Origin of the sequence: Sphingobium sp. IP1, assembly GCF_002708645.1 — a bacterium.
GTDB classification, from domain to species: domain Bacteria; phylum Pseudomonadota; class Alphaproteobacteria; order Sphingomonadales; family Sphingomonadaceae; genus Sphingobium; species Sphingobium yanoikuyae.
This window is the reverse complement of the sequence record NZ_NOIW01000015.1, coordinates 1-56790: the sequence shown is the minus strand read 5'-3', so window position 1 is coordinate 56790 and position 56790 is coordinate 1. Positions and strand designations below refer to the sequence as shown.

Below are 56790 nucleotides of genomic sequence, written 5' to 3'. Positions count from 1 at the left end.
GGACTGGTGGCGGCTGCCCGATTATAAGGGGCCACGCTATACCGACTATGGCCGCGCCAACGCCTCGCTGGGCATCAACGGCACGGTGCTCAACAATGTGAATGCCAAGTCGGACAGCCTGACCGCGGCCTATATCGCCAAGGCGGCGGCGCTGGCCGACCTGTTCCGCCCCTATGGCATCAAGGTCTATCTGTCGGTCAAATGGACCGCACCGATGGAACTGGATGGCCTCAAAAGCGCCGATCCGCTCGACCCGGCGGTTGCCGCCTGGTGGAAGGCCAAGGCCGACGAAATCTACAAGGCGATCCCCGATTTCGGCGGATTCCTGGTGAAGGCGAACAGCGAGGGCCAGCCCGGTCCGCAGGATTACAAGCGCACCCATGCCGACGGCGCCAACATGCTGGCGGCTGCGGTCAAGCCGCATGGCGGCATCGTGATGTGGCGCGCCTTCGTCTACGCCCATGACAATCCCGACGATCGCGCCAAGCAGGCCTATAGCGACTTCAAGCCGCTCGACGGCCAGTTTGCCGACAATGTCATCGTCCAGGTGAAGAATGGCGCGATCGACTTCCAGCCGCGCGAACCCTTCCACCCGCTGTTCGGCGCGATGCCCAAGACGCCGCTGATGATGGAATTCCAGATCACCAAGGAATATCTGGGTCAGTCGACCCACCTTACCTATCTGGGCACGCTGTTCGAGGAGACGCTGAAGAGCGATACGCTGGCCAAAGGCAAGGGATCGACCGTCGCCAAGGTAATCGACGGATCGCTGGAAAGGCACAAGCTGACCGGCATTGCCGGGGTCGCCAATATCGGCGTCGACCGCGACTGGAGCGGGTCGATCTTCAACCAGGCGGACTGGTATGCGTTCGGCCGCATGGCGTGGGACACCGACCTGACCGCCGAAACTGTCGCGCGCGAATGGGCGGCGCAGACCTTCTCCCCCGATCCGAGGGTGGTTGCGCCGATCGTCGCGATGATGATGGGATCGCGCGAGGCGGCGGTCGACTATATGACGCCGCTGGGCCTCGCGCATATCATGGGCACTGGCCATCATTATGGCCCCGCCCCCTGGGTGTCCGAACTGGCGCGGCCCGAATGGAACCCGGTCTATTATCACAAGGCCGACAGGCAGGGCATCGGCTTTGACCGGACCAGGACGGGCAGCAATGCCACCGGCCAATATGCGCCGGCGCTGGCGAAGCGACTGGACAATCCGAAGACCACGCCGGAGCGCGACCTGCTGTGGTTCCATCACCTGCCCTGGGACTATCGCTTGGCTTCGGGCGAGACGCTGTGGGACGGCCTCATCCATCATTATGACCGGGGCGTCGAAACGGTCGCAGCGATGCAGCGGGACTGGGCCAAGATGAAGCCCCAGGTCGATGCCGAGCGTTTCGCCCAGGTCGAGACCTTCCTGGCGATCCAGCATCGCGAAGCGCAATGGTGGCGCGACGCCTGCATCGCCTATTTCCAGTCGGTGTCCGGCCGCCCCCTGCCCGCCGGCAGCGCGGCACCCGCCCATCCGCTCGACTGGTACAAGGCGCTGAGCTTCCCCTATGCGCCGGGGCATCCGAAATGAGATTTTACTTAAGCTTGCGCAATGATCCCGCTAGCAGAGAGGTTTAGTCCCATGTCGAAGGCCCCGAAAAACTGATGGAAGCCAGAAGTTCCCGCCGCCAGCGCAACGCGCCCACCATCAACGATGTGGCGAAACATGCCGGCGTGTCGCCGATGACGGTGTCGCGGGTGATCAACGGTGAACAGGTGGTGCGGGCGGCGACCAAGGAGAAGGTGGAGGCGGCGATCGCCGCGCTCAACTACTCCCCCAGCGCCGCCGCGCGCAGCCTGGCGGGCGGCGACGAGACGCGGATCGGCCTGCTCTATTCCAACCCGTCGGCATCCTATCTGTCGGAATTCCTGGTCGGCAGCCTGGACCAGTCGAGCCGCGCCGGCATCGACCTGGTCGTCGAGAAATGGGACGAGCAGACCGCGATCAAGGCGGTGGTCGACCATCTGGTGCGCGGCCGGATCGACGGCGGCGTGCTGCCGCCGCCGCGGCGCGGCCTATGAAATGACCCGGCACCTGATCGGCCTTGGCCATAACCGCATCGGCTTCATCAAGGGGCATCCGAACCTGAGCGCGAGCGAGGAACGCTATCAGGGCTATATCCGCGCGCTGGGCGAAGCCGGCATCGCGCTGGACGATGCGCTGGTGGAACAGGGTTTCTTCACCTACCGATCCGGCCTGGACGCAGCCGAGCATATATTGGCGCGGGACAATCCGCCGACCGCAATCTTCGCCAGCAATGACGACATGGCCGCCGCGACGGTGGCGATCGCCCATCGCAACGGGCTGGACGTGCCGGGCGACCTTACCGTCTGCGGCTTCGACGACACCTCGCTCGCCACCACCATCTGGCCGGAGCTGACCACCATCCGCCAGCCGATCAGCGCCATGTCGCGGGCGGCGGTCGACCTGCTGGTCCGCCACATCAAGGGCCGCCGCGCCCAGAGCGAGGATGGCCCGCCGCACATGCTGCTGGACTATGAACTGGTCCGTCGCCAGTCCGACGCGGCGCCGCGATTGCGTCCCAAGCACAAGGGCCGAAAATAGGATCGGCCGCGCTTAACTTCGCATATTTCCTGCACATTGTGACATTTTCGTACGCGTGTTGGAAATCTTCGTGCGAGGATGGAGGGTGCGCGGACGATGGGAAAGAGCCTTGGGCCGGTGTAGCAGGATGTGCGGGGTGTAGGACAGGCTTTGCGCCGATGCCCCCTGCTCTCTCAATCGTCAGGCCGCATCCATGGCGCGTGATATTGACGCCGGACCGCGACCTTGGAGACCGCGACGATCCCATCCCATAGGCGGTCAAATGCTTTCCTCGCTCCCGTCGGCGCATTGAGGATCACGGTGCGCCTCATGGCAATGTCCTCGCGATGAGCGATGCCGCCAAGGTCAGCATGACGATGCCGACGACCGCATCCAGCACGCGCCACGCCGCCGGGCGCGCGAACAAGGGCGTCAGCAGACGGGCGCCGTAGCCAAGCGCGGCGAACCAGCCGATGCTGGCACTGGCGGCGCCCAGCACGAATATCGGGCGCAGCGCGGCCGGCTGGGCCGACCCCGCCGCCCCCATCAGCAGCACCGTATCGAGATAGACATGCGGATTGAGGAAGGTGAAGGCGGCGGTGGCACCGATCGCCCGGCCCAGCGTGATCCCGCCCTGCGTCGTCACCATCATTGCCTCGGGCGCCATCATGCGCTGGAACGCCTTGAGGCCGTACCAGCCCAAGAACAGCGCGCCGCCGATGGACAGGAACAGGGTCAGTTGCGGCATCGCGCCCAGAAGTGCGCCGACACCGCCGACGCCGGCCGCGATGAGGATGGCGTCCGCGCCGCCGCAGAACAACACGATCGGCCCGACATGCTCGCGCTTCAACCCCTGGCGCAGGACGAAGAGATTTTGCGCGCCAATCGCCATGATGAGCGCGGCCGACATGGCGAAGCCGGTGAGGAAGGTGGGAAGAGCATCTGTCATCCGGTAGCCTATGGCGTGACACCGAACATTAGGAAAACTTGTTATCCTAAACCTGATGAAGTAAATCTTCATCATGCTCGATTATCCCGCCCTTACCGCCGTGGCCGCCGTCGTGCGGGAAGGCAGCTTCGAACGCGCGGCCGAACGGTTGGGCGTCACCCCTTCGGCCATATCACAGCGGGTGAAAGCGCTGGAGGAGCGGTTGGGCACGATCCTGATCGTTCGAGGACAGCCCTGCACGGCCACCAGCCTGGGCCGACAGCTATGCGCCCATGTCGATCAGGTCCAGCTTCTGGAGGCCGATCTCGCGCCGTCGCTCCATGGCTCCGACACCCCCGTCACGCTCAAGGTCGCGGTCAATTCCGACAGCATGGCCAGCTGGTTTCCCGAAGCGGCAGCCGATTTCGCCCGTAACAGCGGCTGCATGCTGGAGTTCATCCTGGAGGATGAGGCGCATACCGCCGACCGCCTGCGATCGGGCGAAGTGGTGGCAGCGGTGTCGGCCGACCCGAGCGCTGTGCAAGGGTGTCGGACCATCGAACTGGGCGCGATCGACTATCTGGCCTGCGCCAGCCCGGCCTTCATCGCCCGCCATTTTCCGGACGGCGTGACCGAACAGGCGCTGAACCAGGCGCCCTGCCTGCGCTTCGACCGCAGGGACGGATTGCAGGCCCGCTGGGCACGCGAGAGGCATGGAATCGATCTCGATCCGCCAACCCATTGGGTGCCATCAACGCTGGGGTTTCTTCACTTCGCGCTGGAGGGCATGGCCTGGGGCATGCAGCCGATGGTGATGGCGCGCGGTCCGATCGAACGGGGGCAACTCGCCGAAATCTGCCGCGGCACCCCGATCCGGGTCGCGCTCTACTGGACCGTGGCACGGCTTCAGGCCTCCGCGCTGAAGACGCTGACGGATGCCGTGCGGCGGGTTGCGCGATCGCGGCTGATCCAGCCCGATTGAAACCGTTGATGGGCAACTTGCCATGAAAAAGGGCGCCGGACCGGGTGGTCGGGCACCCTTTTCTTTACTGTCGCGCGGCAATGGCCGCGCGCGGGGTCAGGCTTCGCCGAAGACGCGGGCGAAGATCGTGTCGACCTGGCGGAAATGATAGTCGAGGTTGAACTTGTCCTCGATTTCCTGCGCGCTCAATGCCTTGGCGACATCTTCGTCGGCCTTGAGCAGTTCGAGCAGCGAGAGCTGGCCGTCGGATTCCCAGACCTTCATCGCGTTGCGCTGGACGTAGCGATAGCTGTCTTCGCGGCTGACGCCGGCTTGCGTCAGGGCCAGCAGCACGCGCTGCGAGTGGACGAGGCCGCCCATCTTGTCGAGATTCTTCATCATCCGCTCGGGGTAGACGAGCAGCTTGTCGATCACGCCGGTCAGGCGGCCGAGCGCGAAGTCGAGGGTGATGGTGGCGTCGGGGCCGATATAGCGCTCGACCGAGGAGTGCGAGATGTCGCGCTCATGCCAGAGCGCCACATTTTCCATCGCCGGCAGCGCATAGCTGCGCACCATGCGGGCGAGACCGGTGAGGTTTTCGGTGAGGACCGGGTTGCGCTTGTGCGGCATGGCCGACGAGCCCTTCTGGCCGGGCGAGAAATATTCCTCTGCCTCCAGCACTTCGGTGCGCTGCAGGTGGCGGACCTCGACGGCGAGGCGCTCGATCGAGCTGGCGATGACGCCCAGGGTCGCGAAGAACATGGCGTGGCGATCGCGCGGGATCACCTGGGTCGAGACCGGCTCGATCGCGAGGCCGAGCTTTTGCGCCACATGCTCCTCGACGCGCGGGTCGATATTGGCGAAGGTGCCCACCGCGCCGGAAATGGCGCAGGTGGCGACTTCCTCGCGCGCCGCGATCAGGCGGGTCTTGCAGCGCGAAAATTCGGCATAGGCTTCCGCCATCTTGAGGCCGAAGGTGACCGGTTCGGCGTGGATGCCGTGGCTGCGGCCGATGGTCGGGGTCAGCTTATGCTCGAAGGCGCGGCGCTTGATGACGTCGAGCAGCTTGTCGAGATCCTCGATCAGCAGGTCGGCGGCGCGGGTGAGCTGCACGGCCAGGCAGGTGTCGAGCACGTCGGAGCTGGTCATGCCCTGATGCATGAAGCGGGCTTCGTCGCCCACCTGTTCGGCAACCCAGGTCAGGAAGGCGATGACGTCATGCTTGGTGACGGCCTCGATCGCGTCGATCGCGGGTACGTCGATCGCGGGGTTGGTGGCCCACCAGTCCCACAGCGCCTTGGCGGCCGACGGCGGGACAACGCCCAGTTCGCCCAGCTTCTCGGTCGCGTGCGCCTCGATCTCGAACCAGATCTTGAAGCGGGCTTCCGGCTCCCAGAGGGCGGTCATTGCGGGACGGGAATAGCGGGGGACCATGGGCGAATCCTGCGGCTGGAGGGTGGATATTGCCGCGCCGCCTAGCAGCCCGCGCCCTTTGGGGCAATTGAGGAGGCTCCCCTGCCCCGCGCGCGCCTCATCCGGCCGCAATTATCCAAGCAAAGACAGTCGAACCGAAGCATTTCATAAGTCCAAATGCGTAGATGAACCGATGTTCAGGAACTTTTCCTAGTCTTCATGTATTATGTGATGGCAATTAAGGCATGAAGCCAAAGCAGGCGCCCAATGCAGAGCCTGCGCGTTTCAATGATATAAAGGATGTCGCCATGATCCGCACCTTGCTTCTGACGAGCGCCATGCTGGTCGCAGCGCCCGCTTTGGCACAGCAGGCTGCACCGGCCGATCCGACAGCGCAGGCCGCACAACCGGCCACGCCCGCGAGCCCGGCCGAACCGCAGGCCGCTCAGCCGGCAAACCCGGCCAATTCGGTCGCCGCGATCGTCGAGTCGGAATTCCCGGCCTATGACACGAACAAGGACGGACAGCTGGACCAGGGCGAGTTTTCGCGCTGGATGGTGGCCCTCAAGGATCAGGAGATGAAGGCCACCGGCAAGACGCTGCCGCCGGCCGAAGTCACTGCCTGGGCCAGCGGCGCCTTCACCACTGCCGATGCCGACAAGAGCATATCGGTCAGCAAGCCCGAACTGATCAGCTATCTGAGCGGCAGCGCGGGCGCATAAATATTTCCCTTCCCGTCACGAAGGCAGGGAAAATACAGAACCCCAAGCGGGTCGCACCGGGGCGGCATGTCACAGAACATGCCGCCTCCTTTTTTTGATGGCGGATGGCCGCGGGGCCGGGAACAGGCCCCGACCGGCTCAGCGACGCTTCTTGGTATAGAGCAGGGCGGCGACGATCGCGGCCGAGCCGATGCCCACGGCAGTGCCCATCCACACGGCCTTTCCGGCGGACTTGCGCGCCGCATCGGCAAGATCGGGGGCATTATCCTCTGGCTGGAGGGCTTCTGCGCCGGCGTCCGGCACGCTCTCTTGGTTCTTCTTCATAGTCCCCCTTCTATGCCGCAGCCCGGCGGGACTGAAAAGGGCTGACGTAGCGGCAAGGCCGGAAATTCGCCGTGCCACGCGCACGCCATGACGCCTGACCCGCAGCCAGCAAAGCCTCGACGCCCCGTCGCTGCGAGCGATTTTCATCAGGGGGTCTTGACTTGCACCGCCCTTCCATGTTGGTAGCGCTATCAATCAACAACCAGGTGCATAGGAGAAGATGATGCCGGGGGATACCGCCTTGCTTGACTGTCTGCCGCATGACTGGCGGACCGGGCTTTTCCTGGGCCGCATCCAGACGAACGCGGGCCCGAGCCCGATCCTGGTGTCGCAGGGCGTCGTTTACGACATGAGCGCGATCGCGCCGACCAGCGCCCAGCTGGTCGAGAAGCTGCCCTTCGTCGCCGCCACTGATGGCGAGAAGATTGGCGATCTGGACGCGATCGAGGCGGCGCTGCTGTGTCCGGTCGACCTGCAATGCGTCAAGGCATGCGGCGTGACCTTTGCCCTGTCGGCGCTGGAGCGCGTAATCGAGGAACGGGCGCGCGGCGATGCCGGCGCTGCCGCCGAAATCCGCGGTCGTCTGGAAGAGCGGGTCGGCGGATCGATCCGCGCCGTGGTGCCGGGCACCGAGGAAGCCGCAGCGCTCAAGGCCGCGCTGATCGAGGACGGCCTGTGGTCGCAATATCTGGAGGTCGCGATCGGCCCGGACGCGGAAGTCTTCACCAAGGCACCGGTGCTGGCGACGGTCGGCCCGATGGCGGAAATCGGCATCCGGTCCGATTCCACCTGGAACAATCCCGAACCCGAGGTCGTGCTGCTGGTCAATGCCGATGGCCAGGCCGTGGGCGCGACGCTGGGCAACGACGTCAACCTGCGCGATTTCGAAGGGCGCTCCGCCCTGCTGCTGGGCAAGGCGAAGGACAATAATGCGTCCTGCTCGCTCGGCCCGCTCGTCCGCCTGTTCGACGGCGATTTCACCATCGACGATGTGCGCAATGCCGAAGTCGGCCTGACCATCGAGGGGCCGGAAGGCTATATGCTCGAAGGCACGAGCCGGATGGACCAGATCAGCCGCGATCCGCTGGAACTGGTGCGCCAGACCCTGTCGGAACATCAATACCCCGATGGCTTCGCGCTGTTCCTGGGCACGCTGTTCGCGCCCGTGCAGGACCGTGACGAGGAAGGCCGCGGCTTTACGCACAAGGTCGGTGACATCGTTGCCATCTCCACCCCCCGCCTGGGCAAGCTGATCAACCCGGTGGTGACGTCGAAGGATGCCGCCCCCTGGACCTTTGGCCTGACCGCGCTGATGACCAATCTTGCCGGGCGCGGTCTGCTCTCGGCCGTCGACCAGAAAGAAACTGCATGAGCCGCGCCATCTACCCGAGCCTGAAGGGCAAGCGGGTCTTCATCAGCGGCGGCGGCAGCGGCATCGGCGAAGGGCTGGTCGAAGCCTATGCGATGCAGGGCGCGCATGTCGCCTTCTGCGACATCGCCATCCCCGAGAGCGAAGCGCTGGCCGCACGGCTGAGCGGCTGCGCCTTCACCCCGATCTTCCACGCCTGCGACCTGCGCGACATCGACGCGCTGCAGGCGATGATGGCGCGGGTCGAGGCCGAACTGGGCGGGATCGACATCCTGATCAACAACGCCGCCAATGACGATCGCCATGCGATCGAGGACGTGACCCAGGCCTATTGGGACGAGCGGATGGCGGTCAATCTGCGCCACCAGTTCTTCGCGGCACAGGCGGCGATCCCGGCGATGAAGCGCGCGGGCGGCGGCGTGATCCTGAACTTCGGTTCGATCAGTTGGCACCTCGCCCTGCCCGACCTCATCCTCTACCAGACCGCCAAGGCGGCGATCGAGGGGCTGACGCGCAGCCTGGCCCGCGACCTTGGCCGCGACAATATCCGCGTCAACACCATCATTCCGGGCAATGTGAAGACGCTGCGCCAGGAAAAATGGTACACGCCCGAAGGCGAGGCCGAAATCGTCGCGGCCCAGTGCCTGGACGGCCGCATCCTGCCGGTCGATGTCGCCGCGCTGGCCATGTTCCTGTCGTCGGACGATGCGCGCTATTGCACCGGCCATGACTATTTCATCGACGCCGGCTGGCGCTGAGATGAGCGACGCCGCACCGCGCAGCGTCCTGTCGGTCGGGGCGATACTGGGCGAAGGGCCGATCTGGGTCGAACGCGAGGCGGCCTTGTGGTTCGTCGACATCAAGGGCCATGCGATCCACCGCTTCGACCCGGCGCTGGACGTGTCCAAGAGCTGGACCACGCCGGGCCAGGTCGGCTGGATCGTGCCGACCGACGACGGGTTGTTCGCGGTCGGCCTGCAATCGGGCGTGCATCGCTTCGATCCCAGGAGCGGCGCCTTCACCCTGCTCAACGCGCCCGAGGCGCATCGGCCGGGCAACCGGCTGAACGACGCCACGGTGGCGCCCGGCGGTGCCCTGTGGTTCGGGTCGATGGACGATGCCGAGGAAGAGGAAAGCGGCCGTTTCTATCGGCTGCATCGCGGCGACCTGGTCGAGAGCGGGCTTGCCGCCGTGTCGATCACCAACGGCCCTGCCCTCTCGCCCGACGGACGCATCCTCTATCATACCGACACGCTGGGCCGCGCCATCTGGCAATGCCCGGTCGATGCTGATGGCGTCGCCGGCGCCGCCACCCTGTTCACCCGGATCGAGGATGGCGCGGGCTATCCCGACGGCCCCACGGTCGATGCCGAAGGCTGTCTGTGGACCGGGCTGTTCGGCGGATGGGCGGTGCGCCGCTATGACCCGGCCGGGCGGTTGATGCGGGAAATCCGCTTCCCCGTCGCCAACATCACCAAGATCGCCTTTGGCGGCCCGGACCTGATGACGGCCTATGCCACGACGGCGCGCAAGGGACTGGATGTGACAGCGTTGACAGAACAGCCCCTTGCAGGCGATCTGTTCGCCTTCGACGCCGGCGTCGCGGGGCTGCCGGGCCATGTCGCCACGATATAGAAGAAATAGAGAGCTGGAAGGACAAGCAGATGAGTGAGGGGAGCGCCGGGAAGGTCAATATGGCCTTCATCGCAGCGATCGTGGCCGTCGCCACGATCGGCGGTTTCATGTTCGGTTATGATTCGGGCGTCATCAACGGCACCCAGAAGGGGCTGGAAGCCGCCTTCGACCTGGGCAAGCTGGGCATCGGCGTCAATGTCGGCGCGATCCTGGTCGGGTCGTCGATCGGCGCGTTCGGCGCGGGCCGCATGGCCGACATCATCGGCCGTCGCGGCGTGATGATGCTGGCGGCGATCCTGTTCCTGGTGAGCGCGCTGCTGGCCGGTGCCGCCGGTTCCTCCGCCATCTTCATCATTGCCCGCATCATCGGCGGCCTGGGCGTGGGCGCGGCGAGCGTGATCTCGCCGGTCTATATCTCCGAAGTCACCCCCGCCTCGATCCGCGGCCGGCTGTCGAGCGTGCAGCAGGTGATGATCATTTCCGGCCTCACCGGCGCGTTCGTCGCCAATTTCGTGCTGGCCCGCTATGCCGGCGGTTCGACCGCGCCCTTGTGGCTCGACTTCCCGGCCTGGCGCTGGATGTTCTGGCTGCAGGCGATCCCGGCCGCCATCTATTTCCTGGCGCTGCTGGTGATCCCGGAAAGCCCCCGCTATCTGGTCGCACGCGGCCAGGACGAGCGCGCCCGCGCGGTCCTGACCAAGCTGTTCGGGGCCGAGGAAGCCAATCGCAAGGTTACCGAGATCCGCGCTAGCCTGGCCGCCGATCATCACCGCCCCAAGCTGAGTGACCTGATCGACAAGGCCAGCGGCAAGGTGCGTCCGATCGTGTGGGCCGGCATTGGCCTCGCCGTGTTCCAGCAGCTGGTCGGCATCAATGTCGTTTTCTATTATGGCGCCACCCTGTGGGAAGCCGTCGGCTTTTCCGAGGATAATGCGCTGCAGATCAACATCCTGTCGGGCGTGCTGTCGATCGGCGCGTGCCTGGGCACGATCATGCTGGTCGACAAGATCGGCCGCAAGCCGCTGCTGCTGATCGGCTCTGCCGGCATGGCGGTGACGCTGGCGATCGTCGCCTATGCCTTCTCCACCGCCGTCACCGGCGCGGACGGCGGCGTGGTGCTGCCAGGCCATAATGGCCTGATGGCGCTGATCGCGGCGAACCTCTACGTGATCTTCTTCAACCTGAGCTGGGGTCCGATCATGTGGGTGATGCTGGGCGAGATGTTCCCCAACCAGATCCGTGGTTCGGGCCTGGCCGTCGCCGGCTTTGCCCAATGGATCGCCAATGCGGCGATCTCGGTCAGCTTCCCCTCGCTGGCCGTGTCGCCGGGCCTGGTCGTGACCTATACCGGCTACGCCCTGTTTGCCGCCATTTCCTTCTTCTTCGTGCGCGCCATGGTCCATGAGACCAAGGGCCGCGAGCTTGAGGACATGGTCGGCTGAGCAAGATCGTCACCCTGAAGGCGGGCGCGCTCAGTTGCGCGCTCGCCCCGGACATTGGCGGGTCGATCCTGTCCTTCGATCGCGACGGCGTGGCCCTGCTGCGCCGCGCGCCGCAGGACAGCCATGATCCGCTGGACATGGCCAGCTTCCCGCTGGTGCCCTATGCCAACCGCATCGCCCATGGGCGCTATAGCGTGGACGGGCAAAGCTATCAGTTGCCGCTCAATTTCGGCGACCATCCCCACAGCATCCATGGCTTTGGCTGGCAGCGGCCCTGGCATGTGCTGGAGCAGTCGGGCCATGACGTCAGGCTGGAACAGACGCATGACAGCGATGCGGGCTGGCCCTGGGCCTGGCGCGCGCAGCAGCATGTGCGGCTGAGCGCGGATGCGCTGGAGGTCACGCTGCTGGTGCAGAATCTGGGCGACAGCCCGATGCCCTGTGGCCTTGGCTTCCATCCCTATTTCGCGCTGGACGCGGACACGATGCTGCGCTTCCAAGCCGACACGCTCTGGCTCTCCTCCCCCGACATGCTGCCCGAACGGGAAGTGCCGGCCGATGCGCTGGGCGACTGGTCGCAGGGTGCGCGCGTGACCGGCGACAGCCTGATCGACAATGTCCATGGCGGCTGGGACCATGTGGCGGTGGTCGATCGCGGCGACGGCATCCGCCTGACCTTGATGGCGCAGGGCGCGGACTGGCTGCATGTCTTCCGCCCGCCCGCCGGCGACTTCTTCTGCCTGGAGCCGGTCAGCCATATGCCGGACGCGATCAACCGGCCCGAGGGCATGGCGATGCTGGCGCCAGGCGCCACGCAAAGCCTGTCGATGATGGTCGCTGTCCGCGAAATCTGAACAGGCGCTTTCGCCTTTCGCCAAAATCGCCTAGGCTGACCGCCCTATCAGCAGCGAGAGGATCGCCGATGCAATTTCTGCGGACTGCCTTCTGGGTCGTCATCGCCGTCGCCCTCGCCTTCTTCTGCATGGCGAACTATGTCCCCGTGACCGTGCGCCTGTGGGGCGACATGGTGATGGAAACCAAATTGCCGGTGCTTCTGATCGGCGCATTCCTGCTGGGCGCCATGCCCTTCTGGATCATGGCCCGCGCGACGCGCTGGCGCATGAAGCGCCGGCTGGAGAGCACCGAGCGTGCGCTGGTCGCCGCAACCGCTTCCGCCGCGCCGGCCACGCCTGCGACGGTGACAACCCCGATCTTGCCCGACGCCACGCCGTCGCCCCTTACCCCTACAGGACAAGCATGAGCAGCCCGATCTATGTCGCCATCGACACGCCCGACCTTGCCAAGGCCCAGCATCTGGCCGGGCAGGTCCGCAACCATGTCGGCGGGCTGAAGCTGGGGCTGGAGTTCTTCTGCGCCAATGGCCATCATGGCGTGCATGAGATGATGAAGTTCGGCCTGCCGATCTTCCTCGACCTCAAGCTGCACGACATTCCCAATACGGTGGCCAAGGCGGTGCAGGCGCTGCACGGGCTGGAGCCGGCGGTGCTGACGGTCCATGCGGCCGGCGGCCGGGCGATGCTGGAGGACGCCAAGGCGGCGGCCGGCACCAAGACCAAGGTGGTGGCGGTGACGGTGCTCACCAGCCTCGACAATGGCGACCTTAATGACATCGGCGTCAATGGCGCGGCCGAGGAGCAGGTGACGCGGCTCGCCGAACTGGCGCGCGACGCGGGCCTCGATGGCATCGTCTGTTCCGGCGAGGAGGTCGCGCTGGTCAAGAAAATCTGGCCCGACGGCTATTTCGTCGTGCCCGGCGTGCGCCCGGCGGGCGGCGCCATGGGCGACCAGAAGCGCGCCGTGACCCCGCGCGAGGCGCTGGACCGGGGCGCGTCGATGCTGGTGATCGGCCGCCCGATCAGCCAGGCCGAAGATCCCGACCAGGCGGCGCGCGCGATCGAAGCGACGCTGTAGGGATGGTGGATCGCACCGGCGGCGCTGCGCCGGTCCGGTGCGATCCTCCCCTGCCCCTTATTTCCGGAAGAACGTCTTCAGCCGCTCCGCTTCCGCCGGGGTGATCGGGATGACGGCGCCGTGCTTGGGCTGGGTGAAGTTGGTTGCCTTCATCGGCGATCCCGGCGCGTTGAAATGACCGATGTCGCGGAAATGGACGAAATCCTCCGTCTCCGAAAAGCCCATATTGTTGACCGGCTTGGCGCCGAACACATCATACATCAGCACATAGGTGTCGGTGCCGTGGCGCCGCCACAGATTGGGCGCTTCGGTGCCGACCGTTTCCGGGTCGATCTTGGCGGGATCGAAGACATAGCCGCCATCCATGCGCGATGAGGTGGCCTGGCGCAGATGGCCGGGCTTGTCATGGGCGACATAGAAGAGGCGGTAGCGGTCGCCGACCCTGGTGATGTCGCCGTCGATCGTGCCGATGCCGGGCTTGGGATAGGTGAACAGGTCGCGCGGTTCGCTGGTCAGCGTGGTGAAGGCGTCGTCCGCATAGGCATAGACCATATGGTCGGTCTCCTTGCCGTTGCGGGTGCTGAAATAGACCATGATCTTGCGCTTGTCGGGATCGTAGATCATTTCCGGCGCCCAGGCGGTGCCGGCATCGGCGGTCGACTTGAACAGCTGATCGATGGTCACGGACGCGAGCGTCCAGTGGGTGAGATCATAGGATTTCATGAAGATCATCGAGCGGTTATTGCCCCAGCCATAGCTGTCGGTCGGCCGCTGCCAGTCGGTATCGCGCAGCCCTTCGCGCCTGGCGAAAATATGCAGGTCAGTCATGGCGAGGTAGAAGGCATTGTCCGGACCGCGCATGATATAGGGATCGCGGATGCCCTTCTGTTCGGCGACGTCGCGGCCATTGAGGACCGGCGCACCGTCATTGACATCGGTGAAGCTGTAGCCGTCCGCCGAGGTCGCGAAATGCAGCGAGTGGGTCTCATCCTTGAAATAGACGAGGAGATAGGACGTCCGGGCGCTGGCCTCGTCCTTCGTTTCCGGCTTGGCCTTGGCGATGCGCTTGACGATGTCGAGTTGGCGCGGCGGCGTGGCGGGGGCCGCGATCGCCATGGTGGCGCTGCCCAGCAGCAGGCCAAACCCCAGATATCTCATTCCCGACTGCCACCGCATCAACACCCTCTCCCTCATACATCGGGCGAGCGCATGATGATCGACAGACGCGCTTCGCCGACAGGGCCGCAGCGGAGGGCGCGCTTCGCCGCCCCGTCACCGGCCCTTTATTTGTCGGACTAATGCAAACATCCGGGCAAGGGTCAAGCGCGTTCCCACGCTGCAACCATGCCATTCACATAATGGGATCAGTCGGCGCTGGTGCCGCTGTCGTCGGGCGCGAAGAAATGCTGCATCACCTCGCGGGCGATGCGGGCCGGGCGCAGGGTGGAGGCATCGACGCAGCACCAGCTCGACTTGACCTCGGCCAGCACTTCCTCGCCACGGCGGATCACCGTTTCGTAGAAGGCTCGGGCGCCCTGCACCTTTTCGAGGAGGACGGTGGCGATCACCTCATCATCCAGGAAGGTGGGCTTGCGATAGGTGATCTCATGCTTGAGCGCGACCCACAGATGCTGGGCCACCGCCTCGGCCGGGGCGAGCGCGCGCCAATGGTCGAGCACGGCATCCTGCACCCACTTCAGATAGCTGGCATTGTTGACATGACCCATGAAATCGATGTCGTCGGGCTGGATGCCAACCGGATACAGGTGGGGAATCGCGTTACTCACAACCATGTAAGTAACATCCCCGCAGGGCGGCTGATAGAGGCTATGGGCGGATGCTGCAAAAAAGGGGCCGATCGGTGACCGGCCCCCTTTCCGTATCGTCTTAGAAGCGCGCTGCGTTCAATCCGACGCGGATCGCGCGCTCTAAGTTTTTGTTGTCGCATCGTTTTAAGCGCAAAACCGGTTCCCACTTTTGCGCACGATGCTTTAGAAGCGCCAGCCGACCGAGGCGACGACCTGATGGCGGTCGGTGTCGACGTCGAATTCGCTGCTGGTCGAGCCATCCATGAAGTCGATATGGGCGCTGTCATATTTGGAGTAGCGATATTCGATCTTGGCGAAGGTGTTGGCGTTGAGCGCGCGCTCCACGCCGCCGCCGACGCGCCAGCCGTCCAGCTTGAACGAGGTGTCGGTGACCTGGTTGGTGTCGCCGGCCAGCACGCCCAGCTTGGTGTTGGTGTAGCCGCCCTTCACATAGATGAGGGTCGAGGGATCGGCGAGGATACCGGCGCGGGCACCGATATAGAGATCGCGGCCCTGCTTGACGCGGCCATAGCCGAACTGGTCGGTGAAGTCGTTGCGGCTGCTCTTGGCGGTGGAGTCGGTGAACTCGCCCTCGACGCCGACGACGGCACCGCCGACATTCACGTCATAACCCGCGCCGACACCATAGAGCAGGCCGTCGATCTTCTGATCGTCGCTGCCATTGTCATTGTCGATCGAGCTGCCGGCCCCGGTATGATCATAGCCCAGGATCGCTTCGACACGCGGGCCGGTGAAGGTCGGGGTGGCATCCTGTGCGAGCGCCGGCGCGGCAACTGCACCACCGGCCAGCAAAGTGGCGACCATCAACTTACGCATAAACATCACTCCGTTGTCTTTCTCTTCCCCTTGGGGGTGAGACGCTCAAGCCGAAGCGGTCATATTTGTTTCATGAACCTCAGATAAACAGCTGATAATGTGGCATTAATGCCACGAAAGCCATTCAGTTCGGCGCGTTTCCGTGGGCCGGGAGCGACGAAATGAGGCGGCCTTCCTTCAGCATTCCACGACATTGACGGCCAGGCCGCCAAGCGATGTCTCCTTGTAGCGGCTGGCCATGTCCTCGCCGGTCTGGCGCATCGTCTCGATCACCGCGTCGAGGCTGACGATATGGCGGCCGTCACCCTGGAGCGCGAGATAGGCGGCGTTGATCGCCTTCACCGCGCCCATGGTGTTGCGTTCGATGCAGGGGATCTGGACGAGGCCGCCGATCGGATCGCAGGTAAGGCCCAGATTATGCTCCATGCCGATCTCGGCGGCATTTTCGACCTGGCTGTTGGTGCCGCCCAGCACGGCCGCCAAGCCCGCCGCTGCCATCGAGCAGGCGACGCCGACTTCGCCCTGACAGCCCATTTCGGCGGCCGAGATGGAGGCGCGCTTCTTGTAGAGGAAGCCCATGGCGGCGGTGGTAAGGAGGAAACGGCGCTCCCCTTCCCGATCGGCGCCGGGGACGAAGCGGCGATAATAATGCAGCACCGCCGGGATCACGCCGGCCGCGCCGTTGGTGGGTGCGGTGACGACCCGGCCGCCGGCGGCATTTTCCTCATTCACGGCGAGCGCGAACAGGCTGACCCATTCGAAGATCTGGGCGGGGCCGACACTGGCGCCCTGCAACCGCAGCTTGTTGTGGATCGCCTTGGCCCGGCGACGCACCTTGAGCCCGCCGGGCAGCAAGCCTTCTTCCTTGAGGCCGCGATCGATCGAGGCGGACATGGCGTCGATCACGCTGTCGAGAAAAGCCTCGGTCTCGCCCTGGGCGCGCCAGGCGCCTTCGTTGCGGAGAACCAGCGTCGCGATGCTGAGACCCGTCGCCTCCCCCTGCGCCAGCAGTTCGGCGCCCGACGAGAAGGGAAAGGGCTGGACCACATTATGGCCGAGCGGGATATCCGGGTCGGCGGGAATGGCGCCGGGCAGCACTGCGCCGCCGCCGATCGAATAATAATCACGCACCAGCGGATCGTCCCGGCCCGGCAGCCAGGCGGAAAAGCGCATGCCGTTGCTGTGCGCCTCCAGAAACTCGCCCATACGGAAGACAAGGTCGCGCGCTTCCTCGAACGGCACCCAGTCGAGATGGGCGCTGCCGGCGCGAATGCGGCCATCGTCGCGGATCGCCTGAAGAATGGCGGGGATGGCATCGGGATCGACATTTTCGGGGCTGTGGCCCGACAGGCCGAGCAGGATCGCGCTGTCGGTGGCATGGCCCCGGCCGGTCAGCGCCAGCGACCCGTAAAGTTCGCACTGCACCCGCACCGGACAGGTGGGCAGCGTGTCCATGAACATCAGCGCGGCGCGCATCGGCCCGACCGTGTGCGAGCTGGACGGGCCGATGCCGATGGTGAACAGGTCCATCACGCTGATCGCGGCGGCGCTGTCGATGCGCGATTTGGTCACGTCAATAATCCTTGGAAATACGCAGGTTGGCGCTCTGGCGGCCGAGGGTGGAAATGGCGCCTAGCAGGGACAGCCAGCGTGTCACCTGATATTCCATCCGGGTGGCGCTGTAGCCCTGCCCGTCACTGATCAGTTCGACATAGGTCTTGCGGGTCAGATATTTGCCGGCGGCAAGCGAAGTGCCCTGCCCCTGGGTCGGATCGGCCGCGATGATGCGCAGCCGGTCTAGCCCGGCCGCCTTGCGCACCGCATTGATCGGATCAAGCCCGCCCTCGCCCTGAAGCGAGCCGACCGCCGAGGCGAGCTGGAGCGCTTCGGGCGCGGACAGGTTGGTGATCGAGGTGCCGAACAGGATGCGCGAGAGCAGTTCGTCCTGCGGCAGCGAGGGCACGGAGTTGAAGCTGATGTCGGGCTTGAGGCCGGTGCCGCCGACATGGATCGTGGCGGTGAGATCACTGACGTCCGCCTCCGCATCGATGTCGAGCGTCGGGTTGACCGGGGTCTTGCCGTCGAACTGGATGCGCCCTTCGCGCAGTTCGAAGCGGCGGCCGGCAAATTCATAATTGCCGCGCACCAGTTCGGCCCGGCCTGCGATCGCCGGATTGGTGACGGTGCCGCCGATATTGAGATCGGCGCGCCATTCGCTGTCGAGGCCAAGGCCGGTCACGGTCAGGCGATTGCGCGCCCGCGCCTTGACCGCCATGGTCCAGGGGACGGTCGCGCGTGGCCGTTCAATCTCCTCGCCGCGCCGGTTGATCTCGACCACCTTGAGTTCGGGGATCTGGGCGACGGCGGCGGCGCGGCCCATGGTGAAGCGGCTCTTGTTGAGGGTGACGTCGCCGCCAATCTCACCGCCCTTGCCGTCGGAACGGATGGTGAGCGGACCGGTGACAGTGGCGGCGATATCGTCACGCTCCAGCAGCGCGGCATTGTCCGCCTGGAAGGCGAGGTCCATGCCGACGCCGCCAATGCCGTTGAAGGTGAAATTGCCGGTGCCGGTCACGCTGCCGCCATTCTGGGCATTGGCGGTGAAGCTGGAGAAGACCAGCTGCGCCCCGGCGAAACGGGCGCGCGCCTTGACGTTGCGCAGGCGCATGCCGGTGACCGGGCTGTTGAGCGCGGCATTGTCGGTCGCGAGCGAGCCGGTGATGACCGGATCGGCAAGCGTGCCATGCGCGTCGGCGGTGACGCTGACCGGGCCGGCAATGTCGACAATCTCCACACCGGTCAGGCGCCAGAGCGTGTCGGCGGTGCCATTGAAGCGAAGCTGCGCGATCAGCGGCGCGCCGTTAAGCCGTTCGACCAGACTGCCGGTCGAGATGAGCGGAGTGAGCAGCGCCTGGCCACGGCCGATGGTCTGGCCGTCGGCGACGAAGACCATGCGAGTGGCGAGCCGGTCGAGGGTCAGCACGGCGTTGACGCCGACATCGACCGGGCGGGAACTGAGGGACAGGCCCGAGCGGGACAGGCCACGGATGCGCAGTTCCGCCTTGCCCGTCGGCAGGCCGCCGCGCGGGCGGCTGTAGCTCAAGGTGCCGGTGGCCATGCCGCCCAGCCCCAGATTGTCATAGGCGATGTCGAGCAGGGCGAGCGGCATTTTTTGCGCGCGCGCCTCAATCCGGGTGGTTGCGCCGCCCAGCTCGCCCGCCAGTTGCAGCGTGCCGCCGGCATAGCTGATGGTCGCGGGCGACAGGCGCCAGCCATCCTCGGCGCGGGTGAAGAGCGCCGCACGGGTCAGGCGGATCGGCCGCTTGTCGATCGTGCCGCTGGCCGACAGGCGGACCCGGTCGAGATCGACCTGCGCCTCGCCCTTGAGGTCGAACAGGCGGCCGCGCTGGCCCGAGAGATTGCCCGAGACCTTGCCGCGCCCGTCGACCAGCGCGGCGGTGGCGTCGAGCCGGCCAAGCAGCATGCCGCCGACGCGCAGGCCGCGTGCCTGGGCGGTGGCGTTGATCGAGGTGCCGTCGGGATCGAGCAGGATGGTGGCATCGAGCGAGCCGCGCCGCACGGCGATGGTCGAGGGACCATCGAAGCTGGCATCATTGGCGTCGAGATCGAGCTTCAACTGCTGGATACCGCCGACCGGCTGGAAGCCGATCGTGCCGCTGACCGGGCCGGCGACCAGCAACTGGCCGTCGAGGCCGCCGGTGACGGGGCGGATGTCGCCGCTGGCAGTAACGCCCGAGACCGCGATGCGCGCGACGCGGACCACCGCCTGGCCGCCGGGCGGCAGCAAGATGCTGCCTTCGCCGGTGAACGGGCCGAGCGTCGATCCGCCATTGGCGGTGAAGCTGTAATTGCCGTCGGCGCCGGGCAGAAATTCGCCGCGCACGTCGCGCAGGCCGAGCGCATCCATCGGCCGCGCAAGCTGGACATGGACGATCGGCCGGTCGATCTTGCCATCGAGCACGACATTGACCGGGCCATATTGCTTGTGGCTGCCATTGCCTTCGAGATGGACGGTGCCGTCGCGGTGGCGCACGCCCTTGGCATTGAGGCTGATGAGCGGCGCGTCGAGCCTCATGTTGGAGAAGCCGATCTCGCCGCCCGGTAATAGCGTCAGCGCGCTGCGGACCGTGGGCAGGCCGCCGCCCAGCCCCTTGAGGAAGGCATTGTCGAGCCGGCGGACCTTGGCCACCGCATTGCCCGACAGGCCGAAGGCGCCATTGGCGCCGGGGGCCGCACGCAGTTTCGAGTCCAGATCGACGATGCCGAGGCCGCGAATGAAGAGACCGCTGATCCGCCCGTCGATGCCGACATCATAGCGGCCGCTCTTAAGGTCGGCCATGACCAGCAGCTTGCCATTCAGGCGGTCCGACCGGAAAGGCATGGGGTTGCTGACGATCTGCTGCCCCTTGAACTGCAGCACGCCGTCGAGCGCGAAATTGCGGACGATGCCGGCGACCAGATCACCCTGCCCGTCGAGGCTGCGGGCGCGCAGCCGGACCGGCAGCAGCACCGGCCCGCTTTTCGCCTGGCGGCCCTTGCCGTCGATGCGGACATCGTTGATCTGGGTCTTGCCGAAGGCGAGTTGGCGCGCGGTGAGCAGATATTCATAGCCGAAGCCCGTGAATGGACCGTCGAGCCGGACCTTCGCCACGACGTCGCGGCCGCGCATATCCTTGAGCAGCGCTTCGGGCCGGGCGAGGTTCATGTCGACGCGCAGATTGTCGAAGGCGTTGTTGCGCAGGTCGATCGCGCCGTCGGCGACCATGTCGATCGCGGCCGAGCGCAGCGTAAGCCTGCCATCGACCACCCGGTCGGCCAGCGTCCCCTGGGCGCCGATGGTGAGGCGCGGTGAGGCGAGGCGCGGCAGCAGGCCCTTGCCGGGAATGGCGCTGCCCTCGATCGTGCCCTGGATGGTGTAGGCGCCGCTGCGCGCACCGAGTTTCAGGTCGGCGACGGGATTGCCGGCCAGGGTGGCGGCCAGGCGCCCATCCCATCGGGTCCAGCGCCCCTTGCCGCTGATGCGCAGATTGCCGTCCTGATTGAGGCCGGCCATCGCCGCCAGCACGCCGCCCCTGGGCGCATTGACGGTGACCGCAAGGTTGAACCGGTCATCGTCGGGCCGGCTGTCGAGCGTGAGGTTGAGGGCATCCTCCGCCCCGATCACGCGGGCCGACAGGTCGATGATCGCGCGGCCGCCACGAATGTCCGCATCGCCCGACAGGGTGGCCAGTTCGACCTTGCCAGTGACGGCGGGCGCAACCGTCAGCCGATCGACCGAGAACTGCATCAGGCGGATGTCGAAGCCCGGCAGGATCGGCCCCTGCCGCTCGCTGGGATTGAGTTTGGGCAGTTTGTGCAGGGTCGCCTGCGGGATCACCAGCCGGTCGATGTCGAGCCGGTTGGAGAGCCAGGCGAAGGGCCACCAGTCCAGCTCCACCCGCGGCGCGTCGAAGAAGCGGCCCTTGGGATCGGACAGGACGAGGCCGCGCAGCACCGCCTTGCGATAGATGCTGCCCTCGATCCGGTCGACATGGATGCGCAGGCCCGAGGGCGGGCTGACGGCGGCGATGCGCGAGACGAGGAAGCGATGGCCGGGCGCGCTGTCGAGCCAGGCCAGCGTCGCCACCACGACCAGCAGCGCGAGCGCCAGTGCGCCGGCCAGCCAGCGCTGCCAGCGCCCGTCCCAGGCGCGGCGGCGCGGCGCGGCGGGCGGCGGCGGCACGGGCGGCTGGCTGTCGGGCGGTAGCGTTGCCATCAGAAGGCCTGCCCCAGCGAGACATAGACGGCAACCTTGGCATCGCCCGGCTGCGGATTGATCGGCGTGCCGACATCGACGCGGATCGGGCCGAAGCTGCTATAATAGCGCACGCCAAGTCCCGTGCCGACGCGCAGGTCCCGGAATCGCGGCAGGAAAGTGGTGGAGATATTGCCCGCGTCGAGGAAGGGCACGACGCCGAAATTGCCGAAGCGGATGCGCGCCTCGGCGGAAAATTCGATCAGGCTCTTGCCGCCGACCGGATCATCGTCCGGGCCGTAGCGCGGGCCGATCGCCTGATAGCCATAGCCGCGCACCGACGCACCGCCACCGGCATAGAAGCGCCGCGACGGCGCGATACGATCGACCGTGGAGCCGAGGATGGTGCCGAGCCGGGTGCGCCCGGCGAGGACGACACGATCATTGATCGGCTGATAGGCGCTGGCGTCGACCTGCGCCTTGGCATAGCCGAAGGTCGAACCCTGAAAGGAGAGTTCTGGGCTGAGGCGGCCGCCGAGGCGGAAGCCCTTGCTGGGGTTGAGCAGGTCGTCGCTGCCATCATAGGTGAGGCTGAGCGGCACTGCGCCGATGAAGAAGGTACGGCGGCTGCCGCCGGAAAAGGCATCCGCTTCGTCCGAGGCGATGAGTTCGGCACCGACGCGCCAGACCCAATGCTTCTGGAACAGGATGTTGGTCTGCCGCTCCAGCCCACCCGACAGGGTGATGGTGCGCGCGTCATAGGCGTCGCGGCGGATATTGCTGTAGGAGACGAGGCCGGTCAGCACATGGTCGCGCTCGCGGAAATTGTTGCGACGATAGGTGGCCTGCGCCGTCTGTTCCTGGGTGCCGAGAACGCCGCGCAGGGTGAGCGATCCTTCGGGCGGGAAGAGATTGCGATGCTGCCAGCTGATTTCCGCGCGATAGCCTTCGCCCGTGCCATAGCCCAGTTCGCCGGCAATGGTGCGCATCGGCGCCGGGCGCAGATCGACATCCAGGTCGACATGTTCGCCATCGCCCGCGTCCTTCGGCGTCAGGGTGACGGAGGAGACGAGGCCGGTGGTGACGATGGCACGGCGCAGATCCTCCACATCGGTGGCGCGGTAGGTTTCACCCGGCTCGAAGCGGGCCATGCGCTGGAGATGGCGGGCGCTGAACACATCGTCATTGTCGAGCAATATCTGGCCGAAGCTGCGATAGCCGCCGGGGGTGACGATGATGTCGAGATCGCCATTGCGCGCTTCATGGTCGATCCGCACTTCGGGTTCGTCCACCCTGGCGAAGGGATAGCCATTTTCGCCCAGCGCCGTTGCCAGCGCGGTCTGGCCCGCAAGGATGCGGTCGGCGTTGATCGGATCGCCCGACTTCATCGTGAAGGCGCCGCGCAGCGTCTCCTCCCGCGGGCCGGTCTCGGCGAGGCCGGCAATCTCCACCGTGTCGAGGAGATAGAGGGGGCCCGGCGTGACATCGAAGATGACGGACAGCTTGTCGCTGCCGGCGGGCGGCGGCGCGACGCTGCCGCGCACCCGCGCGGCATAATAGCCGTCGGCGCGCAATAACCGGTCGAGCAGGTCGCTGTCTTCCTTCACCCGGCGGTTGATCTGGGCAAGGTTGGCGGCCTTCCCCTCCGACTGGTGCAGCACCGACAGGCTGTCGAAACGGGTCGCGATCTGATTGTCGCCGATCGCGTCGATACCGCGCAGGGTGACGCCATATTTGCGCTCCTCCCCGGCGTCGGTGAAGGTGACGACCTCCTCGGCCGGGCCGGTATCGGCGGCGTCGGCGGCCTGCTGCGCCGGCTGATCGGCCATGTCGGGCTCGCTGGCTGCAACCGGATCCTCCGGCAGCGGGGCGACCGTATCGGGCTGGCCCATGTCGGGCCAGTCGATGCCGATGTCGGGCATGGCATCGAGCGACGCGGACGGATCGACCGGCGGGCTGGCGGGATCGGCAGCGGGATTGGGCACAGGCTGGGCCGCCTGCGCGAACGCAGTGCCGGCGGTGCAGAACGCCAGGGACAAGAGACATAGCCCTGCGGCGCGCGGATCAACGGGAAAGCGGCGCCCTGTCCGCAAGCCATGGGTCATGCGACCGGTCTAGACCAAGTCGGGGCGATTATGCCAGCCAAGAGATGGCGATGGCGCAATGGTCAGAAGGCGGTGTTGAGCCGATCCATGAGTGCGCGGGCCGGACTGTCGGCCAGCGGCGCGTCCGGCGACAGCATCCGCTCCTCCAGCCGCGCGACCCGGCCATAAAGCTCCTGGCTCGCCTCGATCAGCGAACGGGCGGCGAAGGGGAAGTCACCGGCAATGCCCGGATCGGTGGCGGTGGCGCGGCCGAGCCGATATTTCTCATCGGCCACATCCGCATCGCCAATCTCGCCGCGCTGCCAGGCGCGCTGGCTGAGCAGCCAGGCGATGATGTGCATCAGCCGGGTCGTGACCTTGAGCGATTCACAGGCGAAGGACACGCGGCGCAGCGGATCGTCGGCGGCAAACTGCCCGGCCTCGTCCGCGTCGAAATAGGAACGCGCCTCATCCGCCATCACCATCGCCTCCATATAGAGGCCATCGACAAGGCGGCGATGAAGGCCGGGATCAAGGGCGGCTGCGTTGCGCATAGGCCTAGCTGACATATCGCGATGCGATTGTCAGGGCCGTGGATGGCGCCGGAAGCCCGCCTGTCCCATTTGGGATCGCTTTACGCCGCAGTCCCGCAATTTTGCGACGCGGCGGACACATTAGGCGATGATGTCCGGGACAAGCGCATCTTCGAGCGCGACGATCTCGTCCCGCAGCCGCAGCTTGCGCTTCTTGAGGCGCGCGACCTGCATCTGGTCGCCCACCCCGCCATCGACCAGCGCCGCGATCGCGGCGTCGAGATCGCGATGCTCGACGCGCAGCAGCTCCAACCGGCGCATAATGTCTTCGCGGCTTACCAAGCCCCCGCCTTCCGAACCCAACATAGCCTCTCCTGATAGCCCGGCGCGGACGCGCGGGCCATCGCAATTTTACCGACGGCCCATCGCAAAGCACGAATCATCGCGAGACAGGTCCGCCGAATCATGATCTACTTCGTCATCCATCACCCTCGTAAGGAGAATGTCATGGAAAATTCCCACGTTTCAGCTCTTTCCGCAAAGCATGCCGGGCTCGAAGCCCGGATCAAGGCCGAGTCGAGTCGGCCGATGCCCGACGATATTCTCGTCGCCTCGCTGAAGAAGCAGAAATTGCGGGTCAAGGAAGAGATGCAGGGCCGACATTAAGCCCGTTCCGCACGGAAAAGGCCGGGGCCGGATCACCGGACCGGCCATTTTCCTGCCAGCGGGACGCACAGCATCGATCCGGCCGGAACCCCGGCCAGATTTTCGACATAGTGCAACGGATGACGCCTAGCCGGGGAAGATGACCTGGCGATGACAGGCGTTCAGCGTGGCGGTCTTCCGCTGGCGTCCAGCCCGAAATGCCGACCAAAATGGAGGCGTCGCGGCGGCATGGAACAGGCCGCATATGAAAAGCCCCGCGCGGCGAACCAGCGGGGCCTTTTGCCAACCCAACTAAATCATCGATATCAGCGGCGCGTGATCGTCGCGGAACGCAGATAGTCCGGCAGGGCCTGCCGCGACACGCCATTGGCAACCGGCTTGCGCGCCAGTTGCGGATCGATCGGCGCGTCGAATGCAAAACCGATCTTGTCATCGCGCGACCAGGCGACCGCCCCCTCGACCAGGCCGACACCACGCAGTTCGAGACGAAGCCGCGTGCCGGCCGGGATGGCACGTTCGCAATCCGCCATCAGGCCGGTGGCCGACAGATTGCGCACGCGCGCCTTGCCCAGATCGACGCCATCCAGCGTGCTGAGGCTGGTGAGCAGGAACAGGCTGTCGCGCGGCGCGGAACGAGCCGGTCCCCGATCAGAATTTCCCGTTTCCTTGTCCATGACTATTCCCGCAAAATGACACTTGGCCAACAGGATAGTCATGCGACGTGGAGAAAGGGTTAACCGCCACAGGGGGTTAATCGTCGCGGGAGACTTTTTCCTGACGCTCGTGCCGCTCCTGCGCCTCAACCGTCATGGTCGCGATCGGACGGGCTTCCAGCCGGCCCAGCGAGATCGGCTCGCCGGTGACTTCGCAATAGCCATATTCGCCTTCATCGATACGGCGGAGCGCCGCGTCGATCTTGGAGATCAGCTTGCGCTGGCGGTCGCGGGTGCGCAGTTCGATCGACCAGTCGGTCTCGCTCGATGCGCGGTCGTTAAGGTCGGGTTCGCGCAGCGGTTCATTCTGCAGCACGGCGAGCGTCCCTTCCGCTTCCGACAATATCTGTTTCTTCCAGTCCCAGAGACGCTGCCGGAAATATTCCTGCTGCAGGGGGTTCATGAATTCTTCGTCAGCCGACGGACGATAATCGTCCGGGAGTGTTACGGTCGATTTTGGCGGCTTCACACCGTCTTTATCGGAATTCAGTACCGATGCCATCTGGCTCTCCGACTCGAGAGGCCCCGGCGCTGTAAGTTCCGGGCGCCCATGACTTTTGTTTGAGCGGGCCTCATAGCCACCGCGACGAGGCGATACAAGCGGACAATGCGCACTCCGGCGCATCCCCTAGGTCGGCTGACCCGCCCGGAACGGACGGCGCGACTCCATCCGGGTTTTCCCCGATCCGGCCATCGGGATGTCCACGCAGCCCATCCTTAACGTTCCACAATGACACGTTAACCATTGCAGTTGACTCAAACGCCCGATTTTTCGGACCTTTTACGGCGCAAAGATGGTTAACGCCCTTGCAGTTAACGCTTTATTTTGCGTTGGTATGCAGTAGGGAATGGCAGGGTTCACGCTACGGAAGGGTCCGATGGCGCGAATGGGTAAACAGGACTAGAGAAGATCCTATGTCGGTTCGGATGGCTTTGGCAAAATTGTGCGCCTGCACTTGTGGCGGCGCCATCATTGGCGGGGGCGCCGTCCATGTGGCGGAAAATGCGCGTCCGGCAACGGTCTACAGCACCAAGAGTGTGAAGGCCAAGCCGCGCCAGCGCGTCCTGGCCACGGCCAAGCGCCCGCCGGCCAAGAAGCCCGACCCGATCCGTGTGACCGTGACCACGCCGTCGCCGCCGATTCCGCTGCCCCCGCCGCCGGTGCAGGCCGCCCTGCCCCTGATGGCGGGTGGACCGACTCCGACCGCAGCGCCGATCGGCGGCAGCAGCGGCTTTGGCGGCAGCAGCGGTTTCATCGGCGGCTTCTTTGGTGGCGGCAGCAGCGGTGGCGGCACGGTGGTGATCTCTACCACCGGTTCGACGGGATCGACCGGTTCGAGCGGGTCCAACTCGCCCACGCCGCCAACCTCCACCACCAGCACGACGACCACGTCGAGCGGTTCGGATTCGCCGACTCCGCCGGGTGGAACGACCACGACGACCTCGACGTCGACCTCCACATCGACATCGACCTCTACGTCCACATCGACGTCGACCTCTTCCTCGTCGGGCGCGACATCGACTTCCACGTCCAGTTCGACCTCGACCGGATCGTCGAGCTTCGGCAGCACGTCGACGAGCAGCTCGACCAGCAGTTCGTCGTCGACCTCGACATCGTCGGGCACCTCTTCGGGAACGCCGCCCGGTCCGCCGCCGCCGACCGATGTGCCGGCGCCGCCGATGGTGCTGCTGTTCGGCGCCGGCGCCGCCGCGCTGCTGATGCGCAAGCGCCTGGCCGATCGCAATACGGAGCTGTCCATCGAGGGCCATGGCCCGGCCAAGCCGATCCCGATCATCCGCACCGGCGACATCTGATAGAAAAAAGGGCGACCCTGGGGCCGCCCTTTTCTTTTGCCGATTGGGTTTTCCGCTCAACTGCGGGCGATGATCTTCTCGATTTCGGCCACGGGATGATTGGCCAGATCCTTGGCGATCTCGCCGACCAGCCGGTCCTGCACTTCCTTGTGATAATGTTTGCGCATCTCGCCCAGCGCGGTCGGCGGGGCGACAATGATCAGCTTCTCATAATCCTGCGCGAAGGCGCGGCGCTTGAGCAGGTCGGCCGCCTCGGCGGCGAAGCGCGCCTCCTCCAGTTCATGAAAATCGGTCTGTTCCATGCTGCTGCGATGGCTGCCGACCGAATTGAAGGCGCGGCCGGGCGCATCCGACGCCTGATCGCGGTCGGCCGGATTGTCCTGCACCTTCACCTCTTCCGCCTGAAGCTGGGGAAAGGCGCGGTCGCCCTTGTTGCGGAAGAAGAGCAATTTGCGCCCGTCCGCCACCAGCACCATCGCATCATGATCGATCTGCATCGCCTTCTCCTTCATTTTGTGGATTCATCACCAACGGACGAAGGCGCACAGGGTTGCGTGGCCTCGTCCGCGACGGCATAGGGCAGCGATGCACGACATCCGCTTCATCCGCGAAAATCCCGCCGCCTTCGACGCCGCCCTGGCGCGCCGTGGCCTGGCCCCGCTGTCCGCCGACATATTGGCGCTGGACGAGAAGAGCCGGGCGCTCAAGACGGAGCTGCAGCAGGGGCAGGCCCGCCGCAACGAGGCGAGCAAGGCGATCGGCCAGGCGATGGCGGCCAAGGACATGGCAAAGGCCGAGGCACTGAAGGCCGAGGTCGCCGCACTGAAGGAAGGCACGCCGGCGCTGGAAGCGGAAGAGGCCGAGGTCGGCGCGGCGCTCAACGCCATGCTGGCGGCGATCCCCAACCTGCCCGCCGACGACGTGCCACAGGGCGCGGATGAAGCCGGCAATATCGAACTGAGCCGCTGGGGCAATATCCGCGCATTCGATTTCGCGCCGCAGGATCATGCCGATTTCGGCCCGGCGCTGGGGCTGGATTTCGAGGGCGGCGCGGCGCTGTCGGGCGCGCGCTTCACCGCGCTGCGTGGGGCAATGGCGCGGCTGCACCGGGCGCTAGCGCAATATATGCTGGACACCCAGAGCACGACCAACGGCTATGAGGAAACCAATCCGCCGCTGCTGGTGCGCGACGAGGCGCTGTTCGGCACCGGCCAGTTGCCCAAATTCGCCGAGGATCTGTTCCGCACCACCGATGGCCGCTGGCTGATCCCGACCGCCGAAGTGTCGCTGACCAATCTGGTCGCCGAGCAGATCGTGCCGACCGACGCCCTGCCGGTGCGGCTGACCGCACTGACCCCCTGTTTCCGGTCGGAGGCCGGATCGGCCGGTCGCGACACGCGCGGCTTCATCCGCCAACACCAGTTCGAAAAGGTCGAACTGGTCGCGATCTGCGCGCCCGAGGAATCGGACGCCGAGCATGAGCGGATGGTGCAGGCGGCCGAGGGCATACTGCAGGCGCTGAACCTGCCCTATCGCAAGATGCTGCTGTGCAGCGGCGACATGGGCTTTGGCGCGCGCAAGACCTATGACCTGGAAGTCTGGCTGCCGAGCCAGGCGACCTATCGCGAGATCAGCTCCGTATCCAACTGCGGCGATTTCCAGGCGCGGCGGATGAACGCCCGCTACAAGCCGGAGGGGGAGAAGGCGACGCGCTTCCTCCATACCCTCAACGGCTCCGGCCTGGCGGTGGGCCGCACGCTGGTCGCGGTGCTGGAAAATTACCAGCAGGCCGACGGCAGCGTGGTCGTGCCCGACGTGCTGGCGCCCTATATGGGCGGCATCACCAAGCTGGAGCCGCGATAAAAAAGGAACGGGCGATGCGCATCCTCCTCACCAATGACGATGGCGTTCATGCGCCGGGGCTGAAGGTGCTGGAGGCGATCGCCCGCACCCTGTCCGACGATATCTGGATCGTCGCGCCCAGCGAGGAACAGTCCGGCGCGGGGCATAGCCTGACGCTGACCCGCCCGCTGCGCATCCGCAAGCATGGCGAGAAGCATTATAGCGTCACCGGCACGCCGACCGACGCGGTAATGATGGCGGTCGGCCATCTGATGAAGAATGCCAAGCCGGACCTGGTCCTGTCGGGCGTCAATCGCGGCGCCAACCTGGCCGAGGACGTGACCTATTCGGGCACCGTCGCGGCCGCGATGGAGGGCGCGATTTCCGGCATCAAGTCGATCGCGCTGAGCCAGGTCTATGCCCGCGAGGCGATGGGCGACGCGGTGCCCTTTGCCGCCGCCGAAGCCTGGGGCGAGCGGGTGCTGCGCCCGCTGATCGCGATGCCGGCCAGCCCGCGCCTGTTGTTCAACGTCAATTTTCCCGCGATCGCCCCGGACAGGGTCAAGGGCGTGCGCGTGGTGCGGCAGGGCTTCCATGACATCGACCGGACCAAGATCATCGAGGGCACCGATCCGCGCGGCTATCGCTATTACTGGTTTGGCCTCGGCCGCAGCGATTCCGCGCCCGAGGGGACAGATCTGGCGGCCATCGCAGAAGACTATATCGCGGTGACACCGCTCCATTATGATCTGACGCAGGATGGCGCGCTGGCGGCGACGGCGCAGGCATTTTCGGACTGACTTACGCTCCGGGGGGAGACCATATGGCTGGACATTCAAGGGGGCGGCGCTGGCTGCCCATGGCGCCGCTGCCGCTGCTGCTGGCGGGCTGCATCCCTGCCCCCGTGCAGGACAGCGCGCCCTATGCCGCGCCCCTGCCCCCGGCCCAGCCGGCGCGCGCCATTCCGCCATCGCCCAGCATGCCGCCGCAGCCGGCCCAGCGCCCCTCGTCCGAACCGCAGATGATCGAGCGCAAACCGGTCTGGACCGCGCAGCAGGTGACGGCGAATGCGCGGACAGTGGCCGCCAGCACCTATAGCGTGCAGCCGGGCGACACGCTGCGCGGCATCGGCAACCGCACCGGCGCGGGATCGGACGCGATCGCACGGGCCAACGGGCTGGCCCCGCCCTATGCGCTGCGGCCGGGGCAGAGCCTGTCGATCCCCGGCGGCCGCTATCATGCGGTGGCGGAGGGGGAGACCGGCATCGCCATCGCCGTAGCCTATGGCGTGCGGTGGAGCGACATTGTCGACATCAACGGCCTGACCGAACCCTATGTGCTGCGGCGCGGGCAGCGGCTGCTGCTGCCCGGTGGCGAGATGCCGGCCGCCCCGGTGGCAGCGCAGCCGGTGCGGGCGCCCGCATCCAGCCTGGAGCAGCGCGCCGCCGCCTTCCGCATCGATATCGACGATGTGCTAACCGGCGGCCAGCCCGCCGTCGCCGAGGAAAAGCCGCGCACGATGGCCAAGGCCCAGCCCCGCCCCCTGCCCTCCAATGTGCCGATCGCCCAGCCCGGCGGCTTTTCCGGTCCATTCGCATGGCCGCTCAAGGGCAATATCCTTTCCCGTTTCGGTCCAGGCGAAAGCGGCGCGAAGAATAACGGCATCGACATTGCCGCGCCGATCGGCACGCCGATCAGGGCCGCGGCCGACGGCGTCGTCGCCTATGCCGGCGACAGCATCGCGGTGTTCGGCGGCCTCATCCTCATCACCCATGGCAGCGGCTGGGTCAGCGCCTATGGCCATGCCAACCGGATCGACGTGGTGCGCGGGCAGAAAGTGACGAAGGGCCAGGTGATTGGCCTGAGCGGTGACACAGGCTATGCCAGCAAGCCGAAGCTGCATTTCGAGCTGCGCAAGGACCGGGTGCCGATCAATCCCATGACCCAGCTGCCCACCCCATGAAGATCGCGCCGCCGCCTTCGGGATCGTCCATGGCCGGCTTTCTGCGGCGGCGATCGGCGCTGCCGGTCTGGGCGGACCTTGCCTGGCGGGTGGTGCTGGTCTTTGGCCTGATCGCGATCGTGCTGGCGCTCCACTGGTTCGGGCGCGATGGTCTCAAGGACAATTATGACGACCAGATCAGCTTCATCGACGTGCTCTATTTCACCACGGTCACCGTCACCACGGTCGGCTATGGCGATATCGTTCCGGTCTCGCCCGAAGCGCGCCTGTTCGAATCCATCTTCGTCACGCCGATCCGGCTGTTCGTCTGGATCATTTTCCTGGGCACCGCCTATAATCTCTTCTTCCGCAACATCCTCTACAGGTGGCGCATGGCACGCATTCAGGCCGATCTGCACAATCATATCGTCGTCACCGGTTTCGGCACCAGCGGCCAGGAGGCGGTGAACGAACTGCTGGCGCGCGGCACCGACCCGCGCGAGATCGTGGTGATCGACGGCAGCGAGAAGGCGCTGGACCATGCCGAAGCCTTGGGCTGCAACGTGCTGTGCGGCGACAGCACGCGCGACAAGACGCTGAAGGACGTGGCCATCCACCGTGCCCGCACGATGATCGTGTCGGCCGGGCGCGACGACACGTCGATCCTGATCACCTTGACCGCGCGTCACCTAGCCCCGCGCCTGCCGATCAGCATTGTCGTGCGCAACGAGGATAATGAAGTGCCCGCGCGCCAGGCCGGCGCCACCACCGTCATCAACCCGGTCAGCTTTGCCGGGCTGCTGCTGGCCGGCAGCACCAGCGGCAAGCATATCGCCGATTATATGGCCGATCTCGCCGCATCGGGTGGCCGGGTGAAGCTGCACGAACGGCCAGTGTTGCCGCAGGAAATCGGCCAGCCCCTGTCCGCGATCGGCACCGGGCTTGGCGTGCGCATCTATCGCGGCGACCATCCGATCGGCTTCTGGGAGGAAGGCGCAAAGCGGCTCCAGACCGGCGATTGCATCATCGAGATCGTGGAAGAAACCGGCGCCACACCCCGCGCCGACGATTAATAGGTTCAAACCAGCGACAGACTGAACATGTTTGTTGCGTCACAGCAACATATGGCAAAATTCGTGCTACCCAGGGTGCAGCGCAGCATGAGGCCAATTGCCTTGCTGTCATAGAATGGCAACACTCCCCCTCAGGTCTGATTTTTGAGGGGTAGAATATGCGCTTGAAAAATGTCCTGAAAACCGGCGTCCTGTTGTCCGCCTTCTTCCATAACGCACCGTCTTTCGCCCAATCCACCGCGCCGCAGGCCGATGATGCCGGGGCCATCATCGTCACCGGATCGCGCATCCGCCAGAATCCGCTGGACCAGGACAAGCCGATCGTCACGGTCGATCAGGAAGCGATCGCGCGGACCGGCCTTTCCTCGATCGCCGACGTGCTGCAGCGCATTCCCAGCGCCGCCGGCGGCCTCAACACCAAGGTCAACAATGCCGGCAATATCGGCGGTCCGCCCGACGGCACCGGCGTCAGCTCCGGTTCGGCCGAAGTCGATCTGCGCTATCTGGGCGCCAAGCGCACGCTGATCCTGGTCGATGGCATGCGCTATGTGAACGGGTCGGCGGCCGGCGGCATTCCCGCCTCGGTCGACCTCAATTCGATTCCCGCCAACATGATCGAACGGGTCGAAGTGCTGCAATCGGGCGCCTCCCCGCTTTATGGGTCGGATGCGATCGCCGGCGTCGTCAACATCATCACCAAGCAATCGCAGAAGGGGCTCGACCTGTCGGCCCAGTTCGGCACCTATGAGCAAGGCGATGGCGACACCTGGGACATCAATGCCAGCTATGGCGTCCAGAGCGAGCGCGTGTCGATCGTGTTCGGCGCCAATTATGTGAACCAGGGCAGCGTCGGCACGTCGGCCCGCTCGATCTCGCAATGGCCGACGCCGGGCGCCACCAGCTGCGCTGCCGGCGGCTGTTCCAGCGCGACACCCAATGGCCGCTATGACGTGCTGGGCCAGAGCCTGACGCTGAGCGCCCCGATCCTCGACCGGGCACCGGTGCTGTCGGACTATCGCAACTATAGTTCGGCAACCGACTCCTTCAATTTCCAGCCCTATAATTATCTGCTCACCCCGTCGGAGCGCTATGGCGGCTTCATCAATCTGAAGGCGGAGCTGAGCGACAATATCAACCTGCGCACGCGCATGGTCTATCAGCATCGCGGATCGACCACGATCGCCGCACCGCTGCCACTGTTCATCGGCCCGGATGCCGGCAACGGCAATCTGCTCGACACCATCTCGATCGATGCCAGCAACCCCTATAACCCGTTCGGCGTGACGCTCTCGTCCGGGGCGGACGGAACGCCGGCCAATTATTCGACGGTTCGCCGCCGCTTCGTCGAAGGCGGGCCGCGCACCTTCACCCAGAGCGTCGATACCATGACCATGGCCGCGACCCTGGACGGGTCGTTCGACGTCGGTTCGCGCACCTGGTATTGGGACGTCAACGGCATCTATGGCAGCAACAATGCGCACCAGACCTTCACCGGCAACCTGAACGCATCCAAGCTGGCCCAGGCGTTGGGTCCGGTCGGCAACTGCACCGGCGAATGCGTGCCGTTCAACATCTTCGGCGGCGCGGGATCGATCACCCAGGCCATGCTGGATTATGTGACGTTCGACGAACATGACCGCAGCACCCAGGAATTGTGGGACGCCACCGCCAACCTGTCGGGCGAATTGTTCGACCTGCCCGGCGGCGCGGTCGCCTTCGCGGTCGGCTATGAACATCGCGACCAGCGGGCGAGCTACACCCCCGATCCGATCATCACGGCGGGCCTGGGCGCCGACGTGCCGACCAGCCCGGCGGCGGGCAGCTTCAATGTCGATGAAGTCTATGGCGAAATCCGCATCCCGATCCTCGCCGACGTGCCCTTCTTCCAGAAGCTGGAGCTGGACGGCGCGGTCCGCCATTCCAACTATAGCAGCTTTGGCAGCAACACGACCTTCACCGCGTCGGGCCTGTGGAAGCCGGTCAAGGATCTGTTGTTCCGCGGCGGCTATGCCGAAAGCCTGCGCGCGCCGAGCATCGGCGAACTCTATGCCGGCCGTTCGCGCACCGACGCGACGATCGACGATCCCTGCACCAGCGCGGCGGGCGGCGCGTTCCAGACCAATGCCACGGTCCGCGCCAACTGCATCGCCAATGGCGTCCCGGCCGATGGCAGCTATGCCGAACCGACCGGCGGCCAGCTCGGCATCTTCTCGCAGGGGTCGACCGCGCTGAAGCCGGAGACGGCCAAGACCTGGACGCTTGGCGGCGTCTACAGCCCGTCCTGGGCGCGCGGCAATTATGCCACCACCCTGACGCTGGAGGTCAATTACTATAATATCAGCCTCAAGAACGCGATCGACTCGGTCCCGGCCTCGCTGACCCTGTCGCGTTGCGCCTATGAAGCCGATCCGGTGAGCTGCGCCGCCATCAGCCGCACCGGCAGCGGCAGCGTCGCGGGCATCAACGGCGTGTTGCAGAACCTGAACGCCATCAAGACCGACGGCATCGACGCATCGTTCAACTATCGCTCGCCGGTGATTTCGAACGGCACGATCGGCCTGAACGTCAACGCCGCCTGGCTGTTCAAATATAATGTCGAGCCGCCGGCCGACCTGAATGCGCCGACCCAGAAATATGCCGGCACCGAACGGGGTAGCCCGGATCAGGCCTATCCCAAGTTCAAGGCAAATGCGACGCTCGACTGGTCGACGCCGGGCTATGGCGCGTCCTTCACCGGCCGCTACATCAGCGGCGTCGATGAACGCGACGGCGAGCATTCGCTTGGCCGCACCTTCTATGGTGACATCCAGCTCTATATCTCGCCGGCCTGGATGGACCACCGCACCCGGCTGACCTTCGGCGTCAACAATCTGTTCGATCAGGATCCGCCGGCCTGCTTCACCTGCGACAGCGCCAATTTCGATCCCACCACCTATGATGTGCCGGGCCAGTTCGGTTATCTGCGCCTGACCTACAAGATGTAAGGGATCAGGCACTTAGCCATGGCGAAGGGCGCGTCCATTTGGGCGCGCCCTTTGTCTTTTCGGCTACCCCGTGACATTTGGCGCAAAAATCCCTATGTGCGCGCCGATCATGGCAACCAAAATCCCAGACGCGCCGAAGATCGGCATGGTTTCGCTCGGCTGTCCGAAGAACCTGGTCGATTCCGAGCGTATCCTGACCAAGCTGCGTTCCGACGGCTATCAGATGTCCGCCGACTATGCCGGCGCCGACGTCGTGCTGGTCAACACCTGCGGCTTCCTCGATTCCGCCAAGGAAGAATCGCTCGAAGCGATCGGCGAGGCCATGGCCGAAAATGGCCGCGTCATCGTCACCGGTTGCATGGGCGACGAAGCGGACGTGATCCGCGCGAAATTCCCGCAGGTGCTGGCCGTCACCGGCGCGCATCAATATGAGCAGGTGGTCAATGCGGTGCATGACGCATCACCGCCCATCCCCAACGCCTTTGTCGACCTGGTGCCCGAAGGCGGGCTGAAGCTCACCCCGCGCCATTACAGCTATCTGAAGATTTCAGAGGGCTGCAACCATCGCTGCTCCTTCTGCATCATCCCCTCGATCCGCGGCGACCTGGTGTCGCGGCGCATCGACGCGGTGCTGCGCGAGGCGGAAAAGCTGGTCGCGGCCGGCACCAAGGAATTGCTGGTCATCAGCCAGGACACGTCGGCCTATGGCGTCGACACGCGTCATGAGCCGCGCATGTGGAAGGGGCATGAAGTCCGCGCCCATATGACCGAAATGGCGCGCGAACTGGGCCAGCTGCGCACCGCGGACGGCGTCGCCCCCTGGGTGCGCCTCCACTATGTCTATCCCTATCCCCATGTCGACCATGTCATCCCGCTGATGGCCGAGGGGCTGCTGACGCCCTATCTCGACATTCCCTTCCAGCATGCTTCGCCGAGCGTGCTCAAGGCGATGAAGCGCCCGGCCAATGAAGCCAAGGTGCTGGATCGCATCCGCAAGTGGCGTGACATCTGCCCCGACATCGCGATCCGTTCCAGCTTCGTCGTCGGCTTCCCCGGCGAGACCGAGGCGGACTTCCAGTATCTGCTCGACTGGCTGGACGAGGCGCAGCTCGACCGCGTCGGCGCCTTCCGCTTCGAGCCGGTTGAGGGCGCAGCCGCCAATGACCTGCCCGGCGCGGTGCCCGAAGAGGTCAAGGAAGAACGCTATCAGCGGATCATGGAAAAGACCGCCGCGATCAGCGCCGCCAAACTGCTGGCCAAGGTCGGCCGGGTCATGCCGGTGATCCTGGACGAGGTCGGCGAGCCTGACGAGGAAGATGGCAGCATCGGCGCGACCGCGCGATCCCAAGCCGACGCGCCGGAAATCGACGGCAATGTCTTCCTGCGCGACGTCGGCGAAGGCCGCAAGGCCGGTGACATGTTCGACGTGCTGATCGAGGATGCCGACGATCACGACCTGTATGGCGTGCCGGCCTGAACAGGATCGTCATTGCGAGCGCAGCGTCGCAATCCATGGATTGCCGCGGCGCTTCGCGCCTCGCAATGACGGCTATTCTCAGGGTCTGACGAACGCGTCCTGATATTCGGTCTTGATCGCCTTGTAGATCGCCGCGTCGACCGGCAGCTTGATGTCATAGCTGCCCTCGGCATAGGGGCCGGCGCCATAGGGGCCGATCGTCACCTGGATGCCGTCGATCAATTTGCCGTCGCGCGATGTCGGCGCCAACACCTGCTTCATCGGATCGATGCATTTGGTGAAGTCGTCATCGCCGGGCACCACCGGCGCGCCGCGCTTTTCCGCCCGCGCCCGATCCAGCGCCTTGCAGAAACTATCATGGATCGCCGCTGTAAAGGTCGCTTCGGACGTCAGCAGTGCGCCGAAATCGGTCTCGCGCCGCCGCTCCCTGTCCCACAGCAACGCTTCATAGCCGGTCATGCCATGGGCGCCGCCGGTATACATGTAATTGGAAGATTCGAGCGCCAGGAAACGCGGCGTATCGGCCATCACGCTCCAGCGCGTCTCGCGGCTATGGGCGTGGAAGGGAAAGCCGGCCTTCTTCGCCGAATCGCGGTCCTGCGTCGCCATCTTGAGCGCATCGGCCTTGTTCTCGGCCATGGCGCGGGCAAAGCGATCGACCAGCGTCGGGATCGCCGCCGCCTGCGCCGGGTAGGCATAGAGAAATTCCAGCAGTTCGGTCTTGTCCGCCTGCTCAAATGGTTTGGCGGGTGGGGCAGCGGGTCGCGTGGTGCCGGCCATGCGGTCGGCAAAGGCGCGCATCGTCGCATTGGCGGGCATGTTGCCGCCGGGCGTGTCATCCTCAGTCGATTTCGAGCAGCCGGACAGCAACAGGGCTGCGAGCAGCAGCCCCGTCGTCCCGTTCCCCCACCCTGCCCGCATCAGTGCGGCTTGGCCGTCAGGCAGCGTTCGCTGATCGCCTTGCGCGCATAGTCGCCGGCGAGCGCGCGATGGATATTGGGCCAGCCTTCGGCCACCAGCGCCTGCTCGACCGCATGGGCGTTGGCGAACTGGCCGCTTTCGGCCAGCGCATAGGCGCGGGAACGCAGGGCCTGCAGGCCGCTATTGTCGGAACGGATCATGGCTACTCTCCTTGCCGTTTATTATGATCTGGAACCTAGGCACTCGGGCCACAATAGGCAAATGCCCTGACAGCCGGCCGGGTTTCCACCGGGACGAAAGAAATGACAAAAAATGGCCCGTTCCCATGTGGAGCGCTTTCTCCTACATCCCTGTGCATGACCGAATTTGCCGACCTGCTCAAAGCCGATAATGGCCAGCCCGCCCGTTCCATCCAGCTGATCGAAGCGGCCGAACTGGACGCCTGGTTCACTGCCCAGCCCGAGCGGGTCCGCGCCCTGATCAGCGCCCAAAAATTCCACGCCAAGCCGAACGAATATGCGATCGTCCCCGGCGAGGGGCAGAGCGACTGGTCGGTCGTGGCCGGGGTGGCGAAGCGCGACGCGCTCAGCAGTTGGTGCCTGGCCAGATTGGCCGAGAGCCTGCCCGAGGGCAGCTATCGCCTGGCCGAGGGTAGCACCGGTGCGGCGGCGCTGGGCTGGCTGACGGCGCAATATCGATTCGAACGCTATCGCAAGGATGAAGGCGCGGCCGGCCCACGCGTGCTGCTGACCGGCGACGTCGCCCGGATCGAGGCGATCGTGCAGCAGGCCGAAGCGGTGGCGCTGGTCCGCGACCTGGTGAACACGCCGGCCGCCGACATGGGGCCGCAGGATCTGGAAGATGCCTTGCGCCAGCTGGCGCAGGCCCATGGCGGCGAGATGCAGGTGACACGCGGCGACGCGCTGGAGCAGGGTTTCCCGATGATCCATGCCGTCGGCAAGGCGGCGGACAAGAGCTTTGCCCCGCGCCTCATCGAAATGAGCTGGGGCGATCCCAGTGCGCCGCGCATCGCCGTGGTCGGCAAGGGCATCTGCTTCGACAGCGGGGGCCTCGACATCAAGCCGTCGTCGGGCATGCGCCTGATGAAGAAGGATATGGGCGGCGCGGCCCATGCGATCGCGCTGGCCCGGCTGATCATCGGCGCGCGCCTGCCGGTACGGCTGCACCTGCTGGTGCCGACCGCCGAAAATGCCATCAGCGGCAATGCCTTCCGTCCCGGTGACATATTGCGCAGCCGGCAGGGGCTGACCGTGGAGATCGGCAATACCGATGCCGAAGGGCGGCTGGTGCTGGGCGATGCGCTAACCCGCGCGGGTGAGGAAAAGCCCGAGCTGATCGTCGATTTCGCGACCCTGACCGGCGCGGCGCGCGTCGCCGTCGGCCCGGACCTGCCGGCGCTGTTCACCAATGACGAGGCGCTGGCGAGCGACATCGCGGCGGCCGGCACGGCGGTCGACGACCCGACCTGGCGCCTACCGCTGTGGGACGGCTATTATGACATGCTGAAGTCCGACATTGCCGACATGAACAATGCCGGCGAAGGCGGTTTTGCCGGCGCGGTGACCGCCGCCCTGTTCCTGCAGCGCTTCGTGCCGGAAGGCACGGCCTGGATCCATCTCGATACCTTCGCCTGGCGACCGGCGGCGCGTCCGGGCCGGCCCAAGGGCGGCGAGGCGCTGGGCCTGCGCGCGGTGTTCCGCCTGCTCCAGCAACGCTATGATGGCGCGCGATAGCCAAACTGCAATATCCTGCGATCCGTTACGCAACCGGATTGGCTATCATGCGTTAGGGGGGAATGAACGCGCTCGCTTCCCCGCAACAGGCCGCCCAGATCGACCGTCCCGGCATACAGCCGCTCAGCCAGTGGATGCGGACCCTGGTGGATTATGTGCGGTCGGGAAAACCCGACCTCACCAACCGCCAGATGGCCCTGATGCTGACCGTCTATATCGGCGACGGCCCGCATACCGTGCGCGGCCTGGCCGAGCAGTTGCACGTATCCAAGCCGGTCATCACCCGCGCGCTGAACAAGCTTTCGGCGCTCGGCTATCTCCGACGAGAGCGGGATGCGGCCGATCGGCGCAATATTTTCATCACCCGCACGTCGAAGGGCGCGGAATTCCTTGACGCCTTTCACCATTTCATCGCAGGAACCGCGCGCGATGACAGGCCAGATCAACACCACGCGGAACGCACCGCCTGAAAGAACCCGGTTCAAGCTGGACGGCAGATCCGTAGCGCTCGACCACCGCGTCCATGCGGCGCGTGGCGACCTTGCGGACATCTCGCTCGCCGGCGTGCTCTTTTCCGCCCATTATGCGCGCGCGGTCGAACTGACCTGCGTGGCGCCCGGCGCGCCGATCCTGTCCCAGCCCTCGCACAATGCCGAGGCGGTCAGCGAATTGCTGCGCGGCGAAAGCTTCCATGCGCTCGACGTCACGACCGACTGGGCCTGGGGCTTTTGCGGGCATGACGGCTATGTCGGCTATATCCGCCGCGACGCATTGGACGTGAAGGAAGCGGTCAGCCACCGCATCGTCAACCAGAGCGCGCCGCTGTTCAGCCGCGCCGACATCAAGGCACCGATCGCCGATCACTGGCCGCTGGGCGCCCGCTTCGGCGGCGAGGCCGAGGACAGCTTCCTCGCGACCGGCGACGGCTTCATCCATGGCCGCCATGCCGCCCCGATCGACTCGCCGGAAAGCGACTGGGTCGCGGTGGCGCAGCGCTATCTGGGCCAGCCCTATGTCTGGGGCGGCCGTGGCCATCGCGGCATCGACTGTTCGGGCCTGGTGCAGGTTGCGCTGGGCGAATGTGGCATCGCCGTGCCGCGCGACACCGACCTGCAGTGCGAGGGCATTGGCGCGCCGATCGAGGCGAGCGCGCCGTTGCAGCGCGGCGACCTGGTCTTCTTCCCCGGCCATGTCGGGATCATGACCGACGCCACCCATATGCTGCACGCCAACGCCCATTGGATGGCCGTGGTGGTCGAGCCGCTGGCCGATGTCGTCGCCCGGCTGGCGCCCGACCATGAACAGCCGATCATCGCGCGGCGGAGGATTGCCCCATGACGACGAAGATCTTCATCGACGGCGGCCATGGCACCACCGGCATCGAGATTGCCGATCGCCTGGCCGACCGGCCCGAACTGTCGCTGATCACGGTCGACGAGAAGGATCGCCGCAACATGGCGGCCCGGCGCGACGCGCTGAACGCGGCCGATATCGTGATCCTGTGCCTGCCCGACGATGCCGCGCGCGAATCCGTGTCGATGATCGACAATGACCGCACCCGCGTGATCGACGCATCGACCGCGCACCGCGTCGCCGACGGCTGGACCTATGGCTTCCCCGAACTGGAGCCGGGCCATCGCGAGCGACTGGCCAACAGCCGCTTCGTCGCCAATCCCGGCTGCTGGCCGACCGGCTTTCTGGGTCTGGTCCGTCCGCTGGTGCTGGCCGGCCTGCTGCCGGCCGACTGGCCGGTGACGGTGTCGGGCGCATCGGGCTATTCGGGTGGCGGCAAGGCGATGATCGCGGAATATGAGGGCGCCGATGGCGCGCCGACCGCCTTCCGCGCCTATGGCCTGAGCCTGGCGCACAAGCATGTGCCGGAAATGACCCGCTATTCTGGCCTGGCCCATCCGCCGCTGTTCGCGCCGGCCGTCGCCAATGCCTATCGCGGCATGCTGGTGGAAGTGCCGTTGCAACTGCGCGCCATGCCCGGCACGCCATCCCCGGCGGACATCCATGAAGCGCTGGCCGCCGCCTATGCAGGGTCGCCGATCGTCAGCGTGACGCCGCTGGCCGACAGCGAAGCCATGGCACAGATTGAGGTCGAGCATGTCGGCGCGACCGACCGCCTGTCGCTGTCGGTGTTCGGCAATGCGCAGAGCGGCCAGGCCCGCCTGGTCGCCACGCTCGACAATCTGGGCAAGGGGGCTGCGGGTGCCGCCGTGCAGAATCTCAATATCCTGGCCGGCCTGCCGGAAACCGCGGGGCTGCGGCTCTAAAGCGCCGTCAGCCAGACAGCAAAAAGGGCCGGAGCGTTCCATGACGCTCCGGCCCTTTTTGCATTCAGACGATCAGTGGATCGTACCGAGCGGCTGGTGGTGGGCGAGCAGCACGATCAGCCGCTCGATCTGGCGCCAGTGGCAGAAATGGATGTGGTTGCCGAGGTCGCGGCTGCGATCGGCCCGCGCCGCCGCCTCATAGCCGGCATTGGCGCCGAAGGTCGCGATCAGTTCCGTCGCATCCTCATAGCTCTTTCGATCCGAAAGATATGGCATGTGCATGCGACCCCCGATTTTTGCGCGCCCTTTCCCCTCCCCTATCAACCCCCATGCCAGTTTGGCGCTTTGGCGCAGCAGGCCGATGACGAGGGTGAACAGCCGGTTAGCCAAGTCCCGCAGCGGGACAGGCGCGCCATTTCGGGACGCGAGCCGTTCCGATCCGGGACAGGGGAGACGCGGGCGACAAGCGACTGGCCATGGGCGGCGGGCCATGGCAAGGATGGGCCATGAACAAGGCGAAGAATCCGACCGGCGCGGGCGCCATCATCGCATTGCTGATCATGGCCGGGGCGATCGGCGGCGGCCTGCTGGGCCAGCCCAGCATCGGCCTGCTGGTCGGCACCGGGGCCGGCATCCTGATCGCCCTGCTGCTGTGGCTGCGCGAACGAAAGGCTTAACTAACCACCCGGGCAACGGAGCGCCTTGCCGGGCGCCGCATCGCCGCATAGATGTGGCGACATGAAGAAGCATTTCATCGCCATCCCCCTCGTCGCACTGGTCATTGCCGGCGGCGCCTTCCTCTACTTCGCGCAGGGCGACACGGCCCAGTTGCCGGCCGGCGCCGATGTCGGCCGGGAACCGCGCTTCACCACGCCGCGCAACGAGTTTTTCCCGACCGTCAACATCGCCGAGGTCAAGCCGTGGAAGGCTGGCGAGAAGCCGGTCGCGGCCAAGGGGCTGGTGGTCGAGCGCTTCGCCGAGGGGCTGAGCCATCCGCGATCGCTGCTGCGCCTGCCCAATGGCGATATCCTGACGGCCGAGACCAACAGCCAGCCCCGCCCGCAGACCGGCATCGTCAGCCGGGTGATGAATTTCCTGATGAACAAGGCCGGCGCCGGCGTCCCCTCGCCCGACCGCATCAGCCTGCTGCGCGACACCGACGGCGACGGCAAGGCGGACACCAAGACGGTGTTCCTGAGCGGCCTCTATTCGCCCTATGGCATGGCGCTGATCGGCGACACCCTCTATGTCGCCAACACCAATGCGCTGATGGCCTTCCCCTATAAGGAAGGCGAGACCAAGATCAGCGACAAGGGTCGCAAGATCCTGAACCTGCCGGCCCAGGCGCCGAACATGCACTGGACCCGCAGCCTGACCGTCGGCCCCAACGGGCTGCTCTATGTCGGCGTCGGATCGAACAGCAATATCGGCGAAAATGGCCTGGAAAGCGAAGCGAACCGCGCCGCCGTGCTGGAGGTCAATCCCAAGACCGGCGACTATCGCATCTATGCGTCCGGCCTGCGCAATCCGGTCGGCCTGGCATTCGAACCCAGGAGCGGCGTGCTGTGGGGCGTGGTCAATGAGCGCGACATGCTGGGCGGCGACCTGGTCCCCGACTATCTGACCCGCGTCGAGTTCGGTGCCTTCTATGGCTGGCCGTGGAATTACTGGGGTGGCTATGAGGATCGCCGGGTCCAGCCGCAGCGGCCGGAAATCCGCGAATATACCAAGCGCCCCGACTATGCGCTGGGCAATCATGTCGCGCCGCTGGGCCTGAGCTTCTCCAAGGATGCGCAGCTTGGCGCTGCCTATGGCAATGGCGCCTTTGTCGGCCTGCATGGCAGCTGGAACCGCAAGCCGGCCGCCGGCTACAAGGTCGTGTTCATTCCGTTCGAGGATAATGGCGAAGTCGGCAAGGCCAAGCCGACCGACGTGCTGACCGGATTCCTGGACGCGCAGGGTGCGGCGCGTGGCCGCCCGGTCGACGTGACTGTCGACGCCAAGGGCGCGCTGCTGGTGGCCGACGATGTCGGCGGTGTCGTCTGGCGGGTGACCCGCGCACAATAATCTGGGGCGCCCGGCCGATGCGTCGAAAAAACTTGTTCGCAAGACCAGACGCTTAATTTCGGCCGGGCAAAAGCCGGGATATATTGCCCCGTTCGCGCGCTGATACGCGATGCGACAGGCGTCCAAGATGAAACCGATCGAACCGGCGGAGCTATATCAGCTGCGGGCGGACAGCGCGCGGCGATCCCTTCATCACTTGCGCATGGAAGCGCTGGGCCAGCCGGACCGACGACAAGGCTATGATCTGGAGCATGACCGCCGGCTGGCGGAAATGTATTTCAATACCTTCGCCGCGCTCGCCCACCGACAGCGTCACAGCGACACGCTGAGCCTCGCCCGCGTCATCAAGACGATGGCCGATGCCGCACCGCTATGCGAAACCGCCGTCGATCCGCCGCGTTGCCGCAAGGAACTGGACCGACTGGTCGACGAATTTCTGAGCCTTGCCGAAAAGGACGGCGACTGAGGATCAGACCAAGAGGGGATCAGACCGAGAGGCCGTGACGGCCGGCGAGTTCGACCACATATTGCCAGGCGACGCGGCCCGAGCGGCTGCCCCGCTGGGTTGCCCACTGGATCGCGTCGAGCGGCTCGACGCTGAGGCCCAGCGCCTGGGCATAGCCCTTGACAATGGCGACATAGGCGTCCTGGTCGAGCGCATGGAAGCCGAGGCTGAGGCCGAACCGGTCCGACAGCGCCATCTTGTCATCGACCACGTCGCGCGGATTGATCGGATCATCCTGTTCCGACAGGTTGCGCGGCACGATATGGCGGCGGTTGGAGGTCACATAGAGGCGGACATTGGCCGGACGCGCGGCGGTGCCGCCCTGGAGCAGCGAGCGCAGCGCACGGGCATCGCCCACGCCTTCGTCAAAGCCCAGATCGTCGAGAAACAGGATGAAGGGCCGGGTCGTGCTGCGCAGCAGGGTGAAGAGCGCCGGCAGGCTGGCCAGTTCATCGATCGCGCATTGCAGCAGGGCGATGTCCTGCCCTTCCGCCTGCAGCTTGCCGACCACCGAAGCCACGGTCGCCGACTTGCCGGTGCCGCGCGCCCCCCACAGCAGCACATCGTGCGCGGCATGGCCGGCGGCATGGCGACGGCTATTGTCCAGCAGCGCGCTCTTTTGCGCATCGATGCCGGTCAGCAGGTCGTAATCCACCGGGTCGAACGCATCCACCGCGCGGATCGCCACCCCGTCCCACACATAGGCAGGAGCAGCCGCAAGGTCGGCAGAGGAAGCCGGGGGCGGCGCGAGCCGTTCCAGCGCTTCGGCGATACGGGTCAGCAAGGCGTCGTTCATGGCGCGGGATTAGCCGGGCCGCGCCGTGGCGGCAAGCTTTGCCAACAATGTCATGTCACTGTCGCAATGGCCTTTTACTGCAGCGTTCCGGGGTCTATATCGCGGGGGTCGTGACTATCCCAAATCCAGCCTTTTCCACCAGGGTCTGCCGCTATGGCGCGGAAGCGCTTCGCGAGGCAGCCTTGCTGATCCGCGCCGGCGAGCCCGTCGCCGTTCCCACCGAAACCGTCTATGGCCTGGCGGCCGATGCCACCGATTCCCAGGCGGTCGCGGGCATCTACAGCGCCAAGGGGCGGCCCAGCTTCAACCCGCTGATCGTCCATGTCGCCGACATGGAGATGGCACGGCGGCTGGCCGATTTCTCGCCCCAGGCCGAGCAGCTTGCCGCCCGCTTCTGGCCGGGCGCGCTGACCATGGTGCTGCCGGTGCGGGCCGATAGCGGCCTGTCACCGCTGGTGATGGCCGGCCTGCCGACCGTGGCGCTGCGCCTGCCGGCCCATCCGGCGATGCGCGCGCTGATCCGCGAGAGCGGTAGGCCGCTGGCGGCGCCGTCGGCCAATCGCAGCGGATCGATCAGCCCCAGCCGGGCCGAGCATGTGCTGGCCAGCCTCAACGGCAAGATCCGCATGATCCTGGACGAAGGCCCGACCAGCGAAGGGCTGGAATCGACCATCGCCGCCCCCGAAGCGGACCGCATCCGCCTGCTGCGCCCCGGCCCGGTGACGGCCGCGATGCTGGAGGAGGCAAGCGGCCTGCCGGTGATCACGGGGAAGGACAATGCGAAGATCGAAGCGCCCGGCCAGCTCGAAAGCCATTATGCGCCGTCGAAGCCGGTGCGGCTCAACGCGCTGCGGGCGGAGAAGGATGAATATCTGATCGGCTTCGGGCTGATGCCCTGCCATCTGAACCTGAGCGTCGACGCAGACCTGCGCGAGGCGGCGGCCCATCTGTTCGCGGCACTGCACGTCGCCGACGCCAGCACCCAGGAGCGGATCGCGGTCGCGCCCATCCCCGACGAGGAGATCGGCACCGCCATCAACGACCGGTTACGCCGCGCCGCGGCCTGACCGCTCGATCTGACGGATTTCGGGGCTCAGCCGCAATTGTCGTAGCCGGCCTTGCGGCATTCGCGGCGGCGCTGTTCGTCGGCCTTCTTGCGCGCCTTGCCTTCCTCGGCCTCCTGCTTGCGCATCTTGCGGCCATAATTGCGGTCGGCCTCGTCCTGGCTGGTCGTCGCCCAGTCCGCCGCCTGCGCACCTGCGCGCACCGGCAGGGTCACGATATCCACCGCGGTCCTGGCAATGCAGCCCGGCAGCATCAGCAGCATCGCCGGCGCCAGCAGCATGATCGTCCTGGTCATTCTCAAAGTCCCCCGACTCGTCCGTTGCGCTGCATCTGCCATGGTCGACATTAACCATAGGCTAAGAACGCGGCGAAACGGGACGAGCCGTCGGGAAATCGGCCAGGCCGAGGATTATTCCTCGATGCGCGCGGCAAAGCCCTTGCGCAGCTTGGCCAGCTTGGGCGGGATCACGGCCATGCAATAGGGATTCTGGTCGCCGACCCGCTCCCAATATTTCTGGTGATAATCCTCGGCCGGATACCAGGGGGCATCCGCCTCGATCGCGGTCACCACCGGATCGACCTGATCCACCTGTGCCCGCGCGATGCCGGCCAGTGCCTCGGCCTGCTGCTCGGCCGAATGGGGGAAGATCGCCGAACGATACTGCGTCCCGATGTCGTTACCCTGGCGGTTCAGCGTGGTCGGATTGTGGGTGGCGAAGAAGATGTCGAGCAGGTCGGCATAGCTGATGACGGCCGGGTCGAAGGCAATGCGGATCGCTTCGGCATGGCCGGTATTGCCGGTGCAGACCTCCTCATAGGTCGGATCGACCTTGGTCCCGCCGATATAGCCGCTCTGGACCGATTCCACGCCCTTGAGCGTCTGGTAGACTGCTTCCGTACACCAGAAGCAGCCACCAGCCAGCGTTGCGATTTCCTGCGCCATATATCGATAATCCTTATCCAGCTTTGGCGCGCTAGATAGGAGCAATCAGGCCGCGGTTCCAGTCTGCGCCGCATTCTGCGCCATCGCCTGTTCGGCCTTGGCGCGTTCTTCGGCGACCAGTTCCTTGCGCGACAGCTTGCCGACCAGCGTCTTGGGCAGGCTGGCCCGCACTTCGACTACGCAGACCCGCTCATGCTTGCCCAGTTGCGGGTTGAGCCAGTCCTTGAGCCCCGGCCCGTCGATGGTCGCGCCTTCGTTCAGGGTCACGAACGCCTTGGGCTGCTCGCCGCGATAGCGATCGGGCACGCCGATCACCAGCGCCTCCTTCACCGATTCATGATGATAGAGGACCGATTCCACCTGACTCGGGAAGACCTTGAAGCCGCCGACGGCGATCATGTCCTTGAGGCGATCGACGATCCGCACATAGCCGTCGTCATCCACCTCGCCGACATCGCCGGTGCGCAGGAACTCGCCCACGAACACCTGCGCGTCCGCGTCCGGCCGGTTCCAATAGCCCTTCATGATCTGCGGGCCGGCAAACATCAGTTCGCCCGGCTCGCCTTCTGGCGGGGGCTGGGTCGGATCCTCGCGGCTGACGATCTTGACGCGGGTGCCGGGCACGGGTTGGCCGACGGTGCCGGTCTTGTTCAGCCCCTCATAGGGATTGGCACAGACGATCGGGCTGGTTTCGGTGAGGCCATAGCCCTCGATCAGGCGCGCGCCGGTCACCGCCTCGAACTTCTGCTTCACCTCCATCGGCAGCGGCGCGCCGCCCGAAATGCAGGTGCGCAGCGACGAGAAATCGATGTTCGGCAGGGCCGGATGATCGAGCAGCGCCTGATACATGGTCGGCACGCCGGGGAGCGACGTCGCCTTGGTCCGCTGCACCGCGGAAAGTACCTGCACCGCCTCGAACCGGGGCAGCATCACCATCTCGCCACCATTCATGACGGTCCGGTTCAGCGTGCAGGTATTGGCGAAGACATGGAAAAAGGGCAGCACCGCGATGATGCGGTCGTCGCCCTCGCCCGCATGCGGGTCGATCCCCTGCGCCTGGCGCGCATTGGCGGTCAGATTCTGGTGGGTCAGCATCGCGCCCTTGGGCGTGCCGGTGGTGCCGCCGGTATATTGCAGCAGCGCGACGTCGTTGACCGGATCGATGTCGGCCACGATGCATTCGCCCGCATTGGCGATCAGCCGGTCATAACGGATGACGCGCGGATCATGCGGCAGCGGAGTTGTCTCGCCGCGCTTGAACAGGCGGAAGAGGATGCTTTTGGCGGTCGGCAGCACTTCGGCGATCGAACCGACCACCAGCTTTTCCAGGCTGCTATTGTCCAGCACCTTGAGCGCGGTCGGCAGCAGTGCCTTGGCCGACAGGGTGAACAGGATCTTGGTGCCGCTATCCTCGACCTGATGCTCCAGCTCGGCGGCGGTGTAGAGGGGGGAGAAGTTGACGACGATCGCGCCGGCCAGCAGCGCGCCATAATAGGCCGCGACATAATGGGGGGTGTTGGGCAGGTAGAGACCGACCCGGTCCCCCTTCTTCACGCCCATGGCCTGCAATCCGCAAGCGATGCGCCTGATGTCGTCCATCATCGCGCCATAGCTGAACTTGCGCCCCATGAAGTCGATCATGTGGGCCTGCGGGTGGGCGGTGGCGCTCTGCGTTACCATGTCCCCCATCGACATCGGCGGGAACGTCTGCTCCCACGGCGTAGGGTGCTGATAATGCTCGCGCCAGATCTTTTCTCTGCTCTCCATTTACAGAAGTGTAAGTGGCCCGAGCGCTTTACGCAAGCGTCAACCTGTGTCTGGATTGTAGCAAAAAGGCCGCGCCGGAAAGCCGGCGCGGCCCTTGAAAATGCTGCATCGCAGCGGGTCAGAAAGAGCGTCGGATGACGCTACGTTTTCAGACCTCGCCCTTGTTGCTGCTGAACGGGTCGAGGATCGTCGCGGCGCCCGAAATCAGCTCGGACTCGCTCTTGAGCGCCTGCTCGATGCGGCGCGCATTATCCTCGCGCTCGCGGCGCAGTTCCTCGATCAGCGCCTCGCGATCGCCATCCAGACGCGAATCGGTCGGCATCTCGATGCCAGCCTTCTTCGCCGCCTTGCTGACCAGCGCATCCAGTTCGCGCTGCGAGCACAGGCCCAGCGTCACCGGATCCTTGGGCGTGATGTTGCTGATGTTCCAGTGGCTGCGATCGCGGATCGCAGCGATGGTGGTGCGGGTGGTGCCGATCAGCTTGCCGATCGCGCCGTCCGAAATCTCCGGATGGTTGCGCAGGATCCAGGCGATGCCATCGGGCTTGTCCTGGCGCTTGCTGACCGGGGTGTAGCGCGGCCCCTTGGTGCGGCGGACCGGCTCGGGGCCCTTGAGCATCTTGAGCTTATAGTCGGGGTTGCTCTCGCCCTTGTGGATTTCGTCCATGGTGATTTCATGGGCGCGCACGGGATCGCGGCCGGTATATTTGATGCCGGCGGTGTCATCGGCGATGGCCTGGACTTCCAGGATGTGGAGCCCGCAGAATTCCGCGATCTGGTCGAAGCTCAGAGCGCTATTGTCGACCAGCCAGCTGGCGGTCGCATGGGGCATGAGGGGCTGGGACACGGGGTCTTCTCCGGCTCTAAAAACGATAAGGGCCGCCCAAGCAGGGCGGCCACGACATGTCAGGGATAGAGCATCGCGGGGCTTGCGGCAAGGAAAAGCGTCAGGCGGCGCTGTCCATCACCACCGGATCGATCGGATGCAATCCGGCCAGGAATTCCTGCGCGCTGCGTTCCCAACTGAAGCTGCGGCCATAGGCGGCACAGGCCGCCCGATCGCACAGCAGCGCGGCGGCGATGGCATCTTCCAGCCGCTCCGACAGGGCACCGGTTTCCGGCGTGACGATATCGATCGGCCCGGTCACCGGATAGGCCGCGACCGGCGTGCCAGCGGCCAGCGCCTCGATCATCACCAGCCCGAACGTGTCGGTGCGGCTGGGGAAGACGAACACGTCCGCGCCGGCATAGATCGCCGCCAGATCGGCACCGAACTGCGCGCCCAGGAAACGGGCATCGGGATAGGCGCGTTCCAGCGCACCGCGGGCCGGGCCGTCGCCGACGATCAGCTTGGTTCCGGGATGCTCGCTCGCCAGGAAGGCTTCCAGATTCTTCTCGACCGCGACCCGCCCGACATAGAGCTGGATCGGGCGCGGCAGGTCCGCCAGCAGGGCCGAGGGGGTGACACCCCCGGCAAAGGTGTTGAGGTCCACGCCCCTGCCCCATTTGCGGACATTGGCGACGCCATGGGCACGCAATTGCTGCCGCACCGACCGGGTCGACACCAGCACAGCCTGTGCCGGGCCGTGGAACCAGCGAATATAGCGCCAGAACCAGGCCGCCGGCAGGCCGGTGCGCTGCGACACATAATCGGGAAAGTGGGTGTGATAGGCGGTGGTGAAGGGCACATTGCCGCGCAGGCACCAGCGGCGGGCGGCAAAGCAGAGCGGCCCTTCGGTCGCCAGATGGACAGCATCGGGCCGGAAGGCGGCGATCGCCTGCCCCACCACGCCCGAACGCACCAGCGCCAGCCGGATTTCCGGATAGGTCGGACAGGGAATGGAGCCATAGAGATCGGGCGAGATCACCTTCACGTCATGGCCCATATGCTCCAGTTCGGCCTGGATCGTCTGCAGCGTGCGCACCACGCCATTGACCTGCGGCGTCCAGGCATCAGTGACGATCGCGATCCGCATATCCCGTCTCCGCGTCAGGCCGCCATCAGCGCCGGCGACGCCGCGCCCCGCTTGGCGATCTCGTCGGCCCAGTGCAGCACTTCCATCGCGCCGCTGGCATGCTCCACCAGCGCGGTGCAGCCCTCCACCCAGTCGCCATCATTATAATATTGGATGCCCTCGATCTCGCGCATCTCGGCATTGTGGATATGGCCGCACACCACGCCGTCGACGCCGCGCGCGCCAGCTTCATGCGCCACCACTTCCTCGAAGCGGGAGATGAAGGACACGGCATTCTTGACCTTGTGCTTGGCCATCTTACTCAAGGACCAATAGGGCAGGCCCATGCGCCGGCGCACCGCATTGACCACCACGTTGAGGCGCATCAGCGTCGTGTAGGCCGCGTCCCCCACGAAGGCGAGCCAGCGATGGGCCAGCATGATCGTGTCGAACTCGTCGCCATGCAGCACCAGCAGCTTGCGCCCATCGGCGGTCTCGTGGATCGCCTTGCGCCGGATCTCGACCCCGCCGAAATTCATGCCGGTGAACTGGCGGAACATCTCGTCATGATTGCCGGGAATATAGACGACACGGGTGCCGCGCTTGGCCCGCTTCATGATCCGCCACAGCACGTCATTATGCGCGGCCGGCCAGTAGAAGCGCTTCTTGAGCCGCCAGCCATCGATGATGTCGCCGACCAGATAGATGGTGTCGCTGTCGACGCTGTCCAGGAAATCGATCAGCATCGTCGCGTTGCAGCCGCGCGTGCCCAGATGGATGTCGGAAATCCAGATGGTGCGATAGCGGCGACGCGCGCCTTCCCGCTCGGGGATGTGGAAACGGTCGTCAGCCCCCTCTTCCAGTTCGCTCAGGAAGGGCAAGCGCGTGATGGCGTCCATGTCTACGTCCTCAAGGGCTGTTGTCCTTGAGGCCGAATCCCTAGCGCCGCTCTGTTACAACTCCGCACCGAATATGACGGAAATGCTACGGTTTGGCGGGTTTCTCCGCCGCCCCTCACACCGTCAGCACGATCTTCCCGAAATGTTCGCCGGCATCCATGCGGGCATGGGCCTTGGCCGCGTCGGCGAGGGCAAAGCGCTGGTCCATCGCCGGGCGCAGCCTGCCCTGTTCGACGAAGGGCCAGACGGTGCGCATGATCTCGTCCGCGACCAGGCTCTTGAAGCCCGAGGAGCGCGGCCGCAGGGTCGATCCGGTCAGGGTCAGGCGCCTGGACATCACCGTCGGCAGGAAGATGCTGGTCTTGGCCCCGCCCAGCACCGCGATCGACACATGGCGGCCATCTTCCGCCATGCATTCGATGTTGCGCGGGACATAGTCGCCGCCGACCATGTCGAGCACCGCCTGCACCCCCTGCCCGCCGGTGATGCGCTTCACCTCGGCGACATAGTCCTGGTTCTTGTAATTGATCGCATGGGAAGCGCCCCATTCGAGCGCCTGCGCGCATTTGTCGTCACTGCCGCAGGTGACGATGATCTCTATGTCGAACAGGCGGCAGAGTGAGATCGCCATGGTCCCAATGCCGCTGGTGCCGCCATGGACCAGCACCCGGTCGCCGCCGACCACATAGGCGCGCTCGAACAGGTTGGTCCACACGGTGAACAGGGTTTCGGGCAGCGCCGCTGCCTCTGCCAGGTCATAGTCCGCCGGCACCGGCAGGCACTGGCCGGCCGGGGCAATCGCATATTCGGCATAGCCCCCGCCCGGCAGCAGCGCGCAGACGCGCTGGCCGACCAGCATGTCGGCGGACCGGCCGGCGGCGACGATCGTGCCCGCCACTTCGAGTCCGGGAATGTCGGATGCGCCGGGCGGCGGCGGATATTTGCCCTGCCGCTGCAGCACGTCGGGCCGGTTGACGCCGGCGGCGGCGACGCGGATCAGCACCTCATCCTCGCCGGGCACCGGCACCGGCCGCTGTTCGGGCACCAGGGCGTCGGGACCGCCCGGCACCGGGATGCCGATGGCCGTCATCTGCGAAGGAATCGTGAAACTGTCGAGGATCATATGCGCCCCCCGGGCCAGAGATATTGCGCCGCACCCAAAATCGACGGACGGAGCTTCGCTTCTTATTGACAGACTAGCCTACAGGGTCAACATTACCCTTTATGGACATGGACAATGATCTGCCGAGAAAGGCCGATGATCCGCTGGCCCAACTGCTCCGACAGGATCTGGGTCCCCTGTCCGTTGCGGAACTGGAAGCGCGCATCAGGGCGCTGGAAACCGAAATCACCCGCACTCGAACAAAAATTGAAAGCGCCGTTAACCATAAGGCAACTGCCGAGGCGTTATTCAAGCGATGAACCCGCGCCTCGCCCCTGACGGCCCGACCATGGGCTCCACCGGGCATGGGCAGTCTGGCAATTCCGGCGGTCAGGGCCTGTCCCTTGAACCGTCGTCGAGCAATGCCGACATAAGGTTCAAGTCAGCCCCGGGTCGGGGCCAGGAGTAGAAAAGACATGCCATCTTTCGCAGCCGCCCTTGAAACCACCCTGCACAATGCGCTGACCCATGCGTCCGAGCGCAAGCATGAATATGCGACGCTGGAGCATCTGCTGCTCGCGCTGATCGACGATGAACATGCGTCGAAGGTGATGCAGGCGTGCGGCGTGGAACTGGGCGAACTGGCCGATGCCGTCACCCAGTATCTCGACACCGAACTTGACAGCCTGAAGGTGGAGGGCGCCAGCGACCCCTCGCCCACCAGCGGCTTCCAGCGCGTCGTCCAGCGCGCCATCCTCCATGTCCAGTCGTCCGGCAAGGATGAGGTGACGGGCGCTAATGTCCTCGTCGCGCTCTTCTCCGAACGCGAATCCTATGCCGTCTATTTCCTGCAGCAGCAGGACATGAGCCGCCTCGATGCCGTCAGCTATATCAGCCACGGCGTCGGCAAGGGCACGCCCACGCCCGAGCGTCAGGAGACCAAGGGGGCAGCCGAGGAGGAAAAGAAGGTGCAGGACGGCAAGGGCAAGAAGGACAGTGCCTTGGAGCAGTTCACCGTCAACCTCAACGAGAAGGCGGAACGCGGCAAGGTCGATCCGCTGATCGGCCGGTCGTCGGAAGTCGACCGCACCATCCAGATCCTGTGCCGCCGTTCGAAGAACAACCCGCTCTATGTCGGTGATCCGGGCGTGGGCAAGACCGCGATCGCGGAAGGCCTGGCGCGCAAGATCGTCGAGGGCGAAGTGCCCGACGTGCTCAAGGAAGCGGTCATCTATTCGCTCGACATGGGCGCGCTGCTGGCCGGCACCCGCTATCGCGGCGATTTCGAGGAGCGGCTGAAGGCGGTCGTCACCGAACTGGAGAAGATGCCGCACGCCGTCCTCTTCATCGACGAGATCCACACCGTGATCGGTGCCGGCGCGACCTCAGGTGGCGCGATGGACGCCTCGAACCTGTTGAAGCCGGCCCTGTCGGGCGGGACGATCCGCTGCATCGGGTCGACCACCTACAAGGAATTCCGCAATCATTTCGAGAAGGACCGCGCGCTGCTGCGGCGCTTCCAGAAGATCGACGTGAACGAGCCTTCGGTCGAGGATACGATCAAGATCCTGACCGGCCTGCGCACCGCGTTCGAGGAACATCATCACGTCAAATATACGCCGGACGCGATCAAGGCGGCGGTCGAGCTGTCGGCGCGCTACATCAACGACCGCAAGCTGCCCGACAAGGCGATCGACGTGATAGACGAGGTCGGCGCGATGCAGATGCTGGTGGTGCCCTCCAAGCGCAAGAAGACGATCACCCCCAAGGAGATCGAGGCGGTCATCGCCACCATGGCGCGCATCCCGCCCAAGACCGTGTCGTCGGACGACAAGAGCGTGCTGGAATCGCTGACCACCGATTTGAAGCGCGTCGTCTTCGGCCAGGATCAGGCGATCGAGGTGCTGTCGTCCGCGATCAAGCTGTCGCGTGCCGGCCTGCGCGATCCCGACAAGCCGATCGGCAACTATCTCTTCTCCGGCCCGACCGGCGTCGGCAAGACGGAGGTGGCGCGCCAGCTCGCCACCCTGCTCGGCATCCCGCTGCAGCGGTTCGACATGTCGGAATATATGGAACGCCATTCGGTCAGCCGGCTGATCGGCGCCCCTCCGGGCTATGTCGGCTATGACCAGGGTGGCCTGCTGACCGACGCGGTCGACCAGCAGCCGCACAGCGTGCTGCTGCTCGACGAGATCGAGAAGGCGCATCCCGACCTGTTCAACATCCTGTTGCAGGTGATGGACAATGGCCGCCTGACCGATCACCACGGCAAGACCGTCGATTTCCGCAACACCATCCTCATCATGACCACCAATGCCGGTGCGTCGGACATGGCGAAGGAGTCGATCGGCTTTGGCGAGCTGACCCGCGAGGATGTGCAGGAAGACGCGGTGAAGAAGCTCTTCACCCCCGAATTCCGCAACCGCCTCGATGCGATCGTGCCGTTCGGCTATCTGCCGCCGGAAATCGTCGCCCGCGTCATCGACAAGTTCGTGCTGCAACTGGAACTGCAACTGGCCGACCGCGACGTCCACATCACCCTGGACGAGGATGCCAAGGCCTGGCTCACCAAGAACGGCTATGACAAGCTCTATGGTGCCCGCCCGATGGGCCGCCTGATGCAGGAAAAGATCAAGCAGCCGCTGGCCGAGGAACTGCTGTTCGGCAAGCTGGTCCATGGCGGCGAGGTCCATGTCCATATGAAGGACGAGGCGCTCGCCTTCCAGATCACCCCCGCCGCGCCCAAGAAGGGCGGCAAGAAGGGCGGCAAGGCCAAGGCGCCGGAAGGCACGAAATAAGCGGCTTCACAGGCCCATGGGAAAGGCGGCTCGACAGGGCCGCCTTTTTTATTCCTCCCCGGCACGGGGAGGGGGACCGTGCGCAGCACGGTGGAGGGGCAGGCGCCACAAAGAGCCGCATCCCCGCGCCGCTCCCCTTTTTTTCCGTCATTGCCGCACAGACGGTTAGCCGTCCCCCACTGCCTCCGTGCCTCCGCGGCTCCGCGTGATTCATTTTCGCGCGGAGCCGCGGAGGCACGGAGAAGAAAAGGAAAGGCGAATTTAGGGTGGAAACAAGGCATAGCCCCTCCCTTCCAGGGAGGGGTTGGGGTGGGTTGCGAGCGCAGCGAGCTTCTACCCTATCGACCGTAGACCGCCGCTACGCGGCGCACCCACCCCCGGCCCCTCCCTGGAAGGGAGGGGAGTAGGAAACGTCCGCTTCTGGTCGCTTCCAGACCATCCTCCCCTGCAAGGGGAGGTGGATGGCCGAAGGCCAGACGGAGGGGTGTCCCCTCTCGATAGCGTAACACCCCTCCACCACTTCGTGGTTCCCTTCGGCAGAGTCACGTGCCTCTGCCGAACCTTGCAGGGGAGGATTTTACCGCCGCTTCTGGTGGTCAGCCCCCTCGCCAGACACCCACATGCCCTTGCCTGCGTCAGCGTTGCATGACACCCATGCCATCATGCTGCCCCACACCCAATCCGTCATCCTCCTCCACGGCTTTGGCGGGCATCAGGTCCAGACCGCTTTGCTCGCGCGTCGCTTGCGCGGGGCGGGGTATGTCGTCGCCAATATCGGCTATCCCAGCTGGCGCTGGCCGCTCGCCCGCGTCATCGATCATCTCCACGCCCGCATCATCGCCAGCCCGGCCCATGCCGCCAAGACCGTCCACTGCGTCGGCCATTCGATGGGCGGACTGATGCTGCGCGCCTGGCTCGCGCGCCATCGCCCCGATCATCTCGGCCGTGTCGTCATGCTCGGCACGCCCAATGGCGGCAGCGAGATTGCCGACCTTCTCTACCGCCTGCGCCTCCATCCGCTGATCCTGAACCAGGCCGGCGCGCTGCTGCGCACGCGCCGCGACGCCGCCATGCTGGCGGCGCTGGGC

The 56790-nt window shown here is 65.6% G+C and carries 55 protein-coding genes and 1 pseudogene (1 of these 56 only partly in view); 30 read left to right on the top strand and 26 right to left on the bottom strand.

From position 1 onward, the window contains the following. Positions 1–1582, top strand: partial view of an alpha-glucuronidase family glycosyl hydrolase gene (locus tag CG471_RS07505; protein WP_099231428.1) — the 3' portion only. Its footprint begins 563 nt before the window's first position; 1582 of the gene's 2145 nt are visible here — the last part of the coding sequence; the start codon falls outside the window, past its left edge; its stop codon occupies positions 1580–1582. Positions 1583–1656: 74 nt separating this feature from the next. After that, positions 1657–2617 (top strand): annotated as a pseudogene (locus CG471_RS07500) (LacI family DNA-binding transcriptional regulator). Between the two features lie 307 nt (positions 2618–2924). Here the strand turns inward: CG471_RS07500 and CG471_RS07495 are convergent. Next, positions 2925–3545 carry a LysE/ArgO family amino acid transporter gene (locus tag CG471_RS07495; RefSeq protein ID WP_099231427.1) on the bottom strand — a complete coding sequence of 207 codons (621 nt, stop codon included), beginning with the start codon at positions 3543–3545 and terminating at the stop codon, positions 2925–2927. 73 nt (positions 3546–3618) lie between these two features. On the opposite strand from CG471_RS07495, the gene CG471_RS07490 reads away from it, so the two are divergent. Next, positions 3619–4506: a LysR family transcriptional regulator ArgP gene (locus CG471_RS07490; RefSeq protein ID WP_099231426.1), complete on the top strand. Its 888-nt coding sequence runs from the start codon at positions 3619–3621 to the stop codon at positions 4504–4506. Positions 4507–4602: 96 nt separating this feature from the next. On the opposite strand, the gene purB is transcribed toward CG471_RS07490, so the two are convergent. Beyond that, entirely contained in the window at positions 4603–5919 is a 1317-nt protein-coding gene (gene purB, locus CG471_RS07485) for an adenylosuccinate lyase (RefSeq protein ID WP_010337965.1), read from the bottom strand. 287 nt (positions 5920–6206) lie between these two features. Between purB and CG471_RS07480 the strand changes: the two genes are divergently transcribed. Continuing rightward, entirely contained in the window at positions 6207–6620 is a 414-nt protein-coding gene (locus CG471_RS07480) for an EF-hand domain-containing protein (RefSeq protein ID WP_180275636.1), read from the top strand. Positions 6621–6758: 138 nt separating this feature from the next. Here the strand turns inward: CG471_RS07480 and CG471_RS07475 are convergent, their stop codons facing one another. Then, on the bottom strand, positions 6759–6944 hold the full coding sequence (locus CG471_RS07475; protein WP_004211421.1) for a hypothetical protein: 186 nt from the start codon (positions 6942–6944) through the stop codon (positions 6759–6761). A 223-nt stretch (positions 6945–7167) separates the two neighbouring features. On the opposite strand from CG471_RS07475, the gene CG471_RS07470 reads away from it, so the two are divergent. The 7 genes from CG471_RS07470 to pyrF all read left to right on the top strand — a co-directional run bounded on the left by CG471_RS07470 (position 7168) and on the right by pyrF (position 13322). After that, a complete protein-coding gene (locus CG471_RS07470; RefSeq protein WP_099231444.1) occupies positions 7168–8316 on the top strand; it encodes a fumarylacetoacetate hydrolase family protein in 1149 nt (382 codons plus the stop codon). After that, positions 8313–9071 carry an SDR family NAD(P)-dependent oxidoreductase gene (locus CG471_RS07465; protein ID WP_037507575.1) on the top strand — a complete coding sequence of 253 codons (759 nt, stop codon included), beginning with the start codon at positions 8313–8315 and terminating at the stop codon, positions 9069–9071. Before CG471_RS07470 ends, CG471_RS07465 begins: the two co-directional genes overlap by 4 nt. A 1-nt stretch (position 9072) precedes the next feature. Continuing rightward, on the top strand, positions 9073–9948 hold the full coding sequence (locus CG471_RS07460) for an SMP-30/gluconolactonase/LRE family protein (RefSeq protein WP_099231424.1): 876 nt from the start codon (positions 9073–9075) through the stop codon (positions 9946–9948). A 29-nt stretch (positions 9949–9977) separates the two neighbouring features. After that, complete coding sequence (locus tag CG471_RS07455) at positions 9978–11390, top strand: sugar porter family MFS transporter (RefSeq protein WP_017501562.1); 1413 nt, start codon at positions 9978–9980, stop codon at positions 11388–11390. A 65-nt stretch (positions 11391–11455) separates the two neighbouring features. Further along, on the top strand, positions 11456–12244 hold the full coding sequence (locus tag CG471_RS07450; RefSeq protein WP_373562049.1) for an aldose 1-epimerase: 789 nt from the start codon (positions 11456–11458) through the stop codon (positions 12242–12244). A 68-nt stretch (positions 12245–12312) separates the two neighbouring features. Then, positions 12313–12651, top strand: a complete 339-nt coding sequence (locus CG471_RS07445; protein WP_010337958.1) for a lipopolysaccharide assembly protein LapA domain-containing protein — start codon at positions 12313–12315, stop codon at positions 12649–12651. Next, positions 12648–13322 (top strand): orotidine-5'-phosphate decarboxylase, encoded by a 675-nt coding sequence (pyrF, locus tag CG471_RS07440; protein ID WP_010337957.1) that lies wholly within the window; start codon positions 12648–12650, stop codon positions 13320–13322. The genes CG471_RS07445 and pyrF overlap by 4 nt, the downstream gene beginning before the upstream one ends. Positions 13323–13379: 57 nt before the next feature. Here pyrF and CG471_RS07435 read toward each other — a convergent pair whose 3' ends face one another. The 8 genes from CG471_RS07435 to CG471_RS07400 all read right to left on the bottom strand — a co-directional run bounded on the left by CG471_RS07435 (position 13380) and on the right by CG471_RS07400 (position 24660). Continuing rightward, on the bottom strand, positions 13380–14480 hold the full coding sequence (locus tag CG471_RS07435) for a glycoside hydrolase family 43 protein (protein ID WP_257211455.1): 1101 nt from the start codon (positions 14478–14480) through the stop codon (positions 13380–13382). A 206-nt stretch (positions 14481–14686) separates the two neighbouring features. Continuing rightward, entirely contained in the window at positions 14687–15115 is a 429-nt protein-coding gene (locus CG471_RS07430; protein WP_048937371.1) for a thioesterase family protein, read from the bottom strand. A gap of 198 nt (positions 15116–15313) precedes the next feature. After that, the gene (locus CG471_RS07425) at positions 15314–15967 is read right to left on the bottom strand and encodes an outer membrane protein (protein WP_004211411.1); all 654 of its coding nucleotides are present in this window, start codon (positions 15965–15967) and stop codon (positions 15314–15316) included. 177 nt (positions 15968–16144) lie between these two features. Next, positions 16145–17539: an L-serine ammonia-lyase gene (locus CG471_RS07420; RefSeq protein ID WP_099231421.1), complete on the bottom strand. Its 1395-nt coding sequence runs from the start codon at positions 17537–17539 to the stop codon at positions 16145–16147. A 1-nt stretch (position 17540) separates the two neighbouring features. Further along, complete coding sequence (locus CG471_RS07415; RefSeq protein WP_099231420.1) at positions 17541–21743, bottom strand: translocation/assembly module TamB domain-containing protein; 4203 nt, start codon at positions 21741–21743, stop codon at positions 17541–17543. Further along, positions 21743–23761, bottom strand: coding sequence for an autotransporter assembly complex family protein (locus CG471_RS07410; RefSeq protein WP_099231419.1), 2019 nt, complete (start codon positions 23759–23761; stop codon positions 21743–21745). Before CG471_RS07410 ends, CG471_RS07415 begins: the two co-directional genes overlap by 1 nt. A 128-nt stretch (positions 23762–23889) precedes the next feature. Next, positions 23890–24360: a DUF1465 family protein gene (locus tag CG471_RS07405; RefSeq protein ID WP_010337951.1), complete on the bottom strand. Its 471-nt coding sequence runs from the start codon at positions 24358–24360 to the stop codon at positions 23890–23892. 120 nt (positions 24361–24480) lie between these two features. Then, a complete protein-coding gene (locus CG471_RS07400; protein WP_037492086.1) occupies positions 24481–24660 on the bottom strand; it encodes a YdcH family protein in 180 nt (59 codons plus the stop codon). Positions 24661–24846: 186 nt separating this feature from the next. Here CG471_RS07400 and CG471_RS07395 point away from each other — a divergent pair, with 186 nt between their 5' ends. Beyond that, positions 24847–25005: a YdcH family protein gene (locus tag CG471_RS07395; protein ID WP_010337949.1), complete on the top strand. Its 159-nt coding sequence runs from the start codon at positions 24847–24849 to the stop codon at positions 25003–25005. 305 nt (positions 25006–25310) lie between these two features. On the opposite strand, the gene CG471_RS07390 is transcribed toward CG471_RS07395, so the two are convergent. The 3 genes from CG471_RS07390 to CG471_RS07380 all read right to left on the bottom strand — a co-directional run bounded on the left by CG471_RS07390 (position 25311) and on the right by CG471_RS07380 (position 27343). Beyond that, positions 25311–25679, bottom strand: a complete 369-nt coding sequence (locus tag CG471_RS07390) for a PilZ domain-containing protein (protein WP_017501570.1) — start codon at positions 25677–25679, stop codon at positions 25311–25313. Between the two features lie 76 nt (positions 25680–25755). Then, a complete protein-coding gene (gene dksA / locus CG471_RS07385) occupies positions 25756–26220 on the bottom strand; it encodes an RNA polymerase-binding protein DksA (protein ID WP_004211401.1) in 465 nt (154 codons plus the stop codon). Between the two features lie 520 nt (positions 26221–26740). Beyond that, on the bottom strand, positions 26741–27343 hold the full coding sequence (locus tag CG471_RS07380; RefSeq protein WP_257211454.1) for a hypothetical protein: 603 nt from the start codon (positions 27341–27343) through the stop codon (positions 26741–26743). Between the two features lie 55 nt (positions 27344–27398). On the opposite strand from CG471_RS07380, the gene CG471_RS31185 reads away from it, so the two are divergent. Continuing rightward, on the top strand, positions 27399–27533 hold the full coding sequence (locus CG471_RS31185; RefSeq protein WP_257211453.1) for a hypothetical protein: 135 nt from the start codon (positions 27399–27401) through the stop codon (positions 27531–27533). A gap of 56 nt (positions 27534–27589) precedes the next feature. Here the strand turns inward: CG471_RS31185 and CG471_RS07375 are convergent, their stop codons facing one another. Beyond that, complete coding sequence (locus tag CG471_RS07375; protein ID WP_180275635.1) at positions 27590–28030, bottom strand: host attachment family protein; 441 nt, start codon at positions 28028–28030, stop codon at positions 27590–27592. An 88-nt stretch (positions 28031–28118) separates the two neighbouring features. Between CG471_RS07375 and serS the strand changes: the two genes are divergently transcribed. The 6 genes from serS to rimO all read left to right on the top strand — a co-directional run bounded on the left by serS (position 28119) and on the right by rimO (position 36851). Next, positions 28119–29396: a serine--tRNA ligase gene (serS, locus tag CG471_RS07370; RefSeq protein ID WP_099231416.1), complete on the top strand. Its 1278-nt coding sequence runs from the start codon at positions 28119–28121 to the stop codon at positions 29394–29396. 14 nt (positions 29397–29410) lie between these two features. Next, complete coding sequence (gene surE / locus CG471_RS07365; protein WP_099231415.1) at positions 29411–30175, top strand: 5'/3'-nucleotidase SurE; 765 nt, start codon at positions 29411–29413, stop codon at positions 30173–30175. Positions 30176–30198: 23 nt separating this feature from the next. Beyond that, positions 30199–31338: a LysM peptidoglycan-binding domain-containing M23 family metallopeptidase gene (locus CG471_RS07360; RefSeq protein WP_257211452.1), complete on the top strand. Its 1140-nt coding sequence runs from the start codon at positions 30199–30201 to the stop codon at positions 31336–31338. Further along, the gene (locus CG471_RS07355; RefSeq protein ID WP_099231413.1) at positions 31335–32390 is read left to right on the top strand and encodes a TrkA family potassium uptake protein; all 1056 of its coding nucleotides are present in this window, start codon (positions 31335–31337) and stop codon (positions 32388–32390) included. The genes CG471_RS07360 and CG471_RS07355 overlap by 4 nt, the downstream gene beginning before the upstream one ends. 158 nt (positions 32391–32548) lie before the next feature. Continuing rightward, positions 32549–35374 (top strand): TonB-dependent receptor domain-containing protein, encoded by a 2826-nt coding sequence (locus CG471_RS07350; protein WP_099231412.1) that lies wholly within the window; start codon positions 32549–32551, stop codon positions 35372–35374. 94 nt (positions 35375–35468) lie between these two features. Continuing rightward, positions 35469–36851 carry a 30S ribosomal protein S12 methylthiotransferase RimO gene (gene rimO / locus CG471_RS07345; protein WP_180275634.1) on the top strand — a complete coding sequence of 461 codons (1383 nt, stop codon included), beginning with the start codon at positions 35469–35471 and terminating at the stop codon, positions 36849–36851. A gap of 78 nt (positions 36852–36929) precedes the next feature. Here rimO and CG471_RS07340 read toward each other — a convergent pair whose 3' ends face one another. Further along, on the bottom strand, positions 36930–37772 hold the full coding sequence (locus CG471_RS07340) for a DUF4163 domain-containing protein (protein ID WP_099231411.1): 843 nt from the start codon (positions 37770–37772) through the stop codon (positions 36930–36932). Further along, the gene (locus tag CG471_RS07335; RefSeq protein WP_099231410.1) at positions 37772–37972 is read right to left on the bottom strand and encodes a hypothetical protein; all 201 of its coding nucleotides are present in this window, start codon (positions 37970–37972) and stop codon (positions 37772–37774) included. Before CG471_RS07335 ends, CG471_RS07340 begins: the two co-directional genes overlap by 1 nt. A 156-nt stretch (positions 37973–38128) precedes the next feature. Here CG471_RS07335 and CG471_RS07330 point away from each other — a divergent pair, with 156 nt between their 5' ends. From CG471_RS07330 to argC, 4 genes are all read left to right on the top strand, one after another. Beyond that, positions 38129–39526, top strand: a complete 1398-nt coding sequence (locus CG471_RS07330) for a M17 family metallopeptidase (protein WP_099231409.1) — start codon at positions 38129–38131, stop codon at positions 39524–39526. 62 nt (positions 39527–39588) lie between these two features. After that, positions 39589–39996 carry a helix-turn-helix domain-containing protein gene (locus CG471_RS07325; RefSeq protein ID WP_004211384.1) on the top strand — a complete coding sequence of 136 codons (408 nt, stop codon included), beginning with the start codon at positions 39589–39591 and terminating at the stop codon, positions 39994–39996. Continuing rightward, positions 39956–40864 carry an NlpC/P60 family protein gene (locus tag CG471_RS07320; RefSeq protein WP_099231408.1) on the top strand — a complete coding sequence of 303 codons (909 nt, stop codon included), beginning with the start codon at positions 39956–39958 and terminating at the stop codon, positions 40862–40864. The genes CG471_RS07325 and CG471_RS07320 overlap by 41 nt, the downstream gene beginning before the upstream one ends. After that, a complete protein-coding gene (argC, locus tag CG471_RS07315; RefSeq protein WP_099231407.1) occupies positions 40861–41805 on the top strand; it encodes an N-acetyl-gamma-glutamyl-phosphate reductase in 945 nt (314 codons plus the stop codon). Before CG471_RS07320 ends, argC begins: the two co-directional genes overlap by 4 nt. Before the next feature lie 72 nt (positions 41806–41877). Here the strand turns inward: argC and CG471_RS07310 are convergent, their stop codons facing one another. After that, positions 41878–42081 carry a hypothetical protein gene (locus tag CG471_RS07310; RefSeq protein ID WP_004211380.1) on the bottom strand — a complete coding sequence of 68 codons (204 nt, stop codon included), beginning with the start codon at positions 42079–42081 and terminating at the stop codon, positions 41878–41880. A 230-nt stretch (positions 42082–42311) separates the two neighbouring features. Here CG471_RS07310 and CG471_RS30565 point away from each other — a divergent pair, with 230 nt between their 5' ends. The 3 genes from CG471_RS30565 to CG471_RS07300 all read left to right on the top strand — a co-directional run bounded on the left by CG471_RS30565 (position 42312) and on the right by CG471_RS07300 (position 44338). Then, positions 42312–42482, top strand: a complete 171-nt coding sequence (locus tag CG471_RS30565) for a hypothetical protein (RefSeq protein ID WP_010337933.1) — start codon at positions 42312–42314, stop codon at positions 42480–42482. A gap of 61 nt (positions 42483–42543) precedes the next feature. Continuing rightward, on the top strand, positions 42544–43872 hold the full coding sequence (locus tag CG471_RS07305; protein WP_004211377.1) for a sorbosone dehydrogenase family protein: 1329 nt from the start codon (positions 42544–42546) through the stop codon (positions 43870–43872). Between the two features lie 127 nt (positions 43873–43999). Then, complete coding sequence (locus CG471_RS07300; RefSeq protein ID WP_247594306.1) at positions 44000–44338, top strand: hypothetical protein; 339 nt, start codon at positions 44000–44002, stop codon at positions 44336–44338. 19 nt (positions 44339–44357) lie between these two features. On the opposite strand, the gene CG471_RS07295 is transcribed toward CG471_RS07300, so the two are convergent. Beyond that, positions 44358–45173, bottom strand: coding sequence for an ATP-binding protein (locus CG471_RS07295; RefSeq protein WP_099231405.1), 816 nt, complete (start codon positions 45171–45173; stop codon positions 44358–44360). Between the two features lie 110 nt (positions 45174–45283). Between CG471_RS07295 and CG471_RS07290 the strand changes: the two genes are divergently transcribed. After that, positions 45284–46240: an L-threonylcarbamoyladenylate synthase gene (locus CG471_RS07290; protein ID WP_099231404.1), complete on the top strand. Its 957-nt coding sequence runs from the start codon at positions 45284–45286 to the stop codon at positions 46238–46240. A gap of 26 nt (positions 46241–46266) precedes the next feature. On the opposite strand, the gene CG471_RS07285 is transcribed toward CG471_RS07290, so the two are convergent. The 7 genes from CG471_RS07285 to CG471_RS07255 all read right to left on the bottom strand — a co-directional run bounded on the left by CG471_RS07285 (position 46267) and on the right by CG471_RS07255 (position 52925). Further along, positions 46267–46533, bottom strand: a complete 267-nt coding sequence (locus CG471_RS07285) for a hypothetical protein (protein ID WP_037517836.1) — start codon at positions 46531–46533, stop codon at positions 46267–46269. A 114-nt stretch (positions 46534–46647) separates the two neighbouring features. After that, a complete protein-coding gene (gene msrA, locus CG471_RS07280) occupies positions 46648–47181 on the bottom strand; it encodes a peptide-methionine (S)-S-oxide reductase MsrA (protein ID WP_004211369.1) in 534 nt (177 codons plus the stop codon). Between the two features lie 45 nt (positions 47182–47226). Next, complete coding sequence (locus CG471_RS07275; RefSeq protein ID WP_099231403.1) at positions 47227–48948, bottom strand: long-chain fatty acid--CoA ligase; 1722 nt, start codon at positions 48946–48948, stop codon at positions 47227–47229. Positions 48949–49096: 148 nt separating this feature from the next. Then, positions 49097–49780, bottom strand: a complete 684-nt coding sequence (locus CG471_RS07270) for a DUF1013 domain-containing protein (protein ID WP_010337928.1) — start codon at positions 49778–49780, stop codon at positions 49097–49099. Between the two features lie 115 nt (positions 49781–49895). Further along, on the bottom strand, positions 49896–50924 hold the full coding sequence (locus CG471_RS07265) for a glycosyltransferase family 1 protein (RefSeq protein ID WP_099231402.1): 1029 nt from the start codon (positions 50922–50924) through the stop codon (positions 49896–49898). 14 nt (positions 50925–50938) lie between these two features. Beyond that, on the bottom strand, positions 50939–51802 hold the full coding sequence (locus CG471_RS07260; RefSeq protein WP_099231401.1) for a UDP-2,3-diacylglucosamine diphosphatase: 864 nt from the start codon (positions 51800–51802) through the stop codon (positions 50939–50941). 115 nt (positions 51803–51917) lie between these two features. Then, positions 51918–52925: an NAD(P)H-quinone oxidoreductase gene (locus tag CG471_RS07255; protein WP_099231400.1), complete on the bottom strand. Its 1008-nt coding sequence runs from the start codon at positions 52923–52925 to the stop codon at positions 51918–51920. A gap of 101 nt (positions 52926–53026) precedes the next feature. Here CG471_RS07255 and CG471_RS07250 point away from each other — a divergent pair, with 101 nt between their 5' ends. The 3 genes from CG471_RS07250 to CG471_RS07240 form a co-directional block, all read left to right on the top strand. Then, positions 53027–53224, top strand: coding sequence for a DUF1192 domain-containing protein (locus CG471_RS07250; protein ID WP_004211362.1), 198 nt, complete (start codon positions 53027–53029; stop codon positions 53222–53224). 156 nt (positions 53225–53380) lie between these two features. Then, a complete protein-coding gene (gene clpA, locus CG471_RS07245; protein ID WP_099231399.1) occupies positions 53381–55702 on the top strand; it encodes an ATP-dependent Clp protease ATP-binding subunit ClpA in 2322 nt (773 codons plus the stop codon). A gap of 662 nt (positions 55703–56364) precedes the next feature. Further along, on the top strand, positions 56365–56790 hold a 426-nt coding region (locus CG471_RS07240; RefSeq protein WP_180275633.1), incomplete at its 3' end, for a triacylglycerol lipase.

Coding starts and splice junctions, on each gene's coding strand:
- CG471_RS07250 (WP_004211362.1), top strand. CDS start 53,027: ATGGACATGGACAATGATCTGCCGAGAAAGGCCGATGATCCGCTGGCC.
- clpA (WP_099231399.1), top strand. CDS start 53,381: ATGCCATCTTTCGCAGCCGCCCTTGAAACCACCCTGCACAATGCGCTG.
- CG471_RS07275 (WP_099231403.1), bottom strand. CDS start 48,948: ATGGAGAGCAGAGAAAAGATCTGGCGCGAGCATTATCAGCACCCTACG.
- CG471_RS07455 (WP_017501562.1), top strand. CDS start 9,978: ATGAGTGAGGGGAGCGCCGGGAAGGTCAATATGGCCTTCATCGCAGCG.
- CG471_RS07495 (WP_099231427.1), bottom strand. CDS start 3,545: ATGACAGATGCTCTTCCCACCTTCCTCACCGGCTTCGCCATGTCGGCC.
- CG471_RS07480 (WP_180275636.1), top strand. CDS start 6,207: ATGATCCGCACCTTGCTTCTGACGAGCGCCATGCTGGTCGCAGCGCCC.
- CG471_RS07425 (WP_004211411.1), bottom strand. CDS start 15,967: ATGCGTAAGTTGATGGTCGCCACTTTGCTGGCCGGTGGTGCAGTTGCC.
- CG471_RS07300 (WP_247594306.1), top strand. CDS start 44,000: ATGAAACCGATCGAACCGGCGGAGCTATATCAGCTGCGGGCGGACAGC.
- CG471_RS07305 (WP_004211377.1), top strand. CDS start 42,544: ATGAAGAAGCATTTCATCGCCATCCCCCTCGTCGCACTGGTCATTGCC.
- purB (WP_010337965.1), bottom strand. CDS start 5,919: ATGGTCCCCCGCTATTCCCGTCCCGCAATGACCGCCCTCTGGGAGCCG.
- CG471_RS07340 (WP_099231411.1), bottom strand. CDS start 37,772: ATGCGGGCAGGGTGGGGGAACGGGACGACGGGGCTGCTGCTCGCAGCC.
- CG471_RS07415 (WP_099231420.1), bottom strand. CDS start 21,743: ATGGCAACGCTACCGCCCGACAGCCAGCCGCCCGTGCCGCCGCCGCCC.
- CG471_RS07490 (WP_099231426.1), top strand. CDS start 3,619: ATGCTCGATTATCCCGCCCTTACCGCCGTGGCCGCCGTCGTGCGGGAA.
- CG471_RS07335 (WP_099231410.1), bottom strand. CDS start 37,972: ATGATCCGTTCCGACAATAGCGGCCTGCAGGCCCTGCGTTCCCGCGCC.
- CG471_RS31185 (WP_257211453.1), top strand. CDS start 27,399: ATGGTGCTGCTGTTCGGCGCCGGCGCCGCCGCGCTGCTGATGCGCAAG.
- dksA (WP_004211401.1), bottom strand. CDS start 26,220: ATGGCATCGGTACTGAATTCCGATAAAGACGGTGTGAAGCCGCCAAAA.
- CG471_RS30565 (WP_010337933.1), top strand. CDS start 42,312: ATGAACAAGGCGAAGAATCCGACCGGCGCGGGCGCCATCATCGCATTG.
- serS (WP_099231416.1), top strand. CDS start 28,119: ATGCACGACATCCGCTTCATCCGCGAAAATCCCGCCGCCTTCGACGCC.
- CG471_RS07395 (WP_010337949.1), top strand. CDS start 24,847: ATGGAAAATTCCCACGTTTCAGCTCTTTCCGCAAAGCATGCCGGGCTC.
- CG471_RS07460 (WP_099231424.1), top strand. CDS start 9,073: ATGAGCGACGCCGCACCGCGCAGCGTCCTGTCGGTCGGGGCGATACTG.
- msrA (WP_004211369.1), bottom strand. CDS start 47,181: ATGGCGCAGGAAATCGCAACGCTGGCTGGTGGCTGCTTCTGGTGTACG.
- CG471_RS07260 (WP_099231401.1), bottom strand. CDS start 51,802: ATGGACGCCATCACGCGCTTGCCCTTCCTGAGCGAACTGGAAGAGGGG.
- CG471_RS07270 (WP_010337928.1), bottom strand. CDS start 49,780: ATGCCCCATGCGACCGCCAGCTGGCTGGTCGACAATAGCGCTCTGAGC.
- CG471_RS07445 (WP_010337958.1), top strand. CDS start 12,313: ATGCAATTTCTGCGGACTGCCTTCTGGGTCGTCATCGCCGTCGCCCTC.
- CG471_RS07435 (WP_257211455.1), bottom strand. CDS start 14,480: ATGAGATATCTGGGGTTTGGCCTGCTGCTGGGCAGCGCCACCATGGCG.
- argC (WP_099231407.1), top strand. CDS start 40,861: ATGACGACGAAGATCTTCATCGACGGCGGCCATGGCACCACCGGCATC.
- CG471_RS07320 (WP_099231408.1), top strand. CDS start 39,956: ATGACAGGCCAGATCAACACCACGCGGAACGCACCGCCTGAAAGAACC.
- CG471_RS07285 (WP_037517836.1), bottom strand. CDS start 46,533: ATGACCAGGACGATCATGCTGCTGGCGCCGGCGATGCTGCTGATGCTG.
- CG471_RS07475 (WP_004211421.1), bottom strand. CDS start 6,944: ATGAAGAAGAACCAAGAGAGCGTGCCGGACGCCGGCGCAGAAGCCCTC.
- CG471_RS07400 (WP_037492086.1), bottom strand. CDS start 24,660: ATGCGCCGGTTGGAGCTGCTGCGCGTCGAGCATCGCGATCTCGACGCC.
- CG471_RS07310 (WP_004211380.1), bottom strand. CDS start 42,081: ATGCCATATCTTTCGGATCGAAAGAGCTATGAGGATGCGACGGAACTG.
- CG471_RS07405 (WP_010337951.1), bottom strand. CDS start 24,360: ATGCGCAACGCAGCCGCCCTTGATCCCGGCCTTCATCGCCGCCTTGTC.
- CG471_RS07330 (WP_099231409.1), top strand. CDS start 38,129: ATGACCGAATTTGCCGACCTGCTCAAAGCCGATAATGGCCAGCCCGCC.
- CG471_RS07255 (WP_099231400.1), bottom strand. CDS start 52,925: ATGATCCTCGACAGTTTCACGATTCCTTCGCAGATGACGGCCATCGGC.
- CG471_RS07360 (WP_257211452.1), top strand. CDS start 30,199: ATGGCTGGACATTCAAGGGGGCGGCGCTGGCTGCCCATGGCGCCGCTG.
- CG471_RS07430 (WP_048937371.1), bottom strand. CDS start 15,115: ATGGTTGTGAGTAACGCGATTCCCCACCTGTATCCGGTTGGCATCCAG.
- CG471_RS07470 (WP_099231444.1), top strand. CDS start 7,168: ATGCCGGGGGATACCGCCTTGCTTGACTGTCTGCCGCATGACTGGCGG.
- CG471_RS07355 (WP_099231413.1), top strand. CDS start 31,335: ATGAAGATCGCGCCGCCGCCTTCGGGATCGTCCATGGCCGGCTTTCTG.
- CG471_RS07375 (WP_180275635.1), bottom strand. CDS start 28,030: ATGCAGATCGATCATGATGCGATGGTGCTGGTGGCGGACGGGCGCAAA.
- CG471_RS07390 (WP_017501570.1), bottom strand. CDS start 25,679: ATGGACAAGGAAACGGGAAATTCTGATCGGGGACCGGCTCGTTCCGCG.
- CG471_RS07350 (WP_099231412.1), top strand. CDS start 32,549: ATGCGCTTGAAAAATGTCCTGAAAACCGGCGTCCTGTTGTCCGCCTTC.
- surE (WP_099231415.1), top strand. CDS start 29,411: ATGCGCATCCTCCTCACCAATGACGATGGCGTTCATGCGCCGGGGCTG.
- rimO (WP_180275634.1), top strand. CDS start 35,469: ATGTGCGCGCCGATCATGGCAACCAAAATCCCAGACGCGCCGAAGATC.
- pyrF (WP_010337957.1), top strand. CDS start 12,648: ATGAGCAGCCCGATCTATGTCGCCATCGACACGCCCGACCTTGCCAAG.
- CG471_RS07465 (WP_037507575.1), top strand. CDS start 8,313: ATGAGCCGCGCCATCTACCCGAGCCTGAAGGGCAAGCGGGTCTTCATC.
- CG471_RS07325 (WP_004211384.1), top strand. CDS start 39,589: ATGAACGCGCTCGCTTCCCCGCAACAGGCCGCCCAGATCGACCGTCCC.
- CG471_RS07295 (WP_099231405.1), bottom strand. CDS start 45,173: ATGAACGACGCCTTGCTGACCCGTATCGCCGAAGCGCTGGAACGGCTC.
- CG471_RS07265 (WP_099231402.1), bottom strand. CDS start 50,924: ATGCGGATCGCGATCGTCACTGATGCCTGGACGCCGCAGGTCAATGGC.